At 51.9% G+C, this 57,671-nt stretch carries 51 protein-coding genes (1 of these 51 cut by a window edge); 24 read left to right on the forward strand and 27 right to left on the reverse strand.

Features of this window, described 5'->3' with window-relative positions:
• The 10 genes from SE18_RS16655 to SE18_RS16700 all read right to left on the reverse strand — a co-directional run.
• Window positions 1–836, reverse strand: partial view of a peptidase MA family metallohydrolase gene (locus tag SE18_RS16655; RefSeq protein ID WP_054535593.1) — the 5' portion only. The gene continues 535 nt to the left of window position 1, outside the view; the window shows 836 of its 1,371 coding nt (coding positions 1–836); its start codon is at window positions 834–836; the stop codon falls past the left edge of the window.
• A 72-nt stretch (window positions 837–908) separates the two neighbouring features.
• Window positions 909–1,265, reverse strand: coding sequence for a hypothetical protein (locus SE18_RS16660; RefSeq protein ID WP_054535594.1), 357 nt, complete (start codon window positions 1,263–1,265; stop codon window positions 909–911).
• Window positions 1,266–1,279: 14 nt separating this feature from the next.
• Complete coding sequence (locus SE18_RS16665; protein WP_054535595.1) at window positions 1,280–1,723, reverse strand: hypothetical protein; 444 nt, start codon at window positions 1,721–1,723, stop codon at window positions 1,280–1,282.
• A 23-nt stretch (window positions 1,724–1,746) separates the two neighbouring features.
• Complete coding sequence (locus SE18_RS27845) at window positions 1,747–2,061, reverse strand: hypothetical protein (RefSeq protein WP_054535596.1); 315 nt, start codon at window positions 2,059–2,061, stop codon at window positions 1,747–1,749.
• A 43-nt stretch (window positions 2,062–2,104) separates the two neighbouring features.
• Complete coding sequence (locus tag SE18_RS16675; RefSeq protein WP_054535597.1) at window positions 2,105–2,392, reverse strand: hypothetical protein; 288 nt, start codon at window positions 2,390–2,392, stop codon at window positions 2,105–2,107.
• A 220-nt stretch (window positions 2,393–2,612) separates the two neighbouring features.
• Window positions 2,613–4,343 (reverse strand): arginine--tRNA ligase, encoded by a 1,731-nt coding sequence (argS, locus tag SE18_RS16680; protein WP_054535598.1) that lies wholly within the window; start codon window positions 4,341–4,343, stop codon window positions 2,613–2,615.
• A 400-nt stretch (window positions 4,344–4,743) separates the two neighbouring features.
• A complete protein-coding gene (locus SE18_RS16685; RefSeq protein ID WP_054535599.1) occupies window positions 4,744–5,535 on the reverse strand; it encodes a class I SAM-dependent methyltransferase in 792 nt (263 codons plus the stop codon).
• Window positions 5,536–5,767: 232 nt separating this feature from the next.
• Window positions 5,768–7,543 carry an arginine--tRNA ligase gene (argS, locus tag SE18_RS16690; protein ID WP_054535600.1) on the reverse strand — a complete coding sequence of 592 codons (1,776 nt, stop codon included), beginning with the start codon at window positions 7,541–7,543 and terminating at the stop codon, window positions 5,768–5,770.
• Between the two features lie 123 nt (window positions 7,544–7,666).
• Window positions 7,667–8,641, reverse strand: coding sequence for a dienelactone hydrolase family protein (locus SE18_RS16695; RefSeq protein WP_054535601.1), 975 nt, complete (start codon window positions 8,639–8,641; stop codon window positions 7,667–7,669).
• A 192-nt stretch (window positions 8,642–8,833) separates the two neighbouring features.
• Window positions 8,834–9,313 carry a hypothetical protein gene (locus tag SE18_RS16700; RefSeq protein ID WP_054535602.1) on the reverse strand — a complete coding sequence of 160 codons (480 nt, stop codon included), beginning with the start codon at window positions 9,311–9,313 and terminating at the stop codon, window positions 8,834–8,836.
• Window positions 9,314–9,407: 94 nt separating this feature from the next.
• On the opposite strand from SE18_RS16700, the gene SE18_RS26825 reads away from it, so the two are divergent.
• From SE18_RS26825 to SE18_RS16750, 10 genes are all read left to right on the forward strand, one after another.
• Window positions 9,408–10,754: a nickel/cobalt transporter gene (locus SE18_RS26825; protein ID WP_083469963.1), complete on the forward strand. Its 1,347-nt coding sequence runs from the start codon at window positions 9,408–9,410 to the stop codon at window positions 10,752–10,754.
• Window positions 10,755–10,774: 20 nt separating this feature from the next.
• Complete coding sequence (locus tag SE18_RS16710; protein ID WP_054535603.1) at window positions 10,775–11,629, forward strand: arsenate-mycothiol transferase ArsC; 855 nt, start codon at window positions 10,775–10,777, stop codon at window positions 11,627–11,629.
• Window positions 11,617–13,164 carry a DUF2357 domain-containing protein gene (locus SE18_RS16715; RefSeq protein ID WP_054535604.1) on the forward strand — a complete coding sequence of 516 codons (1,548 nt, stop codon included), beginning with the start codon at window positions 11,617–11,619 and terminating at the stop codon, window positions 13,162–13,164. Before SE18_RS16710 ends, SE18_RS16715 begins: the two co-directional genes overlap by 13 nt.
• Before the next feature lie 11 nt (window positions 13,165–13,175).
• A complete protein-coding gene (locus SE18_RS16720; protein ID WP_054535605.1) occupies window positions 13,176–13,553 on the forward strand; it encodes an FmdB family zinc ribbon protein in 378 nt (125 codons plus the stop codon).
• A gap of 395 nt (window positions 13,554–13,948) precedes the next feature.
• Window positions 13,949–14,914: a signal recognition particle-docking protein FtsY gene (gene ftsY, locus SE18_RS16725; protein ID WP_054535606.1), complete on the forward strand. Its 966-nt coding sequence runs from the start codon at window positions 13,949–13,951 to the stop codon at window positions 14,912–14,914.
• A gap of 1 nt (window position 14,915) precedes the next feature.
• Window positions 14,916–15,107 carry a hypothetical protein gene (locus SE18_RS16730; RefSeq protein WP_054535607.1) on the forward strand — a complete coding sequence of 64 codons (192 nt, stop codon included), beginning with the start codon at window positions 14,916–14,918 and terminating at the stop codon, window positions 15,105–15,107.
• Window positions 15,100–15,627: a hypothetical protein gene (locus tag SE18_RS16735; RefSeq protein ID WP_054535608.1), complete on the forward strand. Its 528-nt coding sequence runs from the start codon at window positions 15,100–15,102 to the stop codon at window positions 15,625–15,627. Before SE18_RS16730 ends, SE18_RS16735 begins: the two co-directional genes overlap by 8 nt.
• The gene (locus SE18_RS16740) at window positions 15,624–16,028 is read left to right on the forward strand and encodes a hypothetical protein (protein WP_054535609.1); all 405 of its coding nucleotides are present in this window, start codon (window positions 15,624–15,626) and stop codon (window positions 16,026–16,028) included. The genes SE18_RS16735 and SE18_RS16740 overlap by 4 nt, the downstream gene beginning before the upstream one ends.
• 24 nt (window positions 16,029–16,052) lie before the next feature.
• Window positions 16,053–17,120, forward strand: a complete 1,068-nt coding sequence (locus SE18_RS16745; protein WP_054535610.1) for a glucose-1-phosphate thymidylyltransferase — start codon at window positions 16,053–16,055, stop codon at window positions 17,118–17,120.
• 273 nt (window positions 17,121–17,393) lie between these two features.
• Window positions 17,394–18,572, forward strand: coding sequence for a tetratricopeptide repeat protein (locus SE18_RS16750; protein ID WP_054535611.1), 1,179 nt, complete (start codon window positions 17,394–17,396; stop codon window positions 18,570–18,572).
• On the opposite strand, the gene SE18_RS16755 is transcribed toward SE18_RS16750, so the two are convergent.
• Both SE18_RS16755 and SE18_RS16760 read right to left on the reverse strand, forming a co-directional pair.
• Window positions 18,556–20,265: a SpoIIE family protein phosphatase gene (locus tag SE18_RS16755; RefSeq protein ID WP_054535612.1), complete on the reverse strand. Its 1,710-nt coding sequence runs from the start codon at window positions 20,263–20,265 to the stop codon at window positions 18,556–18,558. The genes SE18_RS16750 and SE18_RS16755 overlap by 17 nt on opposite strands.
• A 381-nt stretch (window positions 20,266–20,646) precedes the next feature.
• The gene (locus SE18_RS16760) at window positions 20,647–22,038 is read right to left on the reverse strand and encodes a TolB family protein (protein WP_054535613.1); all 1,392 of its coding nucleotides are present in this window, start codon (window positions 22,036–22,038) and stop codon (window positions 20,647–20,649) included.
• A gap of 141 nt (window positions 22,039–22,179) precedes the next feature.
• Here SE18_RS16760 and SE18_RS16765 point away from each other — a divergent pair, with 141 nt between their 5' ends.
• On the forward strand, window positions 22,180–22,977 hold the full coding sequence (locus SE18_RS16765) for an alpha/beta fold hydrolase (protein ID WP_054535614.1): 798 nt from the start codon (window positions 22,180–22,182) through the stop codon (window positions 22,975–22,977).
• A gap of 46 nt (window positions 22,978–23,023) precedes the next feature.
• Here the strand turns inward: SE18_RS16765 and SE18_RS16770 are convergent, their stop codons facing one another.
• Window positions 23,024–23,539 carry a ClbS/DfsB family four-helix bundle protein gene (locus SE18_RS16770; RefSeq protein WP_054535615.1) on the reverse strand — a complete coding sequence of 172 codons (516 nt, stop codon included), beginning with the start codon at window positions 23,537–23,539 and terminating at the stop codon, window positions 23,024–23,026.
• Between the two features lie 125 nt (window positions 23,540–23,664).
• Window positions 23,665–24,180 (reverse strand): ClbS/DfsB family four-helix bundle protein, encoded by a 516-nt coding sequence (locus tag SE18_RS16775; RefSeq protein WP_054535616.1) that lies wholly within the window; start codon window positions 24,178–24,180, stop codon window positions 23,665–23,667.
• A gap of 443 nt (window positions 24,181–24,623) precedes the next feature.
• Here SE18_RS16775 and SE18_RS16780 point away from each other — a divergent pair, with 443 nt between their 5' ends.
• From SE18_RS16780 to SE18_RS16790, 3 genes are read left to right on the forward strand one after another with little or no spacing between them, the layout of a single operon-like run.
• Window positions 24,624–25,139, forward strand: coding sequence for a DedA family protein (locus SE18_RS16780; RefSeq protein ID WP_054535617.1), 516 nt, complete (start codon window positions 24,624–24,626; stop codon window positions 25,137–25,139).
• 21 nt (window positions 25,140–25,160) lie between these two features.
• Window positions 25,161–26,822, forward strand: a complete 1,662-nt coding sequence (locus tag SE18_RS16785) for a peptide ABC transporter substrate-binding protein (RefSeq protein ID WP_083469964.1) — start codon at window positions 25,161–25,163, stop codon at window positions 26,820–26,822.
• A 3-nt stretch (window positions 26,823–26,825) separates the two neighbouring features.
• A complete protein-coding gene (locus SE18_RS16790; RefSeq protein ID WP_054535619.1) occupies window positions 26,826–28,151 on the forward strand; it encodes a glycerate kinase type-2 family protein in 1,326 nt (441 codons plus the stop codon).
• On the opposite strand, the gene SE18_RS16795 is transcribed toward SE18_RS16790, so the two are convergent.
• The 4 genes from SE18_RS16795 to polX are packed head-to-tail and all read right to left on the reverse strand — an operon-like array spanning window position 28,152 to window position 32,381.
• A complete protein-coding gene (locus SE18_RS16795; protein WP_054535620.1) occupies window positions 28,152–29,270 on the reverse strand; it encodes a trans-sulfuration enzyme family protein in 1,119 nt (372 codons plus the stop codon).
• Between the two features lie 7 nt (window positions 29,271–29,277).
• Window positions 29,278–30,204, reverse strand: coding sequence for a hypothetical protein (locus SE18_RS16800; RefSeq protein WP_054535621.1), 927 nt, complete (start codon window positions 30,202–30,204; stop codon window positions 29,278–29,280).
• 10 nt (window positions 30,205–30,214) lie between these two features.
• Window positions 30,215–30,628 (reverse strand): HIT family protein, encoded by a 414-nt coding sequence (locus SE18_RS16805; RefSeq protein ID WP_054535622.1) that lies wholly within the window; start codon window positions 30,626–30,628, stop codon window positions 30,215–30,217.
• 16 nt (window positions 30,629–30,644) lie between these two features.
• Window positions 30,645–32,381: a DNA polymerase/3'-5' exonuclease PolX gene (gene polX, locus SE18_RS16810; protein WP_054535623.1), complete on the reverse strand. Its 1,737-nt coding sequence runs from the start codon at window positions 32,379–32,381 to the stop codon at window positions 30,645–30,647.
• A 493-nt stretch (window positions 32,382–32,874) separates the two neighbouring features.
• Between polX and SE18_RS16815 the strand changes: the two genes are divergently transcribed.
• Window positions 32,875–34,209, forward strand: coding sequence for a glutamine synthetase family protein (locus tag SE18_RS16815; RefSeq protein ID WP_054535624.1), 1,335 nt, complete (start codon window positions 32,875–32,877; stop codon window positions 34,207–34,209).
• A gap of 183 nt (window positions 34,210–34,392) precedes the next feature.
• On the opposite strand, the gene SE18_RS16820 is transcribed toward SE18_RS16815, so the two are convergent.
• The 3 genes from SE18_RS16820 to pfkA form a co-directional block, all read right to left on the reverse strand.
• Window positions 34,393–35,814: a dihydroorotase gene (locus SE18_RS16820; protein WP_054535625.1), complete on the reverse strand. Its 1,422-nt coding sequence runs from the start codon at window positions 35,812–35,814 to the stop codon at window positions 34,393–34,395.
• Between the two features lie 23 nt (window positions 35,815–35,837).
• On the reverse strand, window positions 35,838–36,632 hold the full coding sequence (locus tag SE18_RS16825) for a DUF2270 domain-containing protein (protein WP_054535626.1): 795 nt from the start codon (window positions 36,630–36,632) through the stop codon (window positions 35,838–35,840).
• A 130-nt stretch (window positions 36,633–36,762) separates the two neighbouring features.
• The gene (pfkA, locus tag SE18_RS16830) at window positions 36,763–37,758 is read right to left on the reverse strand and encodes a 6-phosphofructokinase (protein WP_054535627.1); all 996 of its coding nucleotides are present in this window, start codon (window positions 37,756–37,758) and stop codon (window positions 36,763–36,765) included.
• A 607-nt stretch (window positions 37,759–38,365) separates the two neighbouring features.
• Between pfkA and SE18_RS16835 the strand changes: the two genes are divergently transcribed.
• Window positions 38,366–39,403, forward strand: coding sequence for a hypothetical protein (locus SE18_RS16835; RefSeq protein ID WP_054535628.1), 1,038 nt, complete (start codon window positions 38,366–38,368; stop codon window positions 39,401–39,403).
• Window positions 39,404–39,569: 166 nt separating this feature from the next.
• Here the strand turns inward: SE18_RS16835 and priA are convergent, their stop codons facing one another.
• Entirely contained in the window at window positions 39,570–42,059 is a 2,490-nt protein-coding gene (priA, locus tag SE18_RS16840) for a replication restart helicase PriA (protein ID WP_054535629.1), read from the reverse strand.
• A gap of 422 nt (window positions 42,060–42,481) precedes the next feature.
• Between priA and SE18_RS16845 the strand changes: the two genes are divergently transcribed.
• The 3 genes from SE18_RS16845 (at window position 42,482) to SE18_RS16855 (ending at window position 44,601) form a co-directional block, all read left to right on the forward strand.
• The gene (locus SE18_RS16845) at window positions 42,482–42,874 is read left to right on the forward strand and encodes a YybH family protein (protein ID WP_054535630.1); all 393 of its coding nucleotides are present in this window, start codon (window positions 42,482–42,484) and stop codon (window positions 42,872–42,874) included.
• A 2-nt stretch (window positions 42,875–42,876) separates the two neighbouring features.
• Entirely contained in the window at window positions 42,877–43,515 is a 639-nt protein-coding gene (locus tag SE18_RS16850) for an FMN-binding negative transcriptional regulator (RefSeq protein WP_054535631.1), read from the forward strand.
• A 156-nt stretch (window positions 43,516–43,671) separates the two neighbouring features.
• Window positions 43,672–44,601 carry a PDDEXK family nuclease gene (locus SE18_RS16855; protein WP_054535632.1) on the forward strand — a complete coding sequence of 310 codons (930 nt, stop codon included), beginning with the start codon at window positions 43,672–43,674 and terminating at the stop codon, window positions 44,599–44,601.
• Between the two features lie 60 nt (window positions 44,602–44,661).
• On the opposite strand, the gene SE18_RS16860 is transcribed toward SE18_RS16855, so the two are convergent.
• Genes SE18_RS16860 through SE18_RS16870 form a run of 3 tightly spaced genes read right to left on the reverse strand, consistent with a single transcriptional unit; the run spans window position 44,662 to window position 46,836 of the window.
• The gene (locus SE18_RS16860; RefSeq protein WP_054535633.1) at window positions 44,662–45,474 is read right to left on the reverse strand and encodes an ABC transporter permease subunit; all 813 of its coding nucleotides are present in this window, start codon (window positions 45,472–45,474) and stop codon (window positions 44,662–44,664) included.
• The gene (locus tag SE18_RS16865) at window positions 45,464–46,366 is read right to left on the reverse strand and encodes an ABC transporter ATP-binding protein (RefSeq protein WP_054535634.1); all 903 of its coding nucleotides are present in this window, start codon (window positions 46,364–46,366) and stop codon (window positions 45,464–45,466) included. The genes SE18_RS16860 and SE18_RS16865 overlap by 11 nt, the downstream gene beginning before the upstream one ends.
• A 2-nt stretch (window positions 46,367–46,368) precedes the next feature.
• Window positions 46,369–46,836, reverse strand: a complete 468-nt coding sequence (locus tag SE18_RS16870) for a GbsR/MarR family transcriptional regulator (RefSeq protein WP_054535635.1) — start codon at window positions 46,834–46,836, stop codon at window positions 46,369–46,371.
• A gap of 182 nt (window positions 46,837–47,018) precedes the next feature.
• Between SE18_RS16870 and SE18_RS16875 the strand changes: the two genes are divergently transcribed.
• Together SE18_RS16875 and SE18_RS16880 are read left to right on the forward strand one after the other, a co-directional pair.
• Window positions 47,019–47,420 carry an ArsR/SmtB family transcription factor gene (locus SE18_RS16875; protein ID WP_054535636.1) on the forward strand — a complete coding sequence of 134 codons (402 nt, stop codon included), beginning with the start codon at window positions 47,019–47,021 and terminating at the stop codon, window positions 47,418–47,420.
• Window positions 47,417–48,352 carry a cation diffusion facilitator family transporter gene (locus tag SE18_RS16880; protein ID WP_054535637.1) on the forward strand — a complete coding sequence of 312 codons (936 nt, stop codon included), beginning with the start codon at window positions 47,417–47,419 and terminating at the stop codon, window positions 48,350–48,352. The genes SE18_RS16875 and SE18_RS16880 overlap by 4 nt, the downstream gene beginning before the upstream one ends.
• 126 nt (window positions 48,353–48,478) lie before the next feature.
• Here the strand turns inward: SE18_RS16880 and SE18_RS16885 are convergent, their stop codons facing one another.
• Complete coding sequence (locus SE18_RS16885; RefSeq protein ID WP_054535638.1) at window positions 48,479–51,094, reverse strand: clostripain-related cysteine peptidase; 2,616 nt, start codon at window positions 51,092–51,094, stop codon at window positions 48,479–48,481.
• Between the two features lie 95 nt (window positions 51,095–51,189).
• Complete coding sequence (locus SE18_RS16890) at window positions 51,190–54,585, reverse strand: GEVED domain-containing protein (protein WP_054535639.1); 3,396 nt, start codon at window positions 54,583–54,585, stop codon at window positions 51,190–51,192.
• 173 nt (window positions 54,586–54,758) lie between these two features.
• Here SE18_RS16890 and SE18_RS16895 point away from each other — a divergent pair, with 173 nt between their 5' ends.
• From SE18_RS16895 to SE18_RS16905, 3 genes are all read left to right on the forward strand, one after another.
• A complete protein-coding gene (locus SE18_RS16895) occupies window positions 54,759–55,247 on the forward strand; it encodes a hypothetical protein (protein ID WP_054535640.1) in 489 nt (162 codons plus the stop codon).
• A gap of 52 nt (window positions 55,248–55,299) precedes the next feature.
• Window positions 55,300–57,276 (forward strand): tetratricopeptide repeat protein, encoded by a 1,977-nt coding sequence (locus tag SE18_RS16900; RefSeq protein ID WP_054535641.1) that lies wholly within the window; start codon window positions 55,300–55,302, stop codon window positions 57,274–57,276.
• 107 nt (window positions 57,277–57,383) lie between these two features.
• Window positions 57,384–57,623 carry a hypothetical protein gene (locus SE18_RS16905; protein ID WP_054535642.1) on the forward strand — a complete coding sequence of 80 codons (240 nt, stop codon included), beginning with the start codon at window positions 57,384–57,386 and terminating at the stop codon, window positions 57,621–57,623.
• The last annotated feature ends 48 nt before the right edge of the window (window positions 57,624–57,671 follow it).

Consider the following 57,671-nt stretch of genomic DNA (forward strand, 5'->3'; position numbering starts at 1 on the left):
ATTGCCGTTTCTATGCTTGCTTGATCAAAGGCCACACTGGGAGCCTGTTTCCAGCCACCATCAATCCAGGTTGGCAATTGGGCCATCCATTCGCTTTCGAGGCTTTCGGCACTGAGGCTATAGGCTTGGCTAAGCGCTGAACGATAGCCACTGGCTGTGCGCAAGGCCTCTAAGAAAGCCAAAAATCGCGCCATGCCATAGCGCTGAATCAAAAACGAAACCATCGACCAACTTTGCGGATAGCCCAAGGCCGGATTATCGTAGACCGCACCAGCACTATCTAAAGTTCGCCATGGCGCTAGTTGGTTATTTTCAAGTGCTTGCTTGAGCAAGGCAATTTTGTAGCCACTTTGGCTGGTCGGCACTTCTACATACTGAGCGATGCCCTCTTGCCACATGGTGCTTAAACGGCCATCAGAAAGCTCAGCAGCAATAATATGCATCAATTCATGGCGCACATTGTTGCGCAATTCCTCATCGCTCATGCCAATGGTTTGTTGGACTGCAATGCTAATTTCGCGCCGCCCAGTGTGGGCATGAGCCACAATGCCTTCAAGGTAGCGCGCCGCCGGATTAACCTGTTGATAGAGTTCTTTGGTGGGGTAGATTCGTAAGGTCAGTGGTGGCGCAGGCCGATAGCCAATCACCGCCGTCACTTCCTCGTAAATTGGGTCGCTATAGCCAGCGTAGCGTTCGGCCTCGGCTTCGCTACCTTGAGGATACAAAATTGAAATATAGCTGGTTTTGCGTTCAAGCCATTGAGGAGGGTCGGTTTGGGCAAACGCAGGCCGTGGCCAAACCAGCAGGATTAAGAGTAAACACAACAATCGGCGCATCGGTAGATCCCTTTCCTATGCGCCAATTGTACCATGGCTCAACTTAGCGTTACCACGAACCGCTTGAATCGATTATGGACTATCACTTGAAAATGGTTCAAGCTCAAAAAAATCTGGATCAATCGGATTATGCAAGACGTTTGGTAGACGAACTGCTGGATCTTGATAGGTGTTGTAGCGCCAACCTGATTTTTTGCGTGGAATTGTTGGATCGTGCGCGCGCCGCGGCTGTAAGCGAGCTTGCAATGAGCGCGGGCGAAAAAAGATGATCCAGAGCACATAACTCGACAAGAGCAATGCTGGAACCGTCACAATTGTCAAAAGCAGATTCAGCGCCGTCAAGGGCAAGATTAATTGCAGCATAACCAAACTTAATGAGCCAAGCCACACGATTACGGTTGGTTTATGCGGAGCAAGTTTTTGCAACATCACAATCAATCCTTTTACCATGAACCGCTTGAATCGCCGCTGTAGCTATCTGAGCTAGATGAACTGCTGCTCGAATCGCTCGACCATGAGCCGCCCGAATCGCCGCTCGATGAGCCGCTATCAAAGCTCGCAGAACTGCCCGAATCGTTATTCGCCCATGAGCCGCTATCAAAGCTTGAGCTACTGTCGTTCGACCAACCAGAATTATGGTTCGAATCCAGCGACTGGCCGATATACATTCCAGTTGCCACATCAACGCCTGGATGTGAATGATCAGAATGATGGTGATTGTGATGCCGAAACGCTGGATTATTGTAATGTTGATGGCGGCGTTGTCCATTTGAGCGATATTGTGAAGTATCGCCTTTTACGATCTTGATAATGGTCGATAGCATAGCCAAAATCGCAAACCCAATGATGAATATGGGGATAAACGTGCCCATAGCTGAAAGATGCATAACTTCTCCCTTACTAGCTTGTTTTACCACGAGCCGCTTGAATCACCGCTGCTGCTATCGGATGAACTGCTCGAATCGCTTGACCACGAGCCACCAGAATCGCCGCTATAACTATCGGAACTCCAGGTTGAATCGCTGCTGGAGCTAGAACCCCAATAACTATCGGAATCGTTGCTAGCGCCATAGATATAGCCAGTGCTGCCGTAGCTCGTGCCATGCGAATTGGTCTGATTGGGCAGGCCATAACGCTTTTTGATTGCAACGAAAAACAAGAAGCCGATGAATAATAGAGGAATACAGCAGCAAAATCCTCCATCAAGTTGAAACGAAAAATTCATAGCGTGCTCCTCTCACGAAGCTTTAAACATCATTGGCTAGGTTCTAATCGTCGTCATCGTCATCGTAATCATCATCGTGATCGTGGCGACGGCCATAGTAGTGCTTTTTCTTATATTTTGGCCGATAGTGGTTGTAATCGTGGGATTGATAATAGTGATCGTTTGAGCGATAGGAATGCTTCGAGCCTTTGAAGCGGTAGGCAAATTGGTTATATAAGCCTTTGAGATTGCGTGTGGGTAAGAATTTTTTGGCAACCAAGGCCACGATTACCAAGCCGACGATCAGCACAACGGCACAAAGTACCAATCCAAGTAGCAGAACTTTGATCATGTCACACTCCTTTGTTGGTGTGGCTCTCGTGGTTCTGTACGCTGGTTTGGCCTAAACGTTACAAACAGCTTGGGCTAGCTACGTTGAAGGCTTGAGGATGCGGCAATGACCAATTCAATTAATTAGCCATTGCCAATGCGAAAGTGCCGCAACTCTTTCTCTATCAACTCTTGCGGCAATGACCAATTCAATTAATTAGCCATTGCCAACTAAGGGGAACTTACATCCGTTCAGGAGCGGCAATCGAGAGCAAGCCCAAACCATTGCGCAAGGCTTGCGCAGTGGCGGCAACCAATTGGCCACGGGCAGCACGCAACGCCAAGGTTTCGGCCTTCAAAACCGGGCAAGCATCATAGAAAATTGCAAAGGCTTTGGCGGTAGCATACAGCCAATCGGCTACCACAGACGGCGCATAACGGTCAGCAGCATCAACAATCACTTGCGGCAAGCGCGCTAGCTCTTTCAACAAGGCTTGCTCGGCAGGGTGGGTTAGCTCGCGGCCATTGTAATTTTGCGGCAAGCGCCCGAAATCGCGTAAAATCGAGCAGCAGCGGGCATGCATATATTGAATGTAGGCGGCGCTATTGCCATCAAAGGCTAACATGCGATCCCAATCGACGACCACATCGTGGGCAGGGTCGTGCTGCAAGTTGTGATAGATGACCGCGCCAACCCCAACTTGTTCAGCAACCTCGTTGAGCCATTCGCTGGTAAAGGCGGTTTTGGCTTCGATAGCTTTTTGTTTGAGTAAGGTTTTGGCCCGCGCACACGCTTCATCCAACAATGGCTCCAAGTAGATCGTGGTGCTAAAGCGTGGGTGAGGATTCGCCCGCCCCTCCGGCCCTAAAATCATGCCGCAGGCTACGTGGGCCAAATCGGCTTTGGTGTAGCCCAAGGTTTTGCTGATGGTAAAGGCTTGGCGAAAATGCAATTCTTGAGCTTGCTTAACCACATAAATAATTTTACTTGGTTGGTAGAGCGCTTCGCGATATTTAATTGCCGCAATATCGCGGGTAATGTAGAGCGTGCTGCCATCGGAGCGATTGAGCAACAAGGTTGGCAAAGCCTTGCCCTGTTCATCGAGCAAATCTTTGACGATTGCCACATGGCTATCGAGCTGGGCAATTTGGTAGTGCAAGGCTTCTTTGATCACAACTTGGGCTTCGCGCGCATAGAAACTTTCGCAATGTTGCACATCAAAGGCCACACCCAAGCGCCGATAATTGGCTTGGTTGGCGTTTAAACTCAAATCGACCAATTGTTGCAATAAGCTAATTGCTTGAGGATCGCCGCTGGCCAGTTTGCTTGCCCAGGCTTGGGCCAAATCGTGCACTTGATCATCTGCTTGATATTGCTGAGCTTGTTGCTCCAACGAGGCCAACATGCTTTCGCCATTGCCATTGCGATGCTGAAAATGCTGCATTGCGGCCAGCGAAATGCCCAATTGGGGATCATAATCGCCCCAGTGGTTCATACGAATCACTTGGTAGCCAAGCGAACGATAGATATTAACAATCGCTTGGCCGATCATGGTCGAACGCACATGGTCGACGCGCATGCGTTTGGCAATGTTGGGCGATGAATAATCAACTACCACTGCTTGTTGCTGGCCGCGATTGCTACGGCCATAGCCAGCTTTACCTTGGCTAATATCGTGCAAGACCGATTGGGCAAAGGTTATTGGGTTGAGCGAAAAGTTGACATACGCGCCCAAGGCCGTGGCTTTTAGGACGAGGCTCTCGTGGCTAAATTTAAGCGCATTTGCTAGGGTCTGAGCAAATTGGGCTGGATTACTTCCGCGTATTTTGGCAGCCCGAAAACATGGCAAGGCAAGGTCAGCCTGCACGCCCGTGGCTTTGGGAGCGACTAAATCGATCAAATCGGCAGTTATTAACGTGGTGTCAAGCAATGCATCACGAATGGCTTGCTCAAAACGAGCAAAAGTGTCCATCTCAGGCTCCAAATCAGACTAGCAAATGTTGGTCGTATCGACGTTATATCCTAACATAATGTCAGCAATTCGTAAGTCCTAAATTGGTCGGGCGCAAGACGGATTTATAGAAGGATGAAGGATGAATTATGAAGGATGAAGAACATAGAACATAAAGCATAGAACATAACCAGGCTCAATCTCTAGTAAAAAAACTTAACCTTCGTGCTCTTTGTGTCCTTCGTAGATCAATTTGTAACGCAGAGGCGCAGAGTTTTTTAACCACGAAGCGCACGAAGAGCGAGTAACGTTGAACTTGAGCAATTTTCCCCAAGCACAATAGCCAATAGCCAACGCCAAAAGCCAAGAGCTTCAGCCTTCGTGATCTTCGCGTTTCCAATTCTTCGTGGTTTTAACCGATTTAGCGAATGCCAATGCAAACTTGGTAGCTGAAATACCAGGCAATTGGCTGTGGGCCAATCAGATCGTGGGCCGCTTGTTTAAGCCGATCAAAGCCAAGCTCTTGCTCGGTTAGAGTGCCATTTTTGAGATGATAGTGATAGCCGCTGCTCAGAATTAGGTCGATAAAGCGTTGCGCATCGCCATATTCGCAATGATGCAGCGTTAGTTCTAGTGTATGTTGAAAAAGGCCACTTGCCTGCATCCGTTGTCGATGCTGCTTATCCCAGCCTGGATGGTCTGCTGGGGTGGCGCGACGTTCAATTAGTTGTTCAAAACGCTGAGCGACCTGCTGAAAAATCTGATCGAGTTCCCAATGAATCGTTGGCGGCCAATGATAGTCGTAGGCAGCAAACACGCCGCCGGGTCGCAAAATACGGGCAATTTCTGCCAGCGTTGAGTTTGGTTCCATCCAATGTAGGGCTTGAGCACAAGTCACAATATCGGCACTACTCGAATCCAAACTTGTTTGATGGCCAAATCCAGCCCGATAGCTGATGCAGGAATCGGCTGCTAGCTTGCTGATAGCCACGTTGCGCATATCAGCACTCGGCTCGATCCCAATCACCCGCTCAGCACGTTCAGCCCAGATTGTGGTTGAGCGACCAGTTCCACAGCCCAAATCCACGACCAATGCAGGTTTTGGCGTATGGCTGAGCTGTGTCAAAAGATCGACAAGGACAGAGGGTGCTGTTGGGCGAGCTTGATCATAACGGCTCGCTTCATCAACCCAGACTACGCTCGAATCAGTCATTGAAAGCCCTCTTTGAACATTGATCCACGAAGCGCGATTGGCTTTGGTCTATTCGCTAAGTTCCCATTGCATCAGGCCCGATTTTTAAAGTAGAGTTTTTTAACCACGAAGCGCACGAAGAGCGAGTAACGTTGAACTTGGGCTATTTCACCCAATCTCCGATAGCCTCACACCTTCGCGTTCTTCGCGGTTTCAATTCTTCGTGTCCTTCGTGCGCTTCGTGGATCGGTTTTTACATCCGTTCGGGAGCGGCGATTGAGAGCAAGCTTAGGCCGTTGCGTAAGGCTTGGGCCGTTGCTGCTACCAAATGGCCGCGCGCAACCCGCAATTCTGGCGTTTCGGCTTTGAGCACCGAACATGCATCGTAGAAAGCCGAGAAAGCGCGAGCAGTGGCGTAGAGCCAATCGGCGACCACGAATGGGGCATAGCGTGCAGCCGCTTCTTCAATAATTTGCGGCAAACGGGCCAACTCTTTGAGCAAACCTGTTTCAGCAGGGTGGCTCAGCAAGCTGCCATCGTAACTGGCGGGCAATTCGCCAAAATCGCGCAAAATCGAGCAGCAGCGGGCATGCATATATTGCAAATAGGGCGAACTATTGCCCTCAAAAGCCAACATCCGATCCCAATCGACGGTGATATTGCGCTTGGTATCTTGGTACAAATCGTTGTACATCACCGCGCCAACGCCAACTTGCTCGGCAACATGATCGATCAAATCGGCGGTAAGTTGGGTTTTACCTTCGCTCATTTTTTGCTCAATCAGCGCTTTGGCCCGATTGCGCGCTTCATCAAGCAAGGTTTCGAGGTAAATCATATTGCCCTTGCGGGTGGAAAGTGGCTGGCCCTGCGCATCAAACACCGTGCCAAACGAAATATGAATTAATTCGGCATCGGTATAGCCCAAGGCTTTGCTAATGGCAAAAGTTTGGCGAAAATGCAATTCTTGGGGCTGGCCAACAATATAAATCATTGCATCGGGATTATAGGTTTGCTCACGATATTTGATTGTGGCAATGTCGCGGGTAATGTAGAGCGTGCCACCATCTGAACGCTGAATCAAAAAGGTTGGTAATTTTTTGCCGCGATGATCGGGCAAATCTTTGACAATAATTGCTTTGCCATCACGCTCAGCAAGCTCACTCTCGCCTGCATCGCTGATGATTTCTCCTAGCATATCTTTGTAAAAGCTTTCGCCATGTTGCACATCGAAGTGCACGCCCAAGCGATCATAATTGGGCTGATTGGCGGTTTTGGTTAGATCAACCATCCATTGCCATAGCTCAAGCGCTTGAGGATCGCCTTGTTCCAATTTGAGCGACCAAGCGCGGGCTTCATCGTCTAAATCAACCTCAGCATCGGGATCGAAATCAGCATCATCGGGATTTGCACCCTTCATCAACAAGTTGTAGCGTTTGTATTGCTCTTCGATTGCGGCCAAAACGGCTTCGCCTTCGCCTTCGGGCTTGCCAAAACGAATCGTTGCGGCAATATTAACCCCGAATTGCTTGCCGTAATCGCCCAAGTGATTATCGCGAATCACTTCGTAGCCAAGCCGTTGATAGAGATTGGCAATTGCTTGGCCGATGATAGTTGAGCGAATATGGCCAACGTGCATACGCTTGGCAATGTTGGGCGATGAATATTCGACAATCACTTTGCGTTGATTGCCTTTGCTGCTGCTGCCATAGGTTGTGCCGCCAGCCTGAACATCGGCCAAGACTGCTTTGGCAAAAGCTTGGGGGTTGAGATTGAAATTAACATATGGGCCAGAAACCGTTGCGCTAGCCACCAAACTATCGGGAGCAAATTGCAGCGCGGCGACTAATTCTTGGGCAACTTGAGCCGGATTGCTGCCGCGACTTTTAGCAGCCCGAAAACATGGCAAGGCTAAATCGGCCTGCACGCCAGCAGCTTTGGGAGCGCCTAAATCAATATCGGCGGCGTTAATTAAATTGGTGGCAAGCAAGGCCTCGCGAATGGCTTGCTCGAAGCGAGCAAAGGTATACATTTTTAAAACTCCAATTGGTTAATTGCTAGCGGCAGTATAGCCGAAAAGACCTATTTTAGCCGATCAAAAAGCACCCATCGGCGTCGATGAGTGCGCGCAGAAAAAGCTGCTGGATGCTATCGACTAGACCAAATATTGCTTAAACCAAGCCAGCGTTTCAGCCCACGCTGCTTGGGCAGCCTCTGCATTATACCGCTGACCAGTATCATTATGAAAAGCGTGATTCACCCCAGGATAGATTTCTTTGCGATAGACTTTATTATTTTGCTGCATTGCTGCTTCAACATCAGCCACAGTGCTGGTAATGCGATCATCATCCTCGGCGTAAATCGCCAAGACTGGCGCATTGATTTTGGGAATTTCGCTGCTTGGAACTGGCGGGCCGTAGAATGGCACGGCAGCTTTTAATTCGGGCATGCCTGCTGCGACCAACCAGGTAACCCCGCCACCAAAGCAAAAACCAACCATGCCAACTTTGCTCGTATCAGCAAACGACTGGGTTTTGAGATAGTCGACACCAGCCTTAAAATCGGCCACATGGCGCTCTGGTGGCGCGCCGCTCAGCAAACCAGGCACGCTGTCGGCATCAGTAATGCTGGCCGTGCCACCTTCACGCGAAAGCAAATCGACTGCCAAGCCAACATAACCAGCCTTGGCGACGCGCCGCGCTACATCTTGAATATGCAGCGTAAGCCCACGGTTTTCGTGGCAAACCAACACGACCGGAAACGGGCCAGCACCAACAGGCTGGGCCAAATAAGCCATTAATTGGCTATCGCCGCCAGCAAACTCGACCATTGCTGCTTTGACTGCTGGATCGTTTTCGGCAACGCTGTTGGGCACGCTTCCAGCGGCGCTGGCAGTGGTTGGGGTGGCTTCAAGCGCGGCTGCGGTGGTTGCGGTTGGGGCAGTGGTGGGGTTGGGCGCACTCGTCGCAGTTGCAGGCGTGGCGGGATCACCACAGGCAGCCAATAATTGGGTTGCGACCACCAGCCCTGTAATGCCTGCGATCTTTTTCAAGGCCTGTCGCCGCGTCAGTAATCCTTCCTGATAATCTTCGACGAACTCATCAACCAAATACTGTTGTAAATGATTCATCGGGCATCCTCATACACTAAATGCTTGCCATATCTCAGTCTACGCTTGTTTTGGCCCCAACGGATGGCTCCAAAGATGAGGGTTTATTAATTTCATTTACTATTTTAAGCGTATGAGCGATGTGATTAAAGCAAAAGCTCCTCGGCTAGCGAGGAGACGAAGAGCAGATGCCTGATTGGTATCAGCGCTTGATTAAATTTGGAAGGTGTTGACAAGCTCGATATTGCGTTCGCGTAGCAATGTTTCGACTTCGCCTGCTTGGTCGGCATTATCGTTATCAATTGCCAAAATCGTTTCGCCATCCTTGAGAGCTTGCTCATACGAAGCGGCTAAATCGTTGCCAAGGCCAATTTGGCTGAACGCGCCAAGCACACCGCCAGCTGCTGCGCCAGCAACGGTCGAACCAAGAATCCCTGCGCCTAAGGCCGGCCCGATGCCAGGAATTGCGAATGACATTAAGCCAGCTACAACCCCCACAACGCTACCAGCAGTTACACCAGCAGCCGCTCCTGCAGCTACATCAGTGCGATCTTTTTCGGCTTCGACGGTTTGTTCCGAGGCATACAACACCCCAATATCATCGGGCTTAACTTGGGATTGTTGTAATTGGGCCATCAGACCATCAAGCGCGGTGCGATCTGTCAAAATACCCATAACGCGATAGCGGGCCATGATTCAATCTCCTTGTAGTAAAAGCTACGTTCGTTGTTGGCAAGGGCTATGCCATGGCTCAAATGAGCCTGCTTAAATTTGTTATCATGGGAGTATGAAACGTTGTTTATGCGCATGCTGGCTGCTTGTATTGCTTGCCAGCCAACCACAATCGGCTCAGGCTCACGCTCTTGATCAGCTTTTTCAAGATATGCGGGTGCAGGTTCAGCCAACCCAACTTGTGCTGACTGTTCACTTAATCGCTGGCCCATTAATTACGCCCCGCTTGTGGGAACAGCTCGATGCTGATAACTCGCACACGCTTGAGCAAGCAGAAATTGAGCGCTGGTGTACTGAATTTAATCGCAATTTGAAGCTGGGTTTTGATCAACAAACACTGCCATTAAGCCTTTACGAAATAAGCGAATTTCCGATTAATAAAGCCGATTTTATTGGCTCGAATGCAACAAATCTAACTTGGACAGCGCAGGCACCGCTTGGCTCAATCGCTCCAGGCGCACATCAACTCAGCCTCAAATCTAACAATTACCACGATATTAGCGTGGTCGATTGGAGCAAAACGCGGGGTCGAGCTGGAATTGTGGCCCAAGAAGCTAGCAGCATGGATTTGCATAGCGCGCAGTTTCCCATTAAATGGCCGAGCGCTTTTCGTAGCGATGGCGCAATTGCCTTGCCAAGCGCCGAACCAGCAGCCGTCCAAACCCAACCAAGCTCAAGCCTTGTGGCGCGTTTGCAAACTGGTGATAACTCGTTTGGCTTAATCGCGGCGACGCTTGGGCTAGCCTTTGGCTTTGGGGCGGCCCATGCCTTGCAACCAGGCCATGGCAAAACCTTGGTTGCCGCCTATTTGGTCGGCAGTCGCGGCACGATTCGCCAAGCAACAATGCTTGGGGCCATCGTTACCTTAACCCATACTGCCAGCGTTTTTGCGCTAGGTGGCTTGATGTTGCTGTTTAGTGCCTGGGTCACCCCGGAACGCTTTGTGCCAATCTTAACCTTGATCTCTGGGATTTTAGTGGCTGGTTTGGGCATGCGAATGCTCTGGGAGCGGCTGCAAGCCCTGCGTTCTGGCAACCAAGGCCATTCCCATGGCGGGCTTTTTCATAGCCATGCAGATGGCGCAGCAGGCCATAGCCATGTGAGCAACCGCAAATTGTTGGGTTTGGGCATTTCGGGCGGTTTGGTGCCCTGCCCCGAAGCCTTGGTAATTATGATTGTGGCGGCAACGCTTGGCCGCATTGGCCTTGGCTTTGCCATGATTATTTCGTTTAGCGCAGGCTTGGCAGCAGTATTAATTGGGATTGGGATTGTATTAGTGACGCTTGGCTCACGGCTGATCAAGCTGAGCCAGCCAGAAGCGCGTTGGGTGCGTTGGCTGCCAATTGTTAGCGCTGGCGTCGTGACATTGCTTGGGATTGGGCTTATGCTGCAAACATTCTAAATTTCTAGCAGGAGCATTGTATGGCGTTGATTGTTGTGGTTGGGGGAGCCGACACTGGGCGCGCTCCAATGGGTGCTGTCTTGTTGCGCCGTTTGTTGCTGGAAACGCACCCAACATGGCAAATTGAATCAGCAGGTGTTTTGGGCCACGATGGCGATACTTGGCAACCAGAGGCCCGCATGGCCTTGGAGCACCTCAATGCCACGCCACCAGCTCACACCGCCCGCTCGCTCAGCCCAGCACTTGCAATGCAGGCTGATTTGTTGTTGGCAGTTGATCGCGGGGTTGGGCGAGCTTTGGAGTTGCAATACCCCGATGGGCGTTGGCAAGTGCTGCCGGATTTGGCTGAATCGGCGCGCGAGGTGCTTGATCCGTTTCGGATGACCCTCGATGCGTGGCTGATCTATGGCCGTGAGCTTGAGCATCAATTGAAAGTTTCGTTAAGCAAAATTATTGCCTATTGCCAAGGCGAAACGCTTGCACCAACCAGTGCTCCGACGAGCGTTGAACCAACTAACCAGCCGATTGCTGCCCCGGTGGAGCTTGGCTCCGAGGTGCATCCGGCCTATCGGCGCTTGCATATTTTGGCTTTTGGCATCGCTGGCATTCCCGAAGTTGTCGATTGGGCCAAGGCGCGGAATAGTTTACGCGAGGCCATGCAAAGTTTTGCCAACCATCTCGCTGCCAGTGCTGGCCCAAGCGATTTGCGGCCTGCGGCGTTGGCGATGCTGGGCGGGGTTTTGGGCGCTGGCAGCGATCCAATCAGCAGCAATCAATTGGCAATTTTGCGCGAAATTGTTGGGCGAGTAGCCCAAACCATCGATCCCCAAGATTTGGCTGGGCTAGCAGGAGCAATCGGGCGGTGGCAGAGCTAATTCCGCTAACAATTAATGGCATCGATAGCCAAGCCAGCGTGCAGTTAAGCGCCACCAATTGGAATGAATGGGCAGTGGTCAATTTGGCGTGTCCTGCGCAAGCCAATGTGCGCCATGCTGCACTATCGATTGGCAGCGATAATCTGGGCGTGCCCAACGCTAGCCCATTCGATCCAACTTGGCGCTGGACGTGGCAGCCGCGTGGGCAGGCAGGCACAGTCTATGGCAGCTTGCAAATTGAGTGGGCCGATGGCTCGGTGCACCAGCAAGCATTTCAATTTGAATTACAGCCGCATTTGCTTGATGTTGAATTGTGGCAAGCCTTATTGCACGATCTCAGCCAAGTAGCTCGCTCATTGGCGCTGCGGATTGGCAGCCCCAGTTTTGCCCAAGCGGTGATTGTGCCGCTGCTGCCGCATGATCCTAGCCCGTTTTTGGAAGCGCTGAATTTGATTAACCAAAGCAGCCAGCAATCCAGCCAGATTGTGCGCCAGTTGCAACGCCATGCCAAATCGACGCTCGATCAGCAGCAGCAAGCCACCGATTTGGGGGCGGCCCAGCAATTTAAGCTTGATCAATTGGCCCAGCCCAGCGCGAATTATCACGTGCTCGAACCCTATGGCCCGTTGCCAGCGCAAGTGCAGGCTGTGCATGCACGCGCCTCGTTCGATTTGCCTGAGCATCAGTGGTTGGTTGGCTTGATCGAACAAATTGAACGCCGTTTGCGTCAGTTGCGCCGCCTTGCCGCCGAGCAACGCCAAATTGATTTGAGTTCGTTGCAAACCACAATCGAACAGCGGCTTATAAGCTTGCGCCAATTACGCCAAGCAGCGCCGTTAGCAGGCTTGAAAGCGCGCCAGCAGCCAGTCCAAAGCCAATTGATCAATCGCGATCCGCGCTATCGGCCCATTCGCCAATTGGCCCGTAGCTTGCACGAACAACCCTTGCTGACCTTGGAAGTTGGCAGTTTGGCGCTGCCTTTGGCCGATGTGCCAAATTTATATGAACAATGGTGTGCCTTGCAGATCGCGCAGCTGCTGGCCCAATTTGGCACAGTTGAAGCCCAACAATTGCTCAACGAAGATTCACAACGCGAACGCTGGGTGCTGGGGTTGAATCCGACTACGCCATTGTTGAGCGTGCGCATTGGCCAGCAGCTTTGGCATTTGCGCTATCAAGCCCGCTTCACTGCCCAACCTGATCGTGATGGGTTGTATAGCCTTGATCGGTATCTGCGGATTCCCGATTTGGTGCTGCAAACCACGACCACAAGCGGCCAACAGCTGTTGGTGCTTGATGCCAAATATCGGCGTGCGCCCGACCAGCGCGTGCCGCAAAGCGCGCTCGATGACGTGTATGCCTATCGCGGCAGCCTTGGCTATGCTGGGCAGCCATGTGTGCTCGCCGCTGCGGTGCTCTATCCGCAACAAACGAGCGAAGAATTTGGCCCGATTGCGGCGCTTGGCCTTACGCCAAAGAATAACGCTAGTTTATCGCGCTGGTTGGAGCATTGGCTCAATCAGCTTCAGCAATAAAGGAATTCATCATGCCAGTTTATGAATATCTGTGTTCGCAATGCCAAGGACGTTTTGCCCGCCTCGTGCGGGGTTTTAGCGATCCCAGCGATTTGCAATGCCCGCGTTGTGCGAGCAAAGCGGTCAGTCGGGCGATTTCACGGGTTGCGGTGGTACGCAGCGAAGATGCCCGTTTGGATGCAATGGCCGATTCGTCGATGTTCAATGATCTTGATGAAAACGACCCGCGCTCGGTTGCCCGTTGGGCCAAGAAAATGGGCCGCGAGCTTGGCGACGACCTCGGTGGCGATTGGAACGAAATGGTCGATCAGATGATCGATGAAGAAATGGGTGGCGATGGCGAGGGCAAAACTGGCGGCGCTGCCAGCAACGATTTGGGCTGGGGCTAATATTTGCTCATCCCTCCAAGGGTACGTTTACCAATCGCTCGTGATCACCACCCTTCCGTCCCGCCTCAAGGCGGGAGACGCAGGGGGCTTTAATCCCCCTGCACCCCCTCAAGGACAATTATCGAGCGGAAAGCGTCCACTGCTGAACCATAGGATTGGTGGTTCGCTGCACAACACGATTACAACCTCCCTATGAAAGATCGCCCGCATAACTCGATCGAAGGGGCTGGGGTGAGAGAACTTCTCAACTTATTGGCTTTTGGCAACGTCTAAATCGCCATGGCAACCTGTGCAAATTCCCCCTTCTGGGCTAAGCATGGTATTATTGCCTGAGGATTGGCGGCAGTGCATTGGGCAATGTTTCGCCTACAATTACATGACAAGTTAGGTGCTATATGTTTCGACGACTCTTCGGTGGTGAAGAACGCTCCGAACAAGAAATTAAACAAGAAGAAAAAAAGATTGAACAAAGTGTTCAAAAGACCAAGAGTGGTTTTTTTGGTCGTATTACAGCCATGTTCCGCAGCGAAGATCCCATTACCGACGAGCTGTGGGATGAACTAGAGGAACTGTTGATTGCTGGCGATGTTGGGGCCGAAAATGCCTTGAAAATCGTCGAGCGCGTGCGTGAACGCTGCGAAAAGAAGGGCTTGAAGTTTGCTAGCGAAGCCCGTTCGTTGCTCAAAAGCGAGTTGGTCAACCGCCTCGACGTTGATACGCCGCAATATTCCGAGCGCTCAACCAAGCCATATGTGATTTTGGTGGTTGGGGTCAATGGGGTTGGTAAAACAACCTTGATCGCCAAGTTGTCGAATCGCTACAAGGCCATGGGCAAAAATGTAATCCTGGCTGCTGCTGATACCTTCCGCGCCGCCGCAATCGACCAACTACAACATTGGGCCGATCGGGTTGGCGTGCCAGTAATTAGCCAACAACCAGGTGCCGACCCGGGCGCAGTTGCCTACGATGCTACCCAAGCAACCTACAATCAACAAGCAGATGTGTTGATTATTGATACTGCTGGGCGTTTGCAAAGCAAGCACAACTTGATGAAAGAGCTTGAAAAAATTTCGAACGTGGTCAAAAAGCGCTGGCAATATGCGCCTCACGAGGTGCTGTTGGTGCTCGATGCGACAACAGGCCAAAATGGCTTGATTCAGGCTCGTGCCTTTACCCAAGCAGCCCAAGTGACCCACTTGGCGTTGACCAAGCTTGATGGCACAGCTAAGGGCGGCATCGCCTTCGCGATTGTCCAAGAAATCGAGCGCCCAATCAAGTATATTGGCACTGGCGAAACGATCAACGATTTAGCCTTGTTCGATGGTGAATCATTCGTTAATGCGCTCTTCGAGGAGGAATAACATGGCAAAATTGTTATGCCCCGCGTGTAAAAAAGCTCTCAAACTCAGCCCTGTAATGCGAGTTGGCGCCCAAGTTGGTTGTGTCAACTGCGATAACGTGCTCAAGGTCGTCAGCCGTAATCCCGATAAGATTGAGGTAGTTGCTGAATCAGCAACCCACAATGCTGATAGCAAACCAGAATCCTATGCCTAAGTGGACATTGACTCACATTCGTCAAATGATCCTGATCGGCCTGTTAGCGCCATTGCTAACAGGCTGTTTGCTGATGGCCGGGCGCAATGAGCAAGCGACGATTACCGCCGATCTTGGCTCGCAAAACATTGAGTTTGTGAGCAGCGATACCAACGGCGAAGCAGTGCTGCAAGCGCTCGATATTGGCACCCAGCCAATGTTGCTCGATGTGACGTTTAACGCCAAGGTCGATAGCGGCGAGTTGGTGCTTGAGGTCTTGAGCGGCGAACAGGCCAATGTGGCCTTTACGTTGGTGGCTTCAGCAGAGGGCAGCAGCCAGCGCGGCATTGTGATGAGCAATGATGTTGGCGATTTGCAATATCGGGTGAAGTCGACAAACGCGCGGAATGGCAGCTATCGAATTAGCTATCAGCCGCCACCAACACCGACCTTTACGCCAACGCCATCGCCAACCTGGACACCCACGCCAAGCGAAACGCCAACCGTGGAGCCAACAGCGGAGGTTACAGCCACGCCATGATCGCCAATTCACGAATTAGATTAATTGGTTTGGTGGCCTTGGGCGCGTTAATCGGCGCGATTGGGGCCTTTATGGCCTATCAAGCGCGGGCGCTTGCGCCCAGTCCTGAGCAACTTAAGCCCTATGTTTGGGCGGTAGTAGCCGTGCCGCTGGGCAGCTTTCTTGGCAGTTTGCTTGGTCAATGGCGCTTGTATCGGCCTTTTGCTGGCTGGTTGCTGCTGACCTATGTGCTCAGTTTGTTTGCTGCCGCCCGCCTCGAACGGATCTTTGTTGGCCAAGAGGCTGCCGTAGCCAATGGCCATGCGAGCTATTTAATTTTAGCGATTATCTTGCAAAGTTTCGGTGCATTGCTGGTAGCATGGCGGTTAAGCGCTGTTGCTCCTGCTGCGCCAACCACTTAGTGCCCTAAGGAGGCGATGAATTTCATGAAAGGTTTAGTTCTGAGTGGTGGTAAAGGCACACGCCTCCGCCCAATCACCTATACCAGCGCCAAGCAATTAGTGCCGGTTGCCAACAAGCCCGTGCTTTTTCGGGTTATCGAAGCCCTGCGCGATGCCAATATCGATGAAATTGGGATTGTGATTGGCGATACAGGCAATGAAGTGCGCAACGCTGTGGGCGATGGCTCGCGCTGGGGCGTAAAGATCGAATATATTCCCCAAGAAGCGCCGCTCGGTTTGGCTCATGCGGTCAAAATTAGCCGCCCGTTTATTGGCGACGATAAATTTGCGCTCTTTTTGGGCGATAACTGCATCGAGGGCGGAGTCAGTTCGTTGGTTTCTGGCTTTGCAACCGCCGATTACAATTCGCAAATTGTGCTCAAGCAAGTGGCAAATCCCCAACAATATGGCGTGGCAGAATTGCGTCACGATGGCTCGATTGAGCGCTTGACTGAAAAACCCCGCCAACCACGCTCAGACCTTGCTTTGGTCGGCATTTATATGTTCGACCAGCATATTTGGGAAGCGGTCGAGGCGATTAAGCCTTCGTGGCGCGGCGAGCTTGAAATTACTGATGCGATTCAATGGCTGATCGAACATAATTACCATGTTCATGCCCACATTCATCAAGGTTGGTGGATCGATACCGGCAAGCGAGCTGATATGCTCGATGCCAATCGCTTGATCCTTGAAGAAATCACGCCGCATGTCTCGGGCTTTGTCGATCGCGATTCGCAATTGGTTGGCAAGGTGACGATTGAAAAAGGCGCGCAAATTATCAATAGCGTTATTCGCGGGCCAGCGATTATTGGCGAAGATACGCGAGTTGTAAACTCATACGTTGGACCGTTTACCTCGATCTATCATCATTGTACGATTGAGGAAAGCGAAATTGAGCACTCGATTGTGTTGGAAAATAGCGAAATTATTCGCCTGCCCAACCGCATCGAAGATAGCTTGATTGGGCGCAACGTCAAGCTGCATACCTCGCCAATGAAGCCCAAAGCCTACCGCCTCATGCTCGGCGATAACTCCGACGTGGGACTTTTGTAAAATCAAAAGGCAGAAGGCAAAATTAAATCAAACGGCAAGGGCAGAAGGCAAATGTGCATGATCTGCCCTAGGCTTATTCCATTTCAATTTATTGCATGTGCCTTTGGTTTTCAATGTTTACGCTCGATGATGAGCTAATGCTGTTAATGTTGACTTTAGTGACGATTTTTATTTTTATATTGATGCTCAAACGGTAATTTTGACTTTTGACTTCTTACTTTTGATGTTCAAATAGTGATTTTGACTTTTGACTTCTTACTTTTGACTTTAACTATGGCTGATAAATTCCGACAAGCAGAATTACATTATCGACGTGGATTATCACTTGAACATGCGGGACGCATTGCTGAGGCTGTTGAGGAATATCGACAGGCTTTGCAAGAAAACCCGCAGCTTCGGGCTGCGCATGTGGCTTTGGCAAAATATTATTTACGCAATGGATTAATGGCCAAAGCTGCCGATGCTTGGCATGCAGTTGTGGCTATCGAGCCAGATTACGAAGGATTAACTAATTATTCCACGGTCTTAATCGAGCTAAAACAATATCACGAAGCGCGCCGCATTTTGCGCCTGTGCGTCGATCTGTTTCCGCTTGATACCTTTGTAACCTATGAATTGGCCTATATTGATTTTGCTGAGGGTTTATATCAACAAGCGCTTGATCAATTGCTCGATGTGCGGCCAATTTATAACGATGAATGGGAATTTCACGAACTGATCGGGCGTTGCCAAATTAAGTTGCAGCTCTATGATGCAGCCTTGGCCAGCTTTGGCCGTGCCATTCTCTTGGTCGAGGATGATGAGCAGATCGAACAGTTGCAAGATTTGGGCAGCGTTGCCCGCCGCCATCAAGAATTTGCCATGGTCAGCAACGAGAAAGATGCTTGGTATGCAACTCACGGGCTGATTTGTTTGGGCAGCAACATTGACGATGGCCTCAATATCAAGCCGCAAGCTGCATTTGCTTGGTCGTTCGAGGCAATTGCCACAACCTTGCAGCGCGCAGCAGCCTTGGCCGAAGGCCATATTTGGCGCTGCGACCAAGTGCTGGCGCTTGATAGCCAAAGCAAACCGCTGGCTCAAGCCCTCGCCAAGCTTTTGCAACGCCCATATATTCAAAAAATTAGCGACCCCGAAAAAAACACTTTGGTGGTGATGGCAGAATTTAACCAAAGCGCCATGCTTGAGGCAATCGCCGAGCAAATCGATGGGCCGCATTGCATTTTTGCCCTGAGCATGAGCAGCACCCCCGAATTGCTCGATGACGTCCCCGATTTGATTGGCTTACCGATTCAAAAGCCAAGCCTGCCATGGCCCAGCCAAGCAGCAGCGGTCGCAAACGCAAGCAAAGAACTGCTCGCGGCTCTCGCCCAAACCCAGCCAGAGCCAAATCGCGAACAGCAAGTTGAGTATTATCGCGAACACCACCGCCTGATTAGCCTGAACGACTAACCGTCAGCAAGGTTATATCGTCTGCTTGCTCGGCATCGCCCACAAAGGCTTCAATCGCTTGCCAAACACATGTAAGCAAGGATTGAGCATCGTGGAAATCGCCAGTTTTGAGCACTTTGGTCAAGGCTGCATCATCAAAGACCTCGCCCGCCAAATTAAAGGCCTCAGTCGCGCCATCAGTAAAGCCCAAGAAAAATTCATCGGCAGCAAGGATGGTGCTTTTGGCTTTATATGGCAGATCTTCCATAATCCCCAAGGGCAAGCCAGTGCCTTCCAAATAGCGCAAGGTGCGGCTGGTACGATTGATGATAATCGGCGGATTGTGGCCAGCGTTGACATAGGCCAATTCGCCAGTATGTGGGTCGAACGAGGCAAAAAATAGCGTTGTGAACATATTGCTTGCGCCGTGTTCACGCGAAATGTAGTTGTTGGTCACGTTGATTGCGGCAATCAGCAAGGCCAACGAATCGGGAGCAATTTCAGGCCGCGCTGCTAAGGCTTGAGCATTTGAGTGCAATAACGAGCGGGTGAGCGCCACAAAGAGCGCTGCTGGCACACCCTTGCCACAAGCATCAGCAACCACCAAGCCAATTTTATCGCCACCAAGCTTGATCACATCGTAAAAATCGCCGCCAACCTCTAAAGCTCCTTGATTGAAGGCCACAATTTGCCAATTTTTCGGTTGGGGAATGCTTGGCGGCAAGAAAAAGCGCTGAATATCGCGGGCAATCGCCAACTCGCGTTCAATTCGTTCGAGGCGCAAAAGCTCTTGCTGGGCCGATTTGAGTTCCTCGTAGGCGCTGGCTAGCTCGATATTTTTCTTTTCCAGCCCACCGAGCATTTGGGCATTGGCTTGGCGCAGACGGCTGGTGCCACCGCGCAGCAAGGCCATGGCCGTGGTTGGATTAGCGTGCATCAAGGTTACAAACTCGGCCTCGGTGATGCGCAGCAAGGTTGCGGCGGTGCGCGCTCGTACACTGGCAGCACGAGGGCTATTATCGATCAAGGCCATCTCACCCAAAATTGCCCCAGGCCGACAGCGTTCGAGCAAAATGGTTTCGGTCGCCAACGCCTTAATCACATCAACATCGCCAGCCATCACAATATAGCAATCGTCGCCGCTATCGCCTTCTCTAAACAAGGTTTCGCCTGGCGCTAAACGCACATGCTCGGCGCTTTGAACTAAATTGTGAATCGTGGCTTGATTGACTTCGTGAAATAAAGGCAATTGCTCCAAAAACTCAACCAACGGCGCGATACTCGCTTCGGTTGAAGCCTTTTTGGTTACGATCAGCGTGTTCCAACCAGTTGCAAGATCGTGCTGGTAGGTGATTGAATCGGCCATTTCGCGCACCAAAAACACACCCAAGCCACCAACTTGGCGATCGTGAATATTGGCAAACAAATCAGGCGGATCAGCATCATCAGGATCGAAAGGCTGGCCACGATCAAGAATTCGAATTGCCAGCTCACCATTTTCGAGCGTGCTGTGCAATTGCAAGGGGCCACCTTGCTCAGCATAACTATATTTGATGATATTGGTGACAATTTCTTCAATCACTAAACCGAGCACAAAGGCTTGTTCGCTCGTGAGGGCAAAGTCGGTTTCGATCTCGGTGGTGTAATCGGTGAGGGCTGCGAGGTTTTCCCAACGGGCATCAATCTCAATGCTGCGCGCTTCAGATATAGCCATAGACACACCTTCGATAGCTATCAGCAATAGGCTATCATAAAAAACAGGCCCATACCTGCTCGTTTCAACAGGTATGGCGATTATCGCCCGATGTAGGGCTTTTAGCAAGCTGCATTTTATGCAGCAAAGTTTATTCCCTCATCCAACCCAGCTAGACAGGCCAAGGGAGAGAGGATGCTTTTAGGTAGCTCATGGTTCGCCTCCCGTCCGTCCCTCCACCGGAGGGGAACGCCGGGGACTTTAATCCCCCTGCACCCCCTAAAATTCATTTCGTGGTAATTGTAACTTTACGGATTCAACCAAGGATGCTCAAAAGAGGGTCGCAATGGTTCAGAACCAGCCAATCATGTCAAAATCACCGAGCCAAAAGATCCTCCCCATTTAGGGTGCTAAGACGAGGCGCGGGTTGCTTGGTTTACTGCTAAGTGGTTGGCCGATTGGTTGCAATTGGCTACTCGCTCGTTGAGCCTGAAACAATTGCCAGCCATCAGCTTGGGGGGCAAAAAAGTACAACATATGCTCGTTCCAACCAGCCATCAGCGCTTGGTGGGGCAACACTTGATTTTGGCCTTCTGGGTTGATGATGAGGGCATTTGACTGTTCAGTGCCGTTGAGTGCCAGCCAATCATCTGCCGCCCAAACACTTTGCTCGCAACTATTGACTGAGAGCGCACTCAATACGCCGTTGCGCCAATAACTTGGTTGATCGTTGTTGCACAGCAGCATGGCTTGGCCAGTTGGGCTTAATGAAACGCGACTAGCATTGATACCTTCAATTTGCTGCACCTCGCCGTTGCCTTGCCAACGATAGACTGTTGCCACCCCAGCGCGCGGCTGATCTGCATAGACCAACGTGCCAGCCTGAAGCTCTGCCTCAAAGGCCATGGCCTGAGCAAGCGGCGTCAGCGTGCCAGTGCTAGCATCAAACAGGATGAAACTGGCGCGTCCTTCGGGCTGGCTATTGAATTGAGTAATTAATTGCTGGTCGAGCCAGCCAACCACCTGTGCACCCACCGCCAACTGATCGGCAGTAATCGGCGTGAAGCTCGCATCGGCAAAGCGATAGACATACACAGTTGGATTGCCCCAGCCGCCGCCAGTGCCGAAGCTGCTGGCCGAGGCAAAAGCCAAATAGTCGCCATTGGGCGATAGCACCAGATCGACTTCTAAATCAGGCGTGTTGGTCAAGCGTTGGGCTGCGCCAGTTGCCACATCAACCGCATATAGATCAACCTGATCTTCGTGGGCCGAAGCCAAGAACAGGGTTTTGCCATCGCGTGACCACACTGGAGCGTTATCAGTCAAGGCACTTTGGCGGCCCAAGATTGGCGTTTGATCAGCTGCCACAGCAGGCAGCAAATTAAGCAAACGGCGCGGATTTTGCTCATCAACCCCAACAAGCCACAACTCTGCCAGCTCAAGTTGCTCGGTTTTGGGCTGGCTGTCGTTGACGATAATAATCGCCAATTGCTTGCCATCGGGCGCAGCCGACCATGGCAAATAGGTGTTAGGTTGGGTTGGATTGGCTAATTGATAGGTCGTACCAGCCAAACTGATGGCCCCAATACTACCATCAGCAGGCAGGTCAAAAATAACTGAGCCAGTGCTAATTGCTGGCTCGGCAGTATAATCGGCAATCGTTGCGGTTGGGCGTTCGGGCAATGAGCTAGCGGGTAGGGCTTGGCTCGGCATTGGGCTTGGTTGGGTTGCAGGTTGGGTGGCACAAGCAGCCATAAATAGCCCCAACCCAAGGATTTGGGCGAGTCGTCGCATCAGGTCTTTCCTCCTCAATTGGTTGGGTAATAGGCCTATTGTAGCCAAAATCGCCCAAATTACCCTGATGATCGATTGAAAATTGGCTGATACTTCGCCTACAATAACAAGAGAAACCGATCTATCGATCAAGGAGTGTGTATGGCTTCGCATCTGGTCAATGGGGTTCATTACTACTACGAAGAGCGTGGCACTGGCGATCAAGTGATTTTCTTTGGCCATGGCTTGATGTATCACTGGCGGATTTTTGAGCCGCAAATGGAATATTTCGCGGCCAAAGGCTACCGTTGTATTGCGATCGATTGGCGTGGCCAAGGCCAAACTGAGGGCGGCGGCACGCTCGATGATTATTCAATGTATCGCTTGGGCGATGATGCCTATCAATTGCTGAGCGATTTGGGGATCAAGCACGTGCATTGGGTTGGGGTTTCGATGGGCGGTATGATTGGCTTGCGGCTCTATCCCAAACATCCCGAACTCTTCCTCTCGTTGAGCCTGATCGATTCTTCTGCTGGCGATGCGCCAGAATTGCTCGATGCCTATCGCCAAATGGGTGATGGTTATCTGGCTTATGGCTTGATTCAACCCTTGAAAGAGGGCTTGGATGCAGTGTTTTATACCAGCAAAATGGCCGAGCGCCAGCCGCAAGTGCAAAGCTATTGGCACGCCTATTGGACAAACGCCGACCGTGAATCACTCTATAAAGCAATCATTCCTGTGATTGATCGCGACGATGTGACTGCTACGATCAGCCAAATTAGCGTGCCAACCCTAGTTGTGGTTGGGGTTGAAGATATGTCTACACCGCCAGCCAAGAGCGAGCAAATGCAGCAATTGATTCCCAATGCCCAATTACGCTATATCGACGATGCCAGCCATATGTCGATCTTGGAGCGCCCAGAAGCGATCACCGCAGCGCTTGCTGAATTTATTGGCTAAAAAAACCAAGGCCACAAGCTTGTGTAGTTTGTGGCCTTGCTTGTATTTAAGCGTTCAAAATTGCCTGCATCCATGGCAGATGCTCTGCATAATGGTCACAGGTATCACCCACAATCCAGCCAATAATCGGCTCATCGTTGGTTGAGCCAGCTTGGAACTCACGATGGGGGCGCAGCAAATCCTGATCGCTCAACTGCGCAATCCGCGCGACAAGGGCTTCGTGGTTGGCTGCGAGGGTGGCATAAACCTCGGCAAGCGGTAAATCGCGGTGGCGTTGGTAAAGAACCTGGTTAACTGTCTCGAAGCCTTGTTGCCAAACTGCTTCATCAATATCAATGCTACCCCAGCGCGATTCTGAATTCAACAAACCTAGGATGCTTTTTTCCCAGAGCGCAATATGAATTGCATGATCTTTGATCGTCCAGCCTGCTGCATCGCTCGGGCTGGTCATTTGTTCGGGGCTTAAACCAGCTAAAAACGTTTGCAATTCTTGCCAATTAGTAGTAATGCGTGCTTGTAATTGTTGCGCAGTCAGCGGAGTTTGATCGTCGATTTGGGTCATGATCGATTCCTTCCAATAAAGCACTGATGGATGATTGAGATCATTGCCCATGGCTAAAGCTGGTTTGAGCAAATCAGAGCAAATCTACTAAGCAGCGGCTGCAAGGAGCTTCACCCTGAGCTTAGCTAGCGGGCTAAAATATCGCGCATCCACGCTTCATGCTCGGAGTAGTGCTCGAAGGTATTGCCAACCATCCAGCTAATAATTGGGTCTTCAAGGGTTGAATTGGCTTGAAACTCACGATGCGGGCGCAGCAAATCGTGATCGCTAAATTCAGCAATTCGCGCGACAACTGCTTGGTGGTTTGTTTCAAGGGTTTTGTAGACTTCATCGATTGGCAGATCGCGGTAGCGTTGATACAGAATGTTGTTAATCGCGTCAGCACCTTGTTGCCAGACCGCTTCGTCGATGCCGAAGCTCGCAGCGCGTGACTCTGAATTCAACAAGGCTAACAGGCTGTTTTCCCAGAGCGCAATGTGAATTGCATGATCTTTGATCGTCCAGCCTTGGGCATCGGTCGGGCCGCTCAGTTGCTCGGGAGATAATTCGCGCAGAAATACCTGGAATGCTTGCCAAGCAGCGGCGATTCGTGCTTGGAGGTTGGCCACCGTGATCTCAGCTTGATCGTCAATTTGGCTCATAATCCATTCCTTCCAAATAAACACCATTCTTAAGCTTAAATTAAGCATACCAGCATTTGGCTTAATTGCCTCGTTCTCTAGCACGAATAAGCTAATTTTTTAAATTATGAAGTATGAATTATGAGGGATGAAGGTTTAGGCTGTAGGCTTTGGGATAATGAAGAAGGAATTATGAATTATGCGGGATGAAGTCAAAGAACAGAAAACAGCGAGATATTAACGCAGAGGCGCAGAGCGACCGAAGGATGAGGGATGAAGGATGAAATCAAAAAACAGAAATCGAAAACCAAAAATCAAAAACCAAAAGCCTATAGCCTCATTTCTTCGTGCGCTTTGTGTCCTTCGTGGATCAAATTCGCGCGCTTCGTGGATTAAAACGTGATCTGCGAGCAAGCCAAATCAGTGTATGATAGATTACCTAGTATCGAGGTGGAACAGCAAGCATGTGGGATTCGATCGTTCAGGCATTTAATAGTGCGGTGACTCAACTTGAAGCCAATGTGTATTGGCTAACCTTAAGCTATTTGTTATTAAGCGAATTTGGTGCGCCGTTGCCAATTCCTGGCAATTTTGTGCTGGTGGCTGGTGGCTATTTGCTTGGTCGCCAAAACGAGATTCCAATTTTGCTGATGGCGCTGGCGATTTTGGCCTTAGTGCCTGGTGCCGTAACCATGTTTTGGATTGGGCGGCGCGGCGGTTTGCCCTTGCTCAATCGCATTGGCCCAAAAATCGGCTTATCCCAACGCCGCCGCGATCGGATTGTTGGTTGGCTTGAGCGCAGAGCAGTGCTTGGGCTGATTATGATTCGGGTCTTGCCCACCTTTCGCTTAGGCACAACCATCATTCCCGGTGCGCTCGGCATGCCATGGCCACGCTATGCGCTTGGCATGGGCTGCGGCTTAGTCGCATGGGTCATAACCTATATGGGTTTGGGCTATGCAATCGGGCTATTAAGTTAATTTGTGGAGTACTACGCTACTATGAAGAGACTATTGACCCTAGGATTATTGGCTGTTTTGCTCACAGCATGTAGCCTTGGCTCCACACCAGCCCCAACCAGCGAGCCAACCACGCCACCAATTCAGGTTCCCCAAGGTGGCACGCTCACGATTCGCACGGCCCAAGATATTGCAGCATTGCACCCATGGAAGCCAACAACCCACGCCGAGGCCCAGCTGCTTGGCTTGCTCTATCGCGGCCTAACCAAGCTCGATCAAGATTTGGCGCCGCAGCCAGATGTTGCCAGCAGTTGGCAAAGCGATAGCATCGGCCAAACGTTGACCATGACCTTGCGCAGCGATATTCGTTGGCACGACGATACGCCATTAACTGCCGCCGATGCTGCTTGGACGATTAGCGCAATGCAAAGCATTAGCCCAACCACACCATTGCTGGCCGATATTCAGGGCTTGGTGAGCAATGTCACTGCACCTGATGCGACGACCTTAGTTATTTCGTTGCGCGAACCATATGCGCCGTTGCTCTCGGCCTTGAGCATGCCAATTTTGCCCAAGCACCTGTTTAGTCAATTAAGTCCAGTTGAGCTTGATCAGCTTAATCTTCTAACTCAGCCGGTTGGTAGTGGCCCGTTTATCTTCGAGGAACGCACCGCAGGCTCGGCAATTAGCCTAATTCGCAATAATCAATTTGTTGATGGCGTGCCCTATCTCGATCGGGTGGCGTTTGTGGTTGCGCCTGATGCCGAAGTTGCCCGCGATGCTGTGCGCGATGGCGATTTGCTGGCGGCGGAGTTGCCATGGGCGCAAAGTCAGGGCTTGGGTTCGGCAGTCAACGCAGGCAATTATCCTGAAAATGGCTTTTATTATTTGGCCTTCAATATGCGCGAAGGCCGCATATTTAGCGACATGCGGGTACGCCAAGCCTTGGCACTAAGCCTTGATCTGAATACCATTGTTGAAACGGCTGGCCCTGCGGCCCAAGCAATTTTGAGCGATCATTTGCCTGGCACATGGGTTGCGCCAACTGGCGAATTGCCCAAGCGCAACCTCGATAAAGCCCGCGAATTGCTCGACCAAGCTGGCTGGGTGCTGCCCGAAGGTGCAACGATTCGGGCCTCGAATGGCATCACGCTTTCGATGGCATTATATGTGCGCGGCGACGATCAACGCCGGATTGAGGTTGCAGAACGGATTGCCGCTGCGGCCAGCCCAATTGGCTTTAATCTGGTGGTTACGCCAGCAGATTTCGAGAGCGTGATTCGTTCAAAATTAGTTACGCCCTTCGATTTTGATCTGGCCTTGATGAGTTGGGGCAATAGTCGGGTTGGCGGCGCGCCATCGTACACCGCCTACGATCCTGATAATTTTTCACTGTTCCATTCGAGCCAAATTTATCAAGGCGTCGCCGACGGACGGCCAGGCTTGCGCAATTATGGCGCGTTTCGCAATACCAGCTTTGATAATTTATCGACCGCTGCGCGCGCAATCTACGATACTGAGCGCCGCCGCGAACTCTATCAACAAACCAACACAATTATTCAAAGCGAATATCCTTATGTGTTTCTATGGGCCGATCGCATGCCCGTGGCTTTGGCCAAAAGTGTGCACTCGACCCAAGGCGAAATTCGCCTGAACACTGCCAATTGGCTCTATAACGTGCAACATTGGTATCTTGAGCAATAACCTGTGGATGCTGCAATCGCCAAATTCAGCAACCAACTGATCGCCAGCGCGCTGGCTGCGGTTGAGCCACGGCAGGCGGTGCTAAAGGCTTTGGATTGGGATGGCACGCAGCTGCGCTGTGGTGCTTGGCAGTGGGCTGGCACAGGCCAAATCATTGTGCTGGGCTCTGGCAAGGCTGGTGCGCCAATGGCTGCTGCCGTCGAAGAGTTGCTTGGCAATCGAATCGCCACTGGTTTGGTGGTGGTCAAAGATGCGCATCGTGGTGATGTTGAACTTAATCACATCCAATTGCATGAAGCTAGCCACCCAACGCCTGATCAACGGGGGCTACATGCAGCGCAGCAGATCGAACGTTTGCTCAAGCAGGCCCAAACCGACGATTTGGTGCTGGCGCTGATTTCGGGTGGTGCTTCGGCGCTCTTGCCAGCGCCAGCAGGTAGCATTAGCCTAGCCGATTTACAACAGCTAACCCAGCTATTGCTCGCTTGCGGTGCGCCAATTGAGCACATTAATCTCTTGCGCAAACATTGTGATCGCTTGAAGGGCGGGCAATTTGCGGCCTTGGCCCAACCTGCCAGTGTGTTGAGCTTAGTTATTTCCGATGTGGTTGGCTCGCCGCTGAGCAGCATTGCCTCAGGCTTGAGCGTGCCCGATTCTGGCAGTTTTGCTGAGGCGTGGGCCATGCTCGAACACTATCAATTGCAATATCAAGTGGCAGCGAGCATTCGCGACTATCTGCAAGCTGGCATGCGCGGGCTAGTGCCAGCTCATCCCAATGGCAGCGAGCCATGGTGGCCGAGGGTTCAAACCTCAATTGTTGCCCGCAACGAAACAGCCCAAGCGGCGGTCAAGCAACTGGCTCAAGCTCAAGGTTGGCAGGTCATTCACGAGCAACAGCCGATCGTTGGCGAAGCCCAAGTAGTTGGGGCAATGTTGGGCCAACGCTTGCGCCAGCTAGCCGCATCAGCCCAACAACCAACGCTCTACCTTGCTGGCGGCGAAACCACAGTTAATTTGACTGGCATTCAAGCCCACTCACGGGGCGGGCGCAACGCCGAACTCGCGCTTGCAGCAGCCTTGGCGCTTGATGGCTGCCCAAATTGCCAACTGATTGCCTTGGCGACCGATGGTGGCGATGGCTCAAGCCCAGCATCAGGCGCAATTGCCAATGGTCAAAGCATTGAGCAAGCCCGCAACTTGGGGCTTGAACCCCAAGCGTTTTTGGCCAACCACGATAGCTATAGCTTTTGGCAAGCGCTAGGCAGCGCAATCGAAATTGGGCCAACCTTGACCAACGTCAACGACCTAGTTATTGGTTTGGTCTGGTAGCTACAAAACCGCCAAGGCCTGAGCCAAATCGGCAATCAAATCATCGCGGTGTTCTAGGCCGACCGAGAGCCGCAACAAGGCTGGCGCGGTTGGCGAGTCGGGGCCTTCGAGCGTGGCGCGGTGTTCGATTAAGCTTTCGGGACCGCCAAGGCTGGTTGCGCGCGTCCATAATTGCACTTGCGCCGCCACCGCAAGCGCTTCAGCAGCACCGCCAACCACCTCGAACGAAACCATGCCACCCATCAAGAGCATTTGGCGTTGAGCCAATGCAAATTGGGGATGGCTCTTCAAGCCTGGGTAATGCACAACCTGCACTTTGGAATGTTGCTCCAGCCACTCGGCCACGGCCAAAGCATTAGCACAATGGCCTTGCAACCGATAGGCCAAGCTTTGCATGCCGCGCAAAATCAGCCAACACTCAAATGGCGAGGGCACAGCTCCGGCCAGCACATGAATTTGCTTAATTTTTTGCCACCATGGCGTGGCAATTTTGGTAATTAATGCCCCACCTAGCACATCGCTATGACCGCCAAGATATTTGGTGGTTGAATGTAGCACCAAATCCACACCCAAATCGAAAGGCCGCTGGCCAAGTGGCGTGGCCCAAGTATTATCGCAAACCACCAAGGCTCCAGCAGCGTGAGCCAAATCGCTGACCGCTGCCAAATCGGTGAGCCGCAAGCTTGGGTTAGATGGCGTTTCGAGCCAAACCAAGGCCGGAGCTGGCTCCAGTGCTGCTTGCACCGCCGCCAAGTCGGTCATATCGACAAATTGAGTATCAAGATGGGCGAAGACTTGGCGTGCCAAGTTGGCAGTGCCATTGTAGCAATCGCGGGGCAGCAACAGCCGCTGACCAGGAGCCAGATGTTGCAACACTGCCGCTGTAGCCGCCGAGCCAGATGCAAAGGCCGCTGCTTCAACGCCGCCTTCAAGCGCAGCCAAAGCTTGCTCCAAGGATTGGCGGGTAGGGTTACCAAAACGAGTATACAAAAAACCATGCGGCAAACTGCCATCAGCAGCGCGTTCAAAGGTGCTGGCCATGTGAATTGGCGGCGTTACAGCACTGGTCGCAGCATCAATGCTCCGACCAGCATGAATCAACAGGGTTTCAGGTTTCATAGTTGTCTCAGCGCAAAGGAATAACCGGAACAGCGGTGGGCGCAACCGGCTCGATATAGTTTGGCTCGCTATCTTGGAAGTAGAGGGCGCGGCCTAATAAGCCAATTTTGACCGTTTGATTGGGATCGTTGGGGTGTAACTCAAGCCGCCCACGCTCGAAATATTGCACGGTGTGCACCGTGCGATCTTCGGGCAGCACTTCTTGCAATTCTTCACTAATTGGCCAACCAAGTAAATCGATGCCGCCATTGGCTTCCCAAAATTCAAGGAACAAGCCACGCAAGCCTTGTTGGGTTGCTTCGCTATAGCGCAAGCCTGGGCGATTGGCAAAAAATTGCTGGTTGGGAAAATCGCGATTTTTGGTGAACTCAACCCCAACCCGCCCAGGTTGCACCTCGTATTTGGTGCCTTGATGCTCAGGCCACCATTCAAGCCGCGCGCGCTCAAACCATTGGAACTGACGGCCATTCTCCTCAAGCAAGCCACTAATTGGCCGCCCAAAAATTGGCTCGCCGCCGTTTTTAACCCAATATGGCAAAAAGAGCGGATCGATCTCAGCGGCATAGCTTGGCAATGAATTCAATCCATCAACGCCATAAAAGCGTTGGCCTTCGAGTGCCGCCGCTTCGTTATCCAACGAACGATTGGATTGCAGTTGCACGCTGTTGAGCAAGGGTTGCAGGGTTGGTTGGGCGTTCGTATCGCCGCCAAAAAGATTAAACAGATTGATATTATTGCCGCTTGCCAGCAACAAGACCAAGAAAATAATTAAGATAATTGCCACCCCAAAGCCCAAGGCTTGGGCGGTCATGCCTTGGGGAGCAACCGCCTCGTCCTCTTGAATAATTGCCGAAGGCACCTCTTCCGGTTCGGGATCTGGCTCAAGATCGTTCTCAAATTCCAGCACATCGGTTGGGGGAGTGCGGTCGCTCATGGGCAGTTCCTCATGCTTGGTGTTTAGCCCGCAAACGCTCGGCTAAATCGGCAAATGCTGCGTGATCGGTTGGATTTGGCCGCCACAATTTCACAATCCCATCGCCTTCCCAGCGTGGAATCACATGGACATGATAGTAAAAAACTTCTTGCCCAGAGGCTGGACGCGAATTTTGCAACACATTGATGCCAGCAGGATTGAGCGTTTGCAACAATAATTGAGCCACAGTTTGCACCATTCGCGCCACGGCTGCCACATCATCTGGCGCAGTATCGAAAATATCGGTGCCAAAGCGCTTGGGAATAACCAAAGTATGGCCTTGCGAGGCAGGATTAATATCTAAAAAGGCCAAGGTTCGATCATCTTCAGCCACTTTATGGCAGGGCAACTCGCCGCGCACGATCTTGCTAAATACGTCATCCATCCAATTAGCCTCCAAACTACGCTTCGTTGTTGATTCCTAGTTTTGCTAATTTTTGTTGGCGCAAGCCCAGCAGTGCTTCAACATCCCATGTGTTGATGACTTGCTGGTTGCTGACCCCGCCCCGACGTGCAGTTACAACTCCATAAAAAAGATTATTGAAGCCAGCCGTCGCGTGAGCATCGGTATTAATGCTGATGTTGCAGCCTGCTGCCAGCGCCGCCCGCACATGCACCGCATCGAGATCAAGCCGCTCTGGGCCTGCATTAACTTCCAAGACCGTGCCTGTGGCTGCTGCTGCCGCAATAATTTGCGCCATATCATAATCGGCTCCAGCGCGGCCATTCAAAATGCGGCCAGTTGGGTGGCCAATGATCGTCACATAAGGATTATTGATTGCGCGCAGCATGCGGGCGGTCGATTCAGCGCGGGCTTGGCGCAAGGCCACATGCGGCGAGGCCACGACTAAATCTAATCTGGCAAGCACCTCGTCGGGCAAGGCCAAGCTACCATCGGGCAAAATATCGACTTCGCAGCTTTGCAACAAACGAAAATCATGGCCTTCGGCGGCTAATTGCTGGTTCAGCTCATCGATTTCTGCTCGTTGAGCCAGCAAACGCTCGCCATCAAGCCCGCCAGTTACGCCCAAATAGGCGCTATGATCAGCCACTGCCATATAGCGATAGCCCTTGGCAATGCCAGCCAGCACCATTTCACGCAGGCTTGCGCCGCCATCGCTCCAAGTTGTATGCCAATGGACATCGCTGATAATCGCGCTTTGTTCGAGCAGCTTGGGCAATTGCTTGGCTTGGGCAAGCGCAATTTCGCCCCAACCTTCGCGCAATTCAGGCGTGATCCAATCCAAGCCTAATGCTTGATAGAGCGCTGCTTCATCGGCAAAAGCTGGCAAATTGCTTGGGTCAAGTTGCCAATTCTGTGCCTCAGCCAATTGATTCAGGTCGGCAACATGGTTGGCTGAGCCAGTCCAATACACCAAGGCGCTGCCCCATTGGTTTGGCTCAACTGCCACAACCCATGCATTCATGCCATTGTGCAGCAATAATTTAATGCCATTGGCGCTGGGCGTGGCTTGGGCAACTTGGGCCAATTCGCCAATCGCGGCGTAGGTTGCAGCAGCATCAAGCGTTGCCACCACAAAATTCAAATCGCCAACGCTGGCCTGATAGCGGCGGGTTGAGCCAACGACTTGGGCCGCGCTCACGCTTGGCAATTCGGCCAAGGCTGCGCTCAATTCTTCGGCGACTGGCAAGGCATCGACCAAGCGTAAGCGCAGCACTTGGTTTTGTAATGCTTCGAGCGCGCTTAGCACCTTGGCCGCACTTTTGGCCCCAAAGCCCTTGATTTTGGCCAAACGCCCATCTTGGGCCGCCGTAAACAAGGCCTCAAGATCCTGAATTCCTTCATCGCGAAAGAGGCGGGCAGCGGTTTTGGGGCCAATTTCGGGCACGCGCAAAATCTGCAACAAGCCAGGCGGCACTTTTTCCAAGAGCTGATCGGCCAAGGCCGAATGGCCATGATCAAGTAATTCGCCAATGATTGCGGCGCTGGCCTCGCCAATATTCGGTAGGCTGGTTAACGAGCCTTGTTCGCGCAGGCTGGCAAGGCTGGTGGTTTGGGCTGCAAGCGTATCGCTGGCGCGGCGATAGGCCGCCAAACGAAAACGATTTTCGCCGATCACTTCCAACGCATCGGCAATATCGGCAAAAACTTGGGCAATTGCTTGGTTGCTAAGCATAGTTCGGCTGCGCTCACGCTGAAAAAAGAAAAAGAGCAGGAGTAGGTCAGAACGTTGTTTGATTATAGCATGGTCACCTCAGGCTGAGACGTTCGATTATGGCATAGCTTTCGGCCAAGGGGTTGATGATTACCACCCTTCCGTCCCTCTTCAAGATAGGAAACACAAGGGTAGGATGTTCAGAATCAGTCGTGGTCACCACCCTTCCGTCCCGCCTCAAGGCGGGAGACGCAGGGGGCTTTAATCCCCCTGCACCCCCTCAAGGAGATGGAATGGTCGTCAGGCATCTATCACTGAAGCACGGGATTGGTGGTTCGCCGCGCACCGAGATTACAACCTTCCCTTGAGAGGATAGGGTGAGGGAAGCAAGTATAATTCGGGCAACTTGCCCAATCGAGTAACGCGAATTTTTAGCCATTTTGCCCTATAATGAACAAACTCAACTGGGCTATCATGCACAGTGGCTAGGTGTCAGTGAAGGAGCATTCAGGCTATGCCAGTCACAAAAGAAGAAATTTTAGAAAAAATTGCTGAACAACGAGTCCAGTTTATTAATCTCCAATTTACTGACATTGTTGGGATTATTAAAAATGTGACGATTCCTGTTTCGCAAATTCACCAAGCCCTCGACCACGGCGTTTGGTTCGATGGTTCGTCGATCGAAGGCTTTGCCCGCATTGCTGAAAGCGATATGTATTTGGTGCCCGACCTCAACACCTACGCGGTGATTCCGTGGGAAAGCACCGGCGATTATATTACGGCGCGCTTTATTTGCGATGTTTTTACGCCCGATGACCAACCATTTGCTGGCGACCCGCGCCATGTGCTCAAACGCACTTTAGCCCAAGCAGCAGAATTGGGCTTTATCTACAATACTGGGCCGGAATTAGAGTTTTTCTTGTTTAAGCCTGGGCCAAACGGCGAGTTAGTGCCAATTCCGCACGATGCTGCTGGCTATTTTGATGTTTCAACCGATTATGCAACCCACATTCGCCGCCAAATGGTTGCTTCGTTGCAAACCTTTGGGATTAAAGTTGAGGCCAGCCATCACGAGGTGGCAATTGGCCAGCATGAAATTGATTTCGAGTATGGCGACGCCTTAACTATGGCTGATCATACAGTGACGTTTCGCACGGTGTTGAAGGCAATTGCCCAATTGAATGGCTTGCATGCCACCTTTATGCCCAAACCAATCGCTGGGATCAATGGGTCGGGCATGCACGTGCACCAGAGTTTGTCATCGATCGTGACGGGGCGCAACGAGTTCCATGATCACGAAACCAACAATTTATCGTTGTTGGCGCAGCATTTTACCGCTGGTTTGCTCGACCACGCTTTGGGCATGACCGCCGTGCTTGCGCCGTTGGTCAATTCGTACAAGCGGCTGGTGCCTGGCTACGAAGCGCCAATTTATGTGAGCTGGGGTCGCACCAATCGCTCGGCGCTCGTGCGTATTCCACGCATCAGCGCAGGCCGCTCGAACCAAGCAACCCGCATCGAATTGCGCTGCCCTGATCCATCTGCCAACCCGTATTTGGCTTTCTCAGTGATGTTGGCAGCAGGCTTAGATGGCATTAAACGCAAGCTCATGCCACCGCCCTCAGCCGAAGAAGATTTGTATCACGTTGACCCGATAGCGCGGGGCTTGAAAACCTTGCCTGTCTCGCTTGGCGAGGCCTTGGAAGAATTAAAGCGCGATAGCGTGATTCAAGAAGCCCTGGGCGAGCACATTTACGAGCGCTATATCGAGGCCAAAACCCAAGAATGGGATGCCTACCGCCGCCACGTCTCGCAATGGGAGCTTGACCGCTACCTGCCAATTTATTAGGCGTTGGGGTTCGGGGATTGGTTTATTGTTAACCGCGAAGAGCGCGAAGAACGCGAATGTTGAATTTGTTAGATGCCTAAATTGCGTTCAAATGCAATAGCACTCCAAAAATAACCTTCGCGCTCTTCGCGGTTTCAAACCTGAATCCTCTATGTCCTATGTTCTATGCTCTATGTTCTTGGGTTACTCTTCTTCGTCGAATACGCCGCTGAGTTTGCCGACGGCTCCACCATGTTCGCGGCGGCTGGCCTCACCAAATTGCTCGCGCCGAAAGACGATTTGGCCTTCGAGCATCGTCAACATCACTTGGCCCCGCATTTCTTGGCCCATCAAAGGGCTATTTTTGCCTTTTGAAGCCAAGGCCTCTGGCGTGACCGTCCACAGCGCCGCTGGGTCAAAAATCGTCAGTGTTGCTGGATCGTCTGGCCCTAACGAAATTGGCAGCACATCGATAATCGCCGCTGGGCCAATCGTCATGCGCGCAATCAACTCGACAATATCGATCTGCATGGTTTGCACCAAGGTCAGCACCATGGGCAAGGCCAATTCCAAGCCAGTAAAGCCTGGAGCAGCAAAGCCATATTCGCATTCTTTATCGACGTGGGTATGCGGGGCATGGTCGGTTGCGACGGCATCGATTGTGCCATCGCGTAAGCCTGCGATCAAGGCAGCAACATCTTCGCTGGCGCGCAATGGTGGGCTAACCCGAGTACGGGTATCGTATGGTGCTAATTGCGACGGATCGTAGGGGCCTTGGCCATCCCATGGCTCCATATTGCCCAGCACCCAGCGATCGGTCATGGTCAGGTGGTGTGGGGTAACTTCGGCGGTTACACGCACGCCGCGCGCCTTGGCAGCCCGAATCAATTCTACGCCGCCAGCAGTGCTAACATGGCAAATGTGCAAGCGTCCGCCAGTTTCTTCCGCCAAGGCAATATCGCGAGCGATCATCACCTCTTCGCCAGCAGCAGGCCAACCGCTCAAGCCCAAGCGCGTTGCGACCGCGCCCTCATTCATCGGCGCACCGCGCACAATGCTCAAATCTTCGCAATGGTTCATCACCGGGCGGCCAGTCATTTTGCTATAGAGCAATGCTTGGCGCATGATGTGAGCATCCCAAACTGGCGAGCCATCATCACTAAAGCCATGGGCGCCAGCTTCGGCCAATTCGATCAGTGGTGCAAGCACTTTACCTTCGCGGCCAAGGGTTACCGCACCGATTGGCAGCACATGAATTGGCCCATGGCGGGCGGCAATATCAAATTGTTGGCGAATCAGCGGAGCCGAATCGAGCGCAGGATTGGTGTTGGGCATTGGGCAAATCGTTGTGTAGCCACCACGCACCGCCGCATCCATGCCTGTGGCAATCGTTTCTTTGCCCTCGAAGCCTGGTTCGCGCAAGTGGGTGTGAATATCGATAAAGCCAGGGGTTACAAAACAACCAGAGGCATCGATAAATTCAACATCATCGCCATACGAATCGGGAGCCATGGCCAACTCGATGACCTCGCGCACCCGATTGTTTTCCAGCACCAAATCCCCGACGGTCGCAGTTTTGCGGGCTGGATCGATGATACAGCCATTTTTGATCACAATCCGTGACATGTAGAACTCCACTGATTGGGCGCTTATTCGTTTGGCGTACCGCTGCCCATTTTATCGCGGGCCTCGTTGCGACTTAGAATTTCGCCACTTGATTCTTGCGATTTTTCGCCTAGCCAGCCAAGCCAGACCAAGCCACCATTGAAGGCCAGCCCAAACAAGAGCATAAACCAACTTGGCAATGGCCCGACGGCAGCCCGATCATACACCTCAGTAAACGATCGAGCAATTGTGGGATGAATGCCAACTTTGGTGACCCAACTCAAAGCCAAGAGAGCAAAAATCCAAACATAATTGCGCCGCAAGCGCCGACTCATCGCTTCGATGACGCTGATGTTAAAGTGCGGCTCCATTAAATCTTGGGCCAAGAGTTCGCGCCAATGCGGCCCGCCGTTATCGCTATCCGGCTCGGGCGCAAGCATATCGGCAAAGAATTCGGTTTCCATCACCCGCACCCGCGTCCGCCACAAATCGTAAAAACGATAGCGCCGTGCCTCGATAAACAGAAAAAACATAATCAACAGCGAATTGAGCAGAATCATCACCGGGGTATTGCTGGCGCTGCTGAAGGCAAACGAAAGCGTTGCCCCAGTTGTCAGCACTGCCCAATTGGTCGTGCCATCGAGCCGCACCCGCCAGGTGTTGGCACGCGACAATTCGCCGCGATACAAGTGAACCAAGGCGGTGTTAAATTCGTTTGGCGTGAGTGGTCGGGTAATCGGCAGCGGCGCACGGGGCATTGGTGCGGCTGTGGTGACCCGTGGGCCACGCATGGTTGGTGGCTCCGTCGGGCTGGGCGGAATAAAGGTTGGGCGTTGCATAGCCAGTACCTTTTTGCATAAGAACATAGAACAAAGAGCATAGAACAACGTTTGGCTATGCTCTTTTTGCTCGGCGGATCAATAATCAATCCTCTGATCGCTATGTTCTATGTTCTATGCTCTTTGTTCTTTAGTAACGATCAAGAATTTTTGAAAGTTCGTAGAGCTTGGCATCAAGCACTTTGGGATTTGCCAGCACTTCATCATAGGGCGTGACGGTTAATTTGCGTGATTGCACGCCAACCAAACCGCCGTTCTTACCAGATAGCAAAAACTCGACCGCGCCCGAACCAAGCCGCGTCGCCAAGGTGCGATCAAAGGCCGATGGCGAGCCGCCGCGTTGAATATGGCCTAAAATGGTGGCTCGCGTGCGGAAGCTAAAGCTAAAGCCACTTTCCTCAGCATCGATTTGGTTAATTTGGTCTTGGATGGTTTGGGCGTTTAGGTGCGCGCCTTCGGCTGCCACAATCACGCAGTTGGTTTTGCCTTTGCGAAACGAACGTTTGATCACTTCGACCACATCTTCAATCGTTGTATCTGGAATTTCGGGAATTAAGATCGCCTCAGCGCCGCCAGCCAAGCCGCCCATCAAGGCCAAATAGCCAGAGTGACGACCCATAGTTTCGATGATAAAGGCCCGTTGATGCGATGAAGCTGTATCTTTAATTTTATCGATCGCTTCAAGCACCGTGTTGAGCGCGGTATCTGCACCGATGCTCATATCTGTGCCATACATATCGTTATCAATCGTGCCAGGCAGACAGATGGTTGGCAAGCCATGTTCGGCGGTCAGAGCAGCGGCCCCGCGCAACGAACCATCGCCGCCGATCACTACTAAGCCTTCGATCCCATGCCAGCGTAAATTCTCGATTGCTTTTTCGCGGCCTGCGGGAGTCATAAATTCGGGCGAGCGGGCGGTAAGCAGCATCGTGCCGCCACGTTGAATAATCCCGCCCACATCTTTATATTCAAGCCGACGCATATCATTTTGAATCAGGCCAGCATAGCCTCGATAGACGCCAAACACTTCACAACCTGCATGGAGCGCAGTCCGCGTGACAGCACGGATTGCGGGATTCATTCCTGGGGAGTCGCCACCACTGGTTAAAACGGCAATGCGATGCATGATCAAACCTCATTGAAGTTATTATGCTTGAAGCGGCGACATTGCCGTCGATGGCAGCCTTGCCATTGAGTTCAAAACACTTTTCGTAAAATCCACCAGACCAAGATCACACTCGCCACCAGAAACCCCAGAAAACCTAGCCCACTTACTGGAACGACAATGACGATTGAAGTTCGTCGAATTACAACCCACAAGACGATTGCGATTGCTACCCACAGGAGTAGTCGATTGGTTGACGATTTTCGCATATGTGCCTCGGCCTTGGTGCGCCCCATTATACCAAGAAGCGATTATTTCGGTGCTAATTGATTTCAGGGGTATCATGGCATTGTTCAATCCAAATAGCAAGCGTTTTCGTAGGGATGGGTTAGAACAAAGAACATAGAACATAGAGCATAGCAGAGCTACGCTTTTTAACGCAGAGACGCAGAGCATGGCAGGTTATCGGCTGATGGCTATTGCCTAACGGAACGATTTTTAGGATCTTTATGATCTATAGCCCAAAGCCAAGATCCATCTTTCCCTCTGCGCCTCTGCGTTAAATTTTGACTCCTAATCATTTTTGATTTTTGACTTTTGACTTCTAACTTTTACAAAGGGGTTTCGTATGCAATCGTCGCTTGATCGTTCGCAGCCGCGCTCGGCTCAAACTGCGCTCTGGCTGGGTATTGTGTTTAGTTTTGCTTTTACCGCGCTGATTTGGTGGGCGGGCCAGCGCTTGCACGCCATCGAAAAGCTGCCCGATCAAGGGGCAAGTTGGTACTACTGGCAATTGCCCAATCCAACCTTGTGGTCGCGGGTTACTGCATGGGGCGGCTACTTCTTGCATCAAGTGACGATTTGGGGCGCAATTTATTATGCCCAAACCCGGGTCAAAAAATATACCAACGGCTTGCAAGCGATCAATTGGTTTGCCCTTGGCGCTAATGCGTTGTTTATTGTGCTGCACTTTATCCAAACCCATTTTTGGTATGATGGCCTCGCCCAAGATGTGTCGATCTTCAGCTCGCAAGGCTCAGTCATTGTCATGCTGGTCTGGATTTTGTTGATGGAAAACAGCCGCCGTGGCTTGTTTATGGGCAAGCGGGCGCCAATTAGCAAGGAAATTGGCCGTGCTGCGCGTCAATATCATGGCTATGTCTTCTCGTGGGCAGCCATTTACACCTTCTGGTATCACCCAATGGAAACCAGCAGCGGCCACTTAGTTGGCTTTGTGTATATGTTCTTCCTGTTGCTCCAAGGCAGCCTATTTCTCACCCGCATTCACGTTAATCGCTGGTGGATGTTGACTCAAGAGGTGATGGTGTTGTTTCACGGCGCGATGGTGGCCTTCGTGCAAGCTGGGCCAACTGGCTTCTGGCCGATGTTCTTCTTTGGCTTTTTCGGCATTTTCGTCATCACCCAAATGCATGGCTTGGGCTTGAGCAAAGCTTGGCGCTGGCTGCTTGGCGGCGCTTATCTCGCCTTAGTTATCGGCATTTACACCTGGCGCGGCTGGAACAAAATCGATGAAATTGTGCGCATTCCAGTAATTGAATATGCCTTAGTCGCCGTGTTGGCATTGTTGATTTGGCTCGTCCTGCAAGCCGCCAAGCTGTTTACTCGCCGCAAAGCCGTTTTAGTGAGCGATGAGCAAGGAGCATAGAACATAGAGCATAGGCAGAAATTTAACGCAGCGGCGCAGAGCAATAACGTATGAAGGATGAGGGATGAAGGATGAACTTGATCCATGGCATTAGGGTAGTTCGTTGCTAAAACAGCTTCGCGATCTTTGTGCCCTTCGTGGTTTCATCCTTCGTGCGCTTCGTGGATCATAATAAACTGACCGGATCAACATCGATCGTCCAGCCAGCAGGAATCTTCAAGCCATGCAATAAATCGGTTGGGTCGGGCAAGCGCACCAAAATATGCCAGCGATAGAGATCGCGCACTTTTTGCAAAAAGGCTGGCGACGGCCCAATAATCGCCCAATCGCGAATCCGCCGCCGCTCTAGCTCTTCGCGCAGCTGAGTATCGAATTCGCGCACCACTCGCTCGACAGTTTTGCTCGATGGCGATTGGGTCATAAAGCGAATCAGGCGGCTAAATGGCGGGTAGTGGGCTGTCCGCCGAAAGGCAATTTCCTCACGATAAAATTGGCGATAGTCGTGTTGGGCCGCTGCCTGAATTGCATAATGTTCAGGATTATAGCTTTGGATGATGACCTGCCCGCCGCCAGCCCGCCGTCCAGCTCGTCCCGCCACTTGGGCCAACAGCTGAAAGGTACGTTCGCCCGAACGAAAATCGGGCAAATTCAAGGCCGTGTCGGCGGTAATTACGCCAACCAACGTCACCAACGGCAAATCGAAGCCCTTGGCAACCATCTGGGTGCCAACCAAAATATCGGCTTCGTGCTGGGTAAATTGGTTGAGCAAGGCTTCGTGCGAGCCTTTGCGCCCAGTTACATCACGATCCCAGCGCATCACCCGCGCTTCAGGATAGAGCAATTTAACTTCTTCGACCACCCGTTGCGTGCCAACCCCAAAATCGCGAATGCGGGTGCTAAAACAGCTTGGGCAATTGCGCGGCACCCAATCGACATGGCCACAATAATGGCAGCGCAACGTCGGCGGCGCATTCGGCTCGCCCTCGGTTCCGTGCACCGCCAAGGCCACCGCACAACGCGGGCACTGAATCGTCGTGCCACAATCACGGCACATCACAAACGAGGCAATGCCACGCCGATTCAAAAATAAAATGGTTTGTTCGCGCTTTTCCAGCGTGCGTTGAATTGCGCTTTGCAATGGGCGGCTAAACATCGAGCGCACCCCAGCCTTCAGCTCGCTGCGCATATCGACGATCTGCACTGGCGGCATGGGAATCGGATCAGCTTTGGTTACGCCAGCCACCGTTTTGCGCCCAACTCGTTCGTGCAATTCGAGCACGGCGTATTTGTTGATTTGTACGGCGTAGGCACTTTCTAATGATGGCGTGGCGCTGCCCAAAATCAGCACAGCGCCCGCTAATTCTGCCAACTTCACCGCCAAATCGCGGGCGTTGTAGTAGGGCGTGGCCTCGTGTTTAAACGAATGTTCATGTTCTTCGTCAACAATAATTAATTGCAATTTGCCCAGCGGCGACCAAATTGCCGAGCGCGATCCAATCGCCACTTGGGCAGCGCCACGCCGCAAACGCCGCCATTCGTCGTAGCGCTCGCCAACGCTCAGTTCCGAGTGCAACACCGCCAATTGCTCGGGAAAGCGCGCCGCAAAACGCCGCACCAGTTGCGTGGTGAGGGCAATTTCTGGCACCAACACCAAGGCTTGTCCGCCATTGCGTAGTGCTCGGCCAATCGCCCGCAAATACAGCTCGGTTTTGCCACTACCAGTTACGCCATGCAACAAAATTGGTTTGGCTTTGCCTGTGCGGCTTGCTAAATCTTGGGCCTCGACAATTTGGCGCCAACCCCGTTCTTGCTCAAGCGTCAGTTCTGGCGGAAACTCCAAGGCTGGAATGCGCCCAAGCAGCGGGTCGCGTCGCACCTCAACTTGCTCAAGCTGAATCAAATTACGCAAGGCCAAGCTGCGCAGATGGCTCAAGCTTGCGCCAACATCACGCAACTCAGGCAATAGAACCATTTCGCCATCAAGCGCTTGCTCCAAAATTGCTTGATAAATTGCCGCCAAACGCGGCGCTTTGCTCAATTCGGCCAAGGCTTCGGCAGGGGTGGTGCTGGTTGGTTGCACGCTCCATTCGCGTTTTGGTTTGGCCGCTGGCCGCGAAACCAAACTACCCAATGCAATCAAGCCCCGTTCATGCAATTCGGTATAACTGCGGCGCAGATCAGCGTCCGAGCCACGCAAATCAACGCGCAGCTGGCGTTCGCTTTGCTCGCCAACGCGCCGCAGATGAAACAAAATCGCCCGTTCGCGCTCATCAAGCACGCCAAGTTCGATTTTCTGGCCGTGCTCGGTTGGGCGCCATGTACGCTCAATTTCTTGCTTCACACCTGGCGGCATAGTCAATTGCACCGCATCCCACAGCCGCACGGCCTGCGTTTGGCTAAACCATTGCGCCAAGGCCAATTGAGCTGGGGCGGCAATCGCTTCGGGGTCGGCATGTTCAAGAATATCGCGCACCACAAAGCCTTGGGGCCGTTGGGTGCTAAATTCTAAAACGACGCCTTGCACTCGCCGCGGCCCAAGCGGAACCCACACCAAAGCTCCAACGCTCAACGGGCGGAGCTGCGGCGGCACGGCATAGGTCAAAATCGCCTCAGGGTTATCGGGCAAATAGGCATTGAGCGCAACGTGGGCATACATAGCAGTGGGATTGCTTCCTTCACACAAAACAACGCAAATCTATCATAGCACATCCTTGCTAGCCCATTTTTAATGAATTATGAGGGATCAAAACAAAAGTCAAAAGGCAGAAGTCAAATAGTGATCAGGGATCAGTTGTTAGGGGCTAGGGATCAAGCTAAAGATTGGGCTTTTTGCTATGGGAACAACATCAAGCAAATCTGTGGCAATCTGTGGCTAAAATATACTTATTCGTGGAATTCGTGGCTAAAAACAGTCTTCGCGTGCTTTGCGGTTACGATACTTCGTGTCCTTCGTGGATCAATCCGTTAACGCAGCGGCGTAGAGAGTGAATGAACCTTTCTTGGGCGCTTAATTCAGTCAAGAGGCGGTACAATCGACTGGAATTAATTGGCATAATGGAAGCGATCAAGGAGGAAGCAATGCTCGACGATCAAACCCTTATTCGCCAATTGGTAACGACATGGATTGAAGCAACCGAAGCAGGCGATATTAACAAAATCTTGCCTTTGTTGGATGATGAAGTGATTTTTTTGGTCGCAGGCCAAGCCCCAATGCGCGGCAAGCAGGCCTTCGCCGCCGCCTCAGCAGGGTTAAGCCAATTCAAGCTCAAGATCGCGTTTGAAATTCAAGAAATTAGGCTCAATGGCAAATGGGCCACTTGCTGGAACCAACTGCGGGTGCAGATTCAGCCACCCAATGGCCAAGCGCCAATTGTTCGCGCTGGCGATAGCTTTTCGTTGTGGCAGAAGCATGCCCACGGTTGGCTCTTGCTGCGCGACGCGAATATGCTCCAAACATTAAAGGAGGATTGACGATGTATCTACCCAAACATTTTGCCGAGCCACGCCTCGAAGTGTTGCAGGAATTAATCCAATGCCAACCCTTGGCAACAATTATTACGCTCAATCAAAATGGCATCAACGCCAATCACATCCCGCTTTATCTCGATCCGCAGGCTGGCGAATTTGGTACGCTCTACGGCCATGTGGCGCGCGCCAACAGCATCTGGCAGGAGCATACGTCGCAACACGAAATATTGGCAATTTTCCATGGCAGCGATAGCTACATCACGCCAAGTTGGTATGCTAGCAAAGCCCAAACTGGCAGGGTTGTGCCAACCTGGAACTATGCAGTCGCCCATGCCTATGGCCAGTTGCAGGTTATTGACGATCCGCAATGGCTGCGCCAACAACTTGAACACTTGACCAACCACAATGAAGCATCATTTGAGCATCAATGGCAAGTTGGCGATGCGCCCCACGAGTATACCGAAGCCTTACTTAAGGCGATTGTTGGGATCGCAATTCCAATTACCCGCTTGTTGGGCAAATGGAAGGTTAGCCAAAACCAGCCTCATGCCAATCAACAAAGCGTGATTGCAGGCCTAGAGGCCAGCAACGAACCTACAGCAGCAGCAATGATTGAGCTGATCAAACAACGCCAATCATCGTGACGCTGCGCTAGGCTGATTAATGTAAGCTGCTATGGATTGTTAGACCGTTGCTTGAGAATACCTAGCAGATTAATGCGTGCTTCATTGACCCACCGCGCTTACTTATTAGCCCTGGGGTCATTTCATTTGGCATTCTTTTTATGAAGGAGTATGGCTATGCCTCAACGCTTATGGCTCCGCCGCTGGGCAAAATTCCAAGCACTCGGCTTGTCCGCTGCAATCTTAGCCGCCTGTGGTACGAACGCAACCGCAGATCGCACAATTGCGCTCGCGACCGTCCCACCAACTGCAACCGCAACAAGCGCGCCAACTGATGTTCCAGCAACCGCAACAAGCGCGCCAACCGCCGCCGCAACCAGTGTGCCAAGCGTGCCACCCAAAACCATAACCATCGAGCCAACTGCAAGCCCAACCTTTACGCCTGAGCAAGCAGAACTTGAACGCCGCTTTCGCGCAGCAGTCAGCGATGCTGAAATTGCCGAAGCCAGCGAAATTTACGATCAACTGACGGTCATCGATGCCAATAATCGCAACCTTGTGCGCGATGAAGCCACAGGTCGGGTGTTGGTTGCAACCTGGACATCGTGGAATGGCTATGATGGCTTGGTTGGCCAAGAAACCACAACCACCCGCGAAACATGGGTCAGCATCGTGCCCGAAATGCAAAATTTTTGCAAAGCCTATACTGCGACCGCTGATGTACCATTGACCTTACGCTTGGAGCAACTGCTCGGCTTGCCCGCCAATAATGGCAAAAATCGGATTGTGCATTTGTGGGTTCCCGCTGAAGATCTCTTTCGCCCAAGCCCCGACCCAGAAATTACCGATAGCGTTGCCCAACTAGAAATGCCTGAAGCCAGCGCGTTTCCATCGCAACAAGACTATGAATTTAGCCGCGATTGGTTTAATCTCCAACGCAGCCTTTCGTATGATGCGCAAAATGGCTATCCTTGGACGCGCCTTGGTTATACCTATGATTGGGGTAATCTGCAAAGTGAAGTTGGGTTGAGCGAGTTTGTGGTTTGGGCCAAAACAACCGTCAAAGTCGAGAGTGTTACCCAGAACGAGGCTTATTGCCAACCCTAATCTCAAATAAAGCCCGCCGTTGGATCAACCAAGCGCACATCAACGGCGGGCTGGCAGCGATTAAACTGCTACGTCGCGGCGTTCAAACAGCTTGACTGCTGCAAAACCACACAGCACAATTACGCTGCCCAAGACCAAAAACGGCAGATAGTGAAAGCCATGTTTCAGCGGTTGATTGTAATCTGCATAATAAAATGGCGAAAGTTTTTGCAACGGCACGAGCCAATCGATCACGCTGGCCAGCGAATTCACAAAGTAGCCAATCACGGCTAAAATTGTGGCCACCGCCATGCTCAATGCCCGCTTGCCAGTTGCCGCGCCAATCAGCAAGGCGATCGCCCCAAAACACAAGGCCATCAAGCTCATGTTGAATGAGGCAGCGCCAAGTTCGGCTGCCCCAATCTGCATATCCAACAGCACAACGCCAAGCCACAAGCTGAGCCACGTAATCAGGCCCATCGCCAGCGCAAGCACGCTCAAGGCTGCAAAACTTTGCCAAACAATTGTCGAGCGTCGAATTGGATGGGCCAAGATCAGGTCAAGTGTGCGCGCCTCTTCCTCGCCAGCAATCACCCGCGAGCCAAGCCCGATTGTAAAAATCATGACGATCAGCGGCAGCATAAAGCCAAATAAGCGGCCTTGAATATAGCCTGCTGGCGTGGTCAAATTGGCAACATCGGTCACTCCAAAGGCCGCCAACATCTCTTTGGGCATGGCTTCCATTGCTTTGGTAAGCTGTTCGCTGGTTTCTGGGTTGTTCATCGCTGGGTAAAAACCAATCAGCACAGTAACCAACGTGATAATGCCCAAGCCCCACCACAGCAGCGAGCGCCGACGTTCGTAGATGGTTTTGCTAAAAATATTACGCAACATCACTTACCTCGCCTTTGTAATAGGCCAAGAAAATATCTTCCAGATCGGTCGCTTGGCTCACTAAATCGCGCAATTCAAATTGGGCTGCGGTTTTGATCAACTGGTCAATCGAGCCAGTTACTGCGCAATGCACATGGTTGCCAATCACCTGTAAATCGTCAATATTCGGAATGTGATCAAACACGCTAGGCTCAATTGGCTGGGCAAAATAGAGATCAAGCGTGCGCCGCGCCCGTGCCTTGAGCGCCTTAACCGTATCAATTGCCAATAATTTGCCAGCCCGAATAATCCCGACGCGATCGCAAATATGCTCAACTTCCGACATCACATGCGACGAGAGAAAAACCGTGCGCCCAGCGTTTTTGGCTTCGAGCACCAGTTGATAAAAGGTTTGTTGCACCAACGGATCAAGCCCGCTCGTCGGTTCGTCGAGAATCAGCAGTTCTGGCTGGCCCATAAATGCTTGTACCAAACCAACTTTTTGCTTATTGCCCTTGGATAAGCTGCGAATTGGCCGTTTTAAATCCAGCTCTAGGCGTTCGGCTAGTTGTTTAATTGCTGTTTGGCTGACATTGCCGCGCAACTGAGCAAAATAATGCAGCATTTCGCTGCCCGTCATTTTTTCATACATCACCAATTCGCCAGGCAAATAGCTAATTTTCTGGTGAATCGCCAGCGAATCGCGCTGCGAATCGAGGCCAAAAATCTGGGCACTGCCACTGGTTGGCCGAATAAAATCCAAAATCGTTCGAATCGTCGTGGTTTTGCCTGCGCCGTTTGGCCCCAAGTAGCCAAAGACTTCACCTTGCAACACCTGCAAATTCAAATTATCAATACCGCGATTTTTGCCATAGGTTTTGCTTAGGTTCGTGGTTTGAACAACCGTGGTCATGGTTATTCCTTTCGTTCGTTACGCCATTTTTCAATCAGCAACGGTAATTCACGCTCAAAAAAAGCATATAGATCGTGCATTTCGCGCAGCCGTGCGCCCTCGTGACCTTTAGGATCGTTTAACAACGCCAAGCCTTGGTTAGCCAGCTCGCGAAATGACCCAACCGCTTGAAATTGTTGGGCCAGCAAATCGGCCCATGTTCCTTCGCGAATCTCAAAATAATCGCGTCGTTCGCCTGGAATTGTGGTTTTGTTGATCAGGCCAATGTGCAGCAACCAGCGGGTCATGGTGCTAATCGAGCCTTTGCTGGCGCTCAACACTTGCGCAAGCTCAGTTGCATTTTGCTGCGGCGGATCGCAAACCAACAACCAGCCCATAATTCGTCCAGCCATGCGTGGTATGCCTCCAGCTTTTTCGTAAAAAACCGCAATCCGTTCTGCATACGCCAAACGTGCTTGTAGATTATCCATAGCGCTACTCGATTCTGTTCAGTCCTGATTAAATAGAATCTAGCACGTTCAGTAAGTTCAGTCAAGATTGAACTGATTGAATATGATACGTGGTCTAAAACAAAAGGTTGCAAACTACTTGACGAAGCGCAAACGATTTGATAATTTAGCAATTGTGCAATCGTTTATGTGAGGTTTGGCTGATGCATGACCATAATCACGACGGCATTAACCCGGCCATGGTTGAGCGCGGGCGGCAAATGCTGCATGATGACGAGAGCTATTTTTTGATGGCCGAAACCTTTCGGGCCTTGGCTGATTCGACGCGGGTTAAAATTGTTGGCTGTTTGCTGGAGCAAGAGCTATGTACCGCCGATTTGGCGGCGATTCTGAATTATTCCGAGTCGGCGGTATCGCAACATTTGCGGGTGCTCCGCCAATTGCGCTTGGTCAAACAACGCCGCGAGGGCAAATTGGTTTTTTATAGCCTCGACGACGACCATGTGCGGGTGCTGGTGCTCGTTTGTCTGAATCATATTCGCCATGGCTCAACGCCTGATCCATCGGTTGCGCCAATTTTAGCTGTGTTGGAGGAAGAACGATGAGCGGACATCACGACCACGGACATCATCACCATCATAGTGTGCCCGCCGATGCAGGTGGGCGCCTGATTTGGGCCTTGGCAATTACCTTTGGCTTTGTTGGGGTCGAAATTGTGGCTGGTTTGTGGGCTAATAGTTTGGCGTTGCTCACCGACGCTGCCCACAACGCCAGCGATGTACTGGCCTTGCTGATTAGCTGGATTGCGCTGTGGCTCACGCGTCGTCCGGCGCATGCGCGCAAAACCTTTGGCTACCATCGGGCTGGCATTTTGGCGGCCTTCGTCAATTCGTTGACCTTGGTTGGCATCGCCTTGGGCATTGGCTGGGAAGCGATCGAGCGCTTGCAAAACCCGCTCGAAGTTGATGCACCAATTATGATTGGGGTTTCGTTATTGGCGGTGCTGGTCAATGCTGGTACGGCGTGGCTCGTGCATCGGGGTAGCGAAAACGACCTCAATCTGCGTAGCGCTTTTGTGCATTTGATGGGCGATGTACTTTCGACGATTGGTGCAACGATTGCAGGAGCTGTGATCTTCTTTACCGATTGGCGCTGGCTGGATCCATTGGTTTCGGCCTTGATTGCTGGCTTTATTATCTGGCATGCCTGGCAAATTCTGCGCGATTCGATTGATGTGTTGTTGGAAGCAACGCCACGGGATATTGATGTTGACAAAGTGGTCAGCGATTTGCAAACCATTCCTGGCGTGCAGGCGATTCACGATTTGCATATTTGGAGCATTACCGCCAGCATGCGCGCGCTCTCGGCTCATGTTGTGACCAACCAACAAGATCCACAGCGCAGCCCGCAATTGATTAACGCAATCAATGAATTGCTTTGCCATAGCTATAACATTGGTCATGCCACCTTGCAACTTGAATGTTCGTGCAACACGCCGCAACTGTATTGCACGCTGACTGAGCAACACCAACATTGAAAAGGATGAATTATGAAGGATGAGGGATGAAGGTAAAAGGCAGAATTAGGAGATGTAGGCTGGCCTTGGCTTCGTGGTAAGCCCTCGCTCATTGGAATGGGCGAGGGCTTAGGTTTAGGGTATTAATTATTGCTGAACGGCGGGCATAAACACCTGATGAGTTGGCAAAAATGGCTGTGGCTCTACGAAGATTGGGCGAGCTTGCCTGCTGCTTACGACTTCCTGATTGCGCCCAGTTTGTGGGTTGGGCATAGCCGTAAACAAATAGCGACTGCTATCGGTGCTGCTCACTTGAACAAGATATTCGCCAGCTATGGGAGTTGAGCTATAGCTGATCTGATCAATTCCGTTGCTGGTTGCTTGTTGGGTTGGCGCAGTCCAAATGTAGGGTTCCCACGCGTGCAAGTTGCTGTTGCCAACTTGGCTTTGCAGCTTAAAGGTTTGAGCTTGCTGGCGTTTGAGCGTAAAGCGAAAAACGTGTTTTTGGCTTTGATTGATCGTTGCTGGCAAGGGCGCATAATTTGTTCGTACAATTGCCGGAATGAGGCTTGAGCCGTTGGCCGATGTTCCCCAGATATACAACAGCACAGCGCCTGGCTCCAAGCCTGCAAGGCTCATCTCCACATTGGGCAAACTAAGCTGATTAATCGTGGTTGTCGCACGTAAAATGGGAGTTTGCAGACGTGGGTTGCCAGCACTCGCTTGATATTGATAGGCTTGGATAAGCACACTTGAAATTGGTTTACCGCTGCCTGCCTGTTGTTGCAGATTTAAGGTGAGGGTTGGGCTATTCGATAATTGCAGATTATTGTGGGTGTTGGCATTGATGATTGGGCGGCGCAGCGTGCTGGCGCTAATGCTGATCGAGCGACTGAGTAGATTATTATTTTCGTTACTTTCTTGCACATGCTGGCCGCTATCGCCAATAACCCGCACGCTATACACCCCAGCTGTGGTTGGTTGCCAAATTTTTTGGGCATAGATGCGTTGGCTGCCTGGGTTGAGATTGGTTAATTGCAGGCTATCACTAAATACCAGCGTGCCATTGCGGACTACCTCAAAGCGTAAATCGCTGCGTTGTACAGCGCGGCTGAGATTCAAGCCTACATTCAAACGAATTGCTTCATTAACTGCTAAGTTGTTTTCGCTTGGGCCAAGTTGGCTAAGGCTGATGTCGGCGCGTGGCGTGGCTTGATCACGGGTCGCAGGCAAACTTGGAGTACAGAGCGCAGTTTGCAAATTAATATCGCGCCAATATTCCTGAAACACCTCATCCCAGCCATTGCGCTGGCCGAGATCGGCTAAAAACGCCAAGGGGTTGGGATTATCAGGCTGGGTTGCATCATCATGATACCAGTGGGCATGCCAGCTTAATTCGGTTGCGCCAGTTACGGGCAAGCCTTGTAAATCGGCGTATAAACTCAAGCCAGCAGCGTCATCGTCCATGCTCAGCGCACTTGGGCCATCGAATATCCATTGGCTTGGCGTTGGGTCGAACCATGGATAATCGTTATCGGCGACGCGATAGACCACAACCATCGAAGTACCAGAGCTATTGCGAATCCGGTCGCGGGTTTGAAGGGCCAAGTTGGCAATCTGTGGATTGAGATTGCTAAAGGTTTGGCTCAGGGCGTGGGCAAACGTCCGCAGATCAACCAAGCCATCAGGAGCATCGAGTTGCCAATCGCTTGGCTCGCAATAGGTTAAATCGTATTTTTTGCTTTGAAGGTAGGCATTGAATAAGGCCGTGCGAGTTGCTGGGCGTTGGTTTGGGTTGAGCAAACTCAGATAGATTGCATTCGAGAGCATATCCCAACTTGTTTTCAAGCCAGCCAATTGATCGGCGGCGATTATGCTCAAAATGCGTGGATGATCCGTGCTGGGCAGTTGATTGTGATAGGTGTTGACGATGTGCTCGGCCATTTGCAACGAGCTTGGGTTGCTATTTAAGCCAATTAAGGCATTGCCGGGCATGGTTGGGTCGAAAAAAGCATAATTGGGCGAAGCAGTGAGATAGTCGGCGTATGGGGCTAGCGGATATAAAGCCTCAATCGAGCCAGCAAAACACATCAGCACATCGAGCACCGCAAAGCGTGGGCCGACTGGGGCGGCAATTGCCAAGGCCAAGGCCAAATCGTTGGGCGAGAGCGCGCTATAGGCGGCGCTGCTTGGTAAAGTATGGTCGGTTACATCGGCGTTGGCACCGATGCGGGTGGGCAAGGGTGGCAAATTAATGCTGGCTGGGCGTTCTGGATCGCTAATCGCCGCAATCTCGATATCGGGCATGACGGGCACGCCATGGCCGATGTAACTGAGGGTATAGATTTGGGCAAGGAAGCTGCTTTTGGCCCAGAGCAAAAAGCCCCCCAAGGTTTTGCCATCGGTCAGATCATATTCTTTCAGGTTGCTATCGACGTTGCCATCGCGATCTGGTAGGCCGATGAGCGTGTTGACATTGCCATTCTGGACAACCCGCACATGGGTATCGCCCATGCCGCTTAGGTCGGTCAGCACAATTGCGGTGAGGTTGGGCTGGCCGACGGTTGCATTGGTGATGCTGGTGAGCGTTTGGGCATAGTAGGGGGTTAAATTCATTGGGCTATCAAGTCGATTATCGTAGGCCAAGATGTAGATGGCGACCAATGGCGCTGCTTGGGGTGCTGCATGGCTCACGATTGGCGGGAGCATGGCACTCAGAAGTAAACCGATTAGCAAGCAACACCGAAGCAGACGCGTTTTCATCGAATAATCCTCCGCAAACGCCAACGCCTGCCCAAGCCACAATTGGCTGAGCAAGCGTTGGTAACTTCATTGTTTAAATTGGCGAGCAGTGCCAGTTATTTTTTGCGGGTCGTTGGTTCTGGGTCTGGCTCTGTTCCACCATTGGCAACGAGGGTCAGGTCAATCTGACTGACTCCAGGCTCGGCGACTGAAATTGGCTGGGCTTGGTCGGCAGTGGCTGCATTTTTGTACCAGATTGATTGGTAGCCAGCCTGCTCGACAAAGACCAAGTATTCACCGTTGGCTTCGCCGCTCACTTCATAGTTGCCTTGTTCGTCGGTTTGGGTGCTGGCAACAAACTCAGGGCTTGGGTTGCCAGTTGTGCTACGGCGATACAAGTAGACATTGGCATCGGCGATTGGCAAGCCAGCCACATCGCGCACATGGCCGCCAACCACGTGGGTCAGTAAGACCTTGAGTTGATAATCTTCAGTTTCGCCATATTCCCAGCCAGCGGTTGGGCCACGGCCATCGGCGGCAGTTGCAGGCGTGTTGCTAATGCTAATGCGCAGCCAAAGTGGCTTGTAGGGCAGGCTTGGTTGGTACGAATAGAAGACCGGCGTAACCAAGCTATAGGCGTTCGGGCCACTCAAGTTAACCACTTGGTTTTGCACTGCCCACTCGCGAGCGCTACGGGTCACGCCCAAGGAATCGACACAGCTATAGTTGGTGCCCCATTGACCGTTAGCTCCCCAATCGATCCACACATTAACATAGGCCGTCATCGAGCCAGTTTGCGGCGGATTGTGGGGCAAGGTCACGTTGTAGGCCAGTTTGTTGGCTTTGCAATGGCCAAGGCTATTGGCGGTTGGCACGCCGCCGCCGAAGGCATCATCTGCGCGATCGTAATTGCCGCGGTTGAGCGCGGTTTGAATATTGGTTGTTGCGTCGTCATCCAGCCCAACATCGGCCTCGGTTTCGGCGGTCAGGCTCTTGCCAAGCATATAGGGCAAGCCTAAGTTTTGGTGTAATGGGCCTTTGGGCAAGGTTGCTGGCACGCGATTGAATATGGTTGGGAAGAAACCTTGGGTTGCTGGCGAATAGGCCAGAATATTGGCGGCTGCACTGTTATTGCTATCAGGTGCATCGCCCAAATCGGGCATAAAGATATAATCCTCGGTTTCGCCAAACTCCCAGCCACCAGTGGGGCCACGGCCATCAGCGGCGCTAGCTGGCGTTGGGCTGACCGTCATGCGGAACCAAATACCTGCCCGTTGGGGTGGATGGTAGGGGAAGAATGTTGGCGTGGTAAAGGTATTGATCCCTGGGGCCAGCACAATTGCTTGATTTTGCACCGCCCATTCGTTAGATAAGCCATTGGGACATTGGAACGTGCCGCCCCAATTGCCGCTGCGGTTCCAATCCCACCATGAATTGAAATAGACCGTGATGTTTGATGCAGTATTATTGGTGACGGTATAGGTAAACCGTGTAGCAGTACAGTTTTGATACGCCTGCAAGCTGCGTGGGCTAACTAATCCGTCATCGGCGCGATCTTGGTCGTTCATGTTGAGGGTTGGCGAGATGTTATGAGTGTAATCGATGTCGAATCCAACATCGGCTTCTTTTTCAAAGCTTACTTTGCGCCCGAGGTGATAGCGGCGGGCATCGCGGTGGTAAGGGCCAATTGGCGCAGCACCGCTAAACACGGTGGGGAAGCGCGCAATCACCCCGCTGATGTAGGTTGTCATGTTGACGCCAAAGTTATTGGTTGAATCGGGAGCATCGCCCAAATCGCTGATTGCAGGCGGTGGGGTTGGCGTGATTGGGGTTGGGGTGAAGCTCGGCGTAATGCTCGGCGTAATGGTTGGGGTTGGCGTATTCGTTGGTGTGTTAGTTGGAGTTGGCGTAACATCGGTCGTATAGCGCAACAGATAATCTTCAGTTTCGCCATATTTCCAGCCGCTGCTTGGGCCACGGCCATCGTCGTTGGTTGCAGGGCTTTCGCTAATCGTAATTCGCATCCAGATGTTGCCCAAATTGCTTGCTTGCAAGCCACTCAGGAAGCTGGTTGAAACATAGTTGCCGCTGGTGACCGGAATCATTTGGTTTTGTACGGCCCATTCATTGGCCAATGCGCCTGGGCACTGCACCGAACCGCCCCAGAAACCGCTGCGGTTCCAGTCGATCCAGACGTTGACATACAAGCGGTTGACACCTGCTGGCACGCTGTTGACCGTAACCTGATAATCGAGGGTTTTGCTTTGGCAGGCAGGGGCAAAGCTGTTGACGGTGGGCACGCCTAAGTAGAAGGTATCGTCGGCGCGATCGAGGTTTGGCTGATTGGTGCTTGGCTGAATATTATTTGGGCCATCAGCATCGGGGCCAGTATCGGCCTCGCGCTCGAAGGTCGATGAAGCACCAAGCACAATTTGTTTGGCATCGTAGTGGAACGGGCCTTCGGGCAAGCCTGTGCTGGGGTCGAACACGGTTGGGTAGCGGGCGCCAGTCGAAGGCGCATAGGCCAACATGCTGGTCGAGAAGTGGTTGGTCGAATCGGGCGCATCGCCAAGATCGGAGATAATATCGTTGGCTGGCGTTGGAGTTGGGGTAAACGTCCGCGTTGGCGGTGGCGTTGGGGTATTGGTTGCCGTCGCGGTTGCGGTTGGGGTTGGGGTAAACGTCCGCGTTGGCACTGGGGTTGGGGTAAACGTCCGCGTTGGCACTGGGGTTGGCTGGTCGGTGCCAGTCAATAAATAATCTTCGGTTTCGCCATACTTCCAGCGGCTGGCTGGGCCACGGCCATCGTCGTTGGTTGCTGGGCTTTCACTTAGCGAAATCCGCATCCACAATGGTTTGTTGCTGTTGGTATTGACTGGCAAGAAGGCCGAGGTGCTAAAAATATAGGTTCCAGGCCCTGTGATTGCATTAACATCATTTTGAACTGACCATTCGGTGGTGGGCGTATTATTACAGAAGAAGCTTGCGCTACCCCAATAGCCGCTGCGATCCCAATCAAACCACAGGTTGGTATACAGCTTGATCGTGCCACCAGTCCAGCTTGGGTCGACCGTTACTTGATAGCGGATTTGGGTTGGCTGGCAGTTGGGCAAGCTATTGATGTCCAACGGGCTAAGGAAGGCGTTGTCGTAGCGATCTTGGTTGGGCGTGTTGGCGCTGGGGTTGATGTTATTTGGGCCATCAGCATCAAAGCCGGTGTCGGCTTCAGCTTCTTGGCTTACGCCCGGGCCAAGGTGAATCAGCTTGGCAAAGATGTGGGCAGGGCCATTGGGCATGGTCGAGTAGACGGTTGGATACTTGGCGGGCACACCGCTGTAGGCATCCATCAGCAAGCCAAAATTGTTGTTCGACGATGGCGCATCGCCAAGATCGAGGCTTTCAGCATCGGCCTGGGCCTGCGGAGCGGCTTTGGCAGAACTACCAATCGCTAATGCTAAAATGAACATGACCATAAATGCGATCATGCCAAAACGACGTAGAACCAACGACATACAATCCTCCTTACACGGGGGTGGAACGAAACCATGGCGGGGACGTAGTGGAAGCTGGTTTCAGTATCGCAGTTGCATCTATGCAACTCAATCAAATTAGCTCTAGCGTTTTTAGCTATTTTTAAGCAGTGTACGTTGCAGCATGACCTGATTAGGATTAAAGGATTCACCCGATGCAGATTTTAGTCTGGCTCAGTTTTAGTGTTGGTTTGCTGGGCTTAGCATGGTACAACCTGGCCTATTTTGTTGCTTGGCGCCGTACCAAAAGCAGCGTGTGGCTGTGGTATGCAATTATGGGCTGGCTCCCAGTTGGTTTTTTTGTTGTGGCTGGCTTAAATTGGCTGCCACGTTTTCCGCTCCACTTGCAATTTGTGTTGGCTTGCGCACCGTTGTTCTTGGCGCTGATCCAGGGGTTTCATAGCCTGCGTGGCCAAGTAACCAGCGGCTTTCGCGATAGCTTAGATCTGATTTTGCTGCGCCACCCAAGCACCTATCCAAGCCAAAATCTAGCTTCAAACGCTGTGTTTGTGCCAGCGATCCATGACCATGTGACGTGGGCCAATGTGAGCATGGCACGGCGCTTAATGGCGCTTGGCTGCTTGCTGGCTGGCGTGAGTCTCGCTCTATTTAACGCCTATCAACTCATCCAAACTATTCGCTAGCCAGCGTTGCAGGGAGGGCGAGGGGCATGCGCTATTTGGACAAGGATGTACCATGAATCAGCCTGACTTGTTGAGCTACGATCTCCCAACTATCGAAAAAATGCTGGCGGAAGCGCTACGCCACGCGCGCGAAGGCGATCTGTTGTTTTTGGCAGGTTCGCCATTCGCTAGCTGCCAGATAATCGAACGCTGGTATATTGGTGAGCAGCCTCACGGTTCGGCTGAGCTTGGGCGGGCAGTCCAAGCGCTTTTGTGGTGGCTGATTGAGCGCATTCGGCCCCACGGCGAGCGCCATTGGCTGGCCTTGCCATGGCGTCAATATAATGTCTTGGCTGGCTTTTATGCCGAGGGCTTGCGGATTGCCGATCTTGCAGAAGCCATGGGCGTGGTCGAGCAAACGATCTATCCCATTCGCAATCAAGCCATCCAAAGCCTGGCCAAATTGTTGATCGAAGAATTGCAGCATCCCAGCCCCAGCATTCCAAACCATGCGATTATTGCGCTCTATCCACAATTAACTGCTGCCGAACAAATCCTCGCCCGCATGTTGGCGTTTAACCAGCCGCCGCTAGTTCAACGTTGGCTGGAGCGTTGGCTCGAATTAAATGCAATTGCAGCGCCGACATTTCAACAATTGGCCGCGCATGGCTTGCTCAAATCAAACGGCTTGAGCTTAGTCGAGAAATTGCGACCTTTTTTGCAGAGCCAAATTAGTGCTGCCGAACGCCGCTGCTGGCATGAGCAATTGGCCGAATTATTGCAGCATAACGAGCCGCTGCAAGCAATTCAGCATTGGCTGCAAGCCCAAGCCTACGATCAAGCAGCCAGCCTAATCATCGCTGAGCATCAAACGATTGTTGATAATTTGCAGGGCCGCGCTTTGGGCGAATTGCTGGCCCAAATTCAAGCCCACGATATTCAGCAAGCCCAGCTTTGGTTTCGGCTCAAGTTGGTCAGTGGCGATGTGGCCATGACTATGAACGATGTTCAAACCGCCTTAGGCGAGTACCAAGCTGCCTTGGCCGCCAACGAGCCGTTGCTCAAAGCAGAAGCCTATTACAAACGCGGCAAGGCTTTTCGCTCGCAGAGCACGATGGAAGCCCAAGCCCATTTCAACTATAGCATTGCGATTGTCGAGCGTGCCGCGCCCAACGACCCCTTGCGCTATCGCGTATGCTTGGAGCAAGCATGGATGTGGTTTCAGGATCAGCGCGATTTTGAGCAGGCCCAATCCAGTCTTGAGCAAGCCGCTGCCTTGATTGACCCGCTTGATCGCGGGGCTTGGGCTGAATTGGCCAATGCTCGCGGCATGTTCTATGCCCATCGTGGCGAGCATGCAGAGGCGATCAACCAGCATCAAGCGGCGTGGTTGGCAGCCAACGAAGTTAACCATAGCTTATTGATGACCCATATTGCGCATAATTTGGGCTACGATTATCTCGACCTTGGCCATTATGCCCAAGCGCTTGATTATTTTGAGCAAAGCCTGAATTTGGCCAATCGCACGGGCAATCGGCGCATGCAAGGCCTGTGTCAAAAAAGCATTGGCGCATGTTGCTTTTGGATGCAAGAGTTGACGTTGGCGGTTGAGCATTATTTGGCGGCCTATCAGATTTTTGCGGCCATGCACAACCACAATTGGCAAGCCAACACCTGCTACGATTTGGCCGAAGCCTACGCCGAATTGGGCCAAACCCAGCTGATGCGCCACTACTATGCCGAGGCAATTCAATTGGCCCAAGCGAGCGGCCTTGATCGTTTGTTAAATGATTTGCATGGCTTGGCCGCACATTACCCTGGCTTATACCCGCCAACTATTGAATTGAACGAGCGCCAGCAACAGATTTTCGATTATCTCAAACAGCATCCGTCGATTACCAACCGCGATTATCGTGAGCTAACCCAAATTTCGCCCAAGCAAGCAGCCCGCGATTTAAACGATTTGGTCGAGCGCAATGTGCTGGTGCGCTCGGGCGATGGCCGTTCGACCAGCTACCAACTGCCGCAATCCAAGCAAAATCTGCTTTGATCGTGATAATTTGACCAGCGATTAATCTCAGCATAACCCAAGCATGGTCTGATCAAGCCAAACGGCGTTGAACTGCGCAATTGCGCATCACGGAGGCTTGATCGCTTATGGTTCACCTAGACGATGCGACCAAACGCTTGGAACTTGTGCGCTACCACATGCAACAGGGCTGGCAAATCGATGCGCCAGTGCTTGGGCGGCATGCTTATCTTGATCAACGGGGCAGCATTCGAGCAGTTGAAGTTGTGCTTTCGCGCTTGGATATTCGCCAAGTCGTGGCCTTGCCCGATACGCCGTCGGTGCGCGAATTTCTGCATTCCTATGGTTTAAATGTGATTGATGTTTAAACCGCGCGATTAATCCACCACACTCAACATTGCACCAAGATTTAATCG

The sequence above is a fragment of the Herpetosiphon geysericola genome (assembly GCF_001306135.1).
Classification (GTDB): Bacteria; Chloroflexota; Chloroflexia; order Chloroflexales; family Herpetosiphonaceae; genus Herpetosiphon; species Herpetosiphon geysericola.

Bases quoted from the DNA above. Each gene is read 5' to 3' on its own strand.
- SE18_RS16660 (WP_054535594.1), bottom strand. From the start codon at position 1,265: ATGTTGCAAAAACTTGCTCCGCATAAACCAACCGTAATCGTGTGGCTT.
- SE18_RS16665 (WP_054535595.1), bottom strand. From the start codon at position 1,723: ATGCATCTTTCAGCTATGGGCACGTTTATCCCCATATTCATCATTGGG.
- SE18_RS27845 (WP_054535596.1), bottom strand. From the start codon at position 2,061: ATGAATTTTTCGTTTCAACTTGATGGAGGATTTTGCTGCTGTATTCCT.
- SE18_RS16675 (WP_054535597.1), bottom strand. From the start codon at position 2,392: ATGATCAAAGTTCTGCTACTTGGATTGGTACTTTGTGCCGTTGTGCTG.
- argS (WP_054535598.1), bottom strand. From the start codon at position 4,343: ATGGACACTTTTGCTCGTTTTGAGCAAGCCATTCGTGATGCATTGCTT.
- SE18_RS16685 (WP_054535599.1), bottom strand. From the start codon at position 5,535: ATGACTGATTCGAGCGTAGTCTGGGTTGATGAAGCGAGCCGTTATGAT.
- argS (WP_054535600.1), bottom strand. From the start codon at position 7,543: ATGTATACCTTTGCTCGCTTCGAGCAAGCCATTCGCGAGGCCTTGCTT.
- SE18_RS16695 (WP_054535601.1), bottom strand. From the start codon at position 8,641: ATGAATCATTTACAACAGTATTTGGTTGATGAGTTCGTCGAAGATTAT.
- SE18_RS16700 (WP_054535602.1), bottom strand. From the start codon at position 9,313: ATGGCCCGCTATCGCGTTATGGGTATTTTGACAGATCGCACCGCGCTT.
- SE18_RS26825 (WP_083469963.1), top strand. From the start codon at position 9,408: ATGAAACGTTGTTTATGCGCATGCTGGCTGCTTGTATTGCTTGCCAGC.
- SE18_RS16710 (WP_054535603.1), top strand. From the start codon at position 10,775: ATGGCGTTGATTGTTGTGGTTGGGGGAGCCGACACTGGGCGCGCTCCA.
- SE18_RS16720 (WP_054535605.1), top strand. From the start codon at position 13,176: ATGCCAGTTTATGAATATCTGTGTTCGCAATGCCAAGGACGTTTTGCC.
- ftsY (WP_054535606.1), top strand. From the start codon at position 13,949: ATGTTTCGACGACTCTTCGGTGGTGAAGAACGCTCCGAACAAGAAATT.
- SE18_RS16730 (WP_054535607.1), top strand. From the start codon at position 14,916: ATGGCAAAATTGTTATGCCCCGCGTGTAAAAAAGCTCTCAAACTCAGC.
- SE18_RS16735 (WP_054535608.1), top strand. From the start codon at position 15,100: ATGCCTAAGTGGACATTGACTCACATTCGTCAAATGATCCTGATCGGC.
- SE18_RS16740 (WP_054535609.1), top strand. From the start codon at position 15,624: ATGATCGCCAATTCACGAATTAGATTAATTGGTTTGGTGGCCTTGGGC.
- SE18_RS16745 (WP_054535610.1), top strand. From the start codon at position 16,053: ATGAAAGGTTTAGTTCTGAGTGGTGGTAAAGGCACACGCCTCCGCCCA.
- SE18_RS16750 (WP_054535611.1), top strand. From the start codon at position 17,394: ATGGCTGATAAATTCCGACAAGCAGAATTACATTATCGACGTGGATTA.
- SE18_RS16755 (WP_054535612.1), bottom strand. From the start codon at position 20,265: ATGGCTATATCTGAAGCGCGCAGCATTGAGATTGATGCCCGTTGGGAA.
- SE18_RS16760 (WP_054535613.1), bottom strand. From the start codon at position 22,038: ATGCGACGACTCGCCCAAATCCTTGGGTTGGGGCTATTTATGGCTGCT.
- SE18_RS16765 (WP_054535614.1), top strand. From the start codon at position 22,180: ATGGCTTCGCATCTGGTCAATGGGGTTCATTACTACTACGAAGAGCGT.
- SE18_RS16770 (WP_054535615.1), bottom strand. From the start codon at position 23,539: ATGACCCAAATCGACGATCAAACTCCGCTGACTGCGCAACAATTACAA.
- SE18_RS16775 (WP_054535616.1), bottom strand. From the start codon at position 24,180: ATGAGCCAAATTGACGATCAAGCTGAGATCACGGTGGCCAACCTCCAA.
- SE18_RS16780 (WP_054535617.1), top strand. From the start codon at position 24,624: ATGTGGGATTCGATCGTTCAGGCATTTAATAGTGCGGTGACTCAACTT.
- SE18_RS16785 (WP_083469964.1), top strand. From the start codon at position 25,161: ATGAAGAGACTATTGACCCTAGGATTATTGGCTGTTTTGCTCACAGCA.
- SE18_RS16795 (WP_054535620.1), bottom strand. From the start codon at position 29,270: ATGAAACCTGAAACCCTGTTGATTCATGCTGGTCGGAGCATTGATGCT.
- SE18_RS16800 (WP_054535621.1), bottom strand. From the start codon at position 30,204: ATGAGCGACCGCACTCCCCCAACCGATGTGCTGGAATTTGAGAACGAT.
- SE18_RS16805 (WP_054535622.1), bottom strand. From the start codon at position 30,628: ATGGATGACGTATTTAGCAAGATCGTGCGCGGCGAGTTGCCCTGCCAT.
- polX (WP_054535623.1), bottom strand. From the start codon at position 32,381: ATGCTTAGCAACCAAGCAATTGCCCAAGTTTTTGCCGATATTGCCGAT.
- SE18_RS16815 (WP_054535624.1), top strand. From the start codon at position 32,875: ATGCCAGTCACAAAAGAAGAAATTTTAGAAAAAATTGCTGAACAACGA.
- SE18_RS16820 (WP_054535625.1), bottom strand. From the start codon at position 35,814: ATGTCACGGATTGTGATCAAAAATGGCTGTATCATCGATCCAGCCCGC.
- SE18_RS16825 (WP_054535626.1), bottom strand. From the start codon at position 36,632: ATGCAACGCCCAACCTTTATTCCGCCCAGCCCGACGGAGCCACCAACC.
- pfkA (WP_054535627.1), bottom strand. From the start codon at position 37,758: ATGCATCGCATTGCCGTTTTAACCAGTGGTGGCGACTCCCCAGGAATG.
- SE18_RS16835 (WP_054535628.1), top strand. From the start codon at position 38,366: ATGCAATCGTCGCTTGATCGTTCGCAGCCGCGCTCGGCTCAAACTGCG.
- priA (WP_054535629.1), bottom strand. From the start codon at position 42,059: ATGTATGCCCACGTTGCGCTCAATGCCTATTTGCCCGATAACCCTGAG.
- SE18_RS16845 (WP_054535630.1), top strand. From the start codon at position 42,482: ATGCTCGACGATCAAACCCTTATTCGCCAATTGGTAACGACATGGATT.
- SE18_RS16850 (WP_054535631.1), top strand. From the start codon at position 42,877: ATGTATCTACCCAAACATTTTGCCGAGCCACGCCTCGAAGTGTTGCAG.
- SE18_RS16855 (WP_054535632.1), top strand. From the start codon at position 43,672: ATGCCTCAACGCTTATGGCTCCGCCGCTGGGCAAAATTCCAAGCACTC.
- SE18_RS16860 (WP_054535633.1), bottom strand. From the start codon at position 45,474: ATGTTGCGTAATATTTTTAGCAAAACCATCTACGAACGTCGGCGCTCG.
- SE18_RS16865 (WP_054535634.1), bottom strand. From the start codon at position 46,366: ATGACCACGGTTGTTCAAACCACGAACCTAAGCAAAACCTATGGCAAA.
- SE18_RS16870 (WP_054535635.1), bottom strand. From the start codon at position 46,836: ATGGATAATCTACAAGCACGTTTGGCGTATGCAGAACGGATTGCGGTT.
- SE18_RS16875 (WP_054535636.1), top strand. From the start codon at position 47,019: ATGCATGACCATAATCACGACGGCATTAACCCGGCCATGGTTGAGCGC.
- SE18_RS16880 (WP_054535637.1), top strand. From the start codon at position 47,417: ATGAGCGGACATCACGACCACGGACATCATCACCATCATAGTGTGCCC.
- SE18_RS16885 (WP_054535638.1), bottom strand. From the start codon at position 51,094: ATGAAAACGCGTCTGCTTCGGTGTTGCTTGCTAATCGGTTTACTTCTG.
- SE18_RS16890 (WP_054535639.1), bottom strand. From the start codon at position 54,585: ATGTCGTTGGTTCTACGTCGTTTTGGCATGATCGCATTTATGGTCATG.
- SE18_RS16895 (WP_054535640.1), top strand. From the start codon at position 54,759: ATGCAGATTTTAGTCTGGCTCAGTTTTAGTGTTGGTTTGCTGGGCTTA.
- SE18_RS16900 (WP_054535641.1), top strand. From the start codon at position 55,300: ATGAATCAGCCTGACTTGTTGAGCTACGATCTCCCAACTATCGAAAAA.
- SE18_RS16905 (WP_054535642.1), top strand. From the start codon at position 57,384: ATGGTTCACCTAGACGATGCGACCAAACGCTTGGAACTTGTGCGCTAC.